We start from the raw sequence: 55500 nt of genomic DNA on the forward strand, positions 1-55500 counted from the left end.
GCTACGCTGAACGGCCTCTTGCCAACCCCACCAACCCCAGTTCAGATCACCAAAGGACTCTCGTTATGGCTGGATGAGAAACGGGGGTCACGTCACCGCCCATTGGATTTTTATCCTGGTGATTGGCGTTGCGGGCCTAATCCTCAGTATCGTAGGCGCGACCCCGGTGATTTCTCAGTGGCTTGACCATACGCCAGCGCAAGCCGCGACGAGCGCCGCGCTTCCGCTGAAGAAGGTAAAAGTGCCCCCAGCACCTAAAGCCCACCAGTGAGCGGCCTGTAGCGAAAGTGGAAAAACCGACGACCGGTCAAACATCCCCCCGAATTCGTCCCAATCCCCCCCCCGCATTAGCGGTCCTGTCATCATCGTGCTATGAGCCCCGCCCTTTATACGGGCGGCGATGTCGCCGAGGCCTTTCAAGACTTCAGGAGAAGCACAGATGAGCAGGGTGCTGGTCATTGGCGCCGGCGGCGTCAGTTCGGTCGCCGTCCACAAGATGGCGATGAATTCGGACATCTTTTCGCACATCACCCTGGCCAGCCGCACCAAGGCCAAGTGCGACGCCATCGCCGAATCGGTGAAGTCGCGCTTCGGCGTGACCATCGACACGGCGGCGATCGACGCCGACGACGTGGCCGCGACCACCGCCCTGATCCAGTCGGTCAAGCCGGCCCTGGTGGTCAACCTGGCCCTGCCGTACCAGGACCTGTCGATCATGGACGCCTGCCTGGCCGCCGGCGTCAACTATCTCGACACCGCCAACTATGAGCCGCGCGACGAGGCCAAGTTCGAATACAAGTGGCAGTGGGCCTATCAGGACCGCTTCAAGGACGCCGGTCTGATGGCCCTCTTGGGCTCGGGCTTCGACCCCGGCGTGACCTCGGTCTTCACCACCTACACCAAGAAGCACCTGCTGGATTCGATCGAGACCCTCGACATCCTGGACTGCAACGGCGGCGACACCGGCCTGCCGTTCGCGACCAACTTCAACCCCGAGATCAATCTGCGCGAAGTGACCGCCAATTCACGTCACTGGGAGAACGGCCAGTGGGTCGAGGGCCCGGCGCTCAGCCACAAGCAGACCTTCGATTTCGAGGGCGTGGGGCCGAAGAACATGTACCTCATGTACCATGAAGAACTGGAGTCGCTGGCGAAATTCTATCCGGAAATCAAGCGGATACGCTTCTGGATGACCTTCGGCGACAGCTACCTCAAGCACCTGGAGGTGCTGGAGAATATCGGCATGACCTCGATCGAGCCGATGATGTTCCAGGGTCGCGAGATCATTCCGATCGAGTTCCTGAAGGCCCTGCTGCCCGAGCCCGCCTCCCTGGGTCCGATCACCAAGGGCAAGACCAATATCGGCACCATCGCCACCGGCCTGAAGGACGGGGTGCAGAAGACGGTCTACGTCAAGAACATCTGCGACCACCAGGAGGCCTATGCCGAGACCGGCAACCAGGCCGTCAGCTACACCACCGGCGTCCCCGCCATGATCGGCGCGGCCCTGATGCTGACCGGCCAGTGGAAGGGCGAGGGGGTGTTCAACATGGAGCAGCTGGATCCCGATCCCTTCATGGACATGCTGAACAAGCACGGTTTGCCGTGGACGGTCGAGGAACTCGACGCCCCGCTGGACTTCTGAGGATAAGCCCCATGGTCATGCAGACCCAGGCCGGCGGACCGGGCGCCTTCGCCCGGTTCGATCTGAACCGCGTCCCGTCGCCCGCCTTCGTGGTCGACGAGGTCGCTGTGCGTCGCAACCTGGCCGTCCTTCAGGACGTCGGGGCGCGGGCGGACGCCCGGGTGCTGCTGGCCCTGAAGGCCTTCTCCATGTGGTCGCTGGCCGACGTCGTCGGGGAATATCTCGACGGGGTCTGCGCCTCGGGCCTGTGGGAAGCCCGCCTGGCGCGGGAGTTCTACAAGGGCCACCTGACCACCTATTCCCCGGCCTATAAGCCCGCCGACCTGCCCGAGATCCTGCGGCTGTCGGACACGGTCATCTTCAACGCCCCGGACCAGATCGCCCGCTTCGCCGACCTGATCGCCGCCGCCCGTGCAGAGGGCGAGACGTTCGACATCGGCCTGCGGCTGAACCCGGAGCATTCGGAAGGCGAGGTCGCCAAATATGACCCCTGCCAGCTGGGCTCGCGGCTGGGCTTTCCGGTGTCGCAGCTGACGGCCGAGCATCTGAACGGCGTCGACGGCCTGCACATCCACGCCCTGTGCGAACAGGGGTTCGAGCCGCTTGAGCGGATCTGGGCCGCCGTGGAGCCGAAGCTGGCGCCCCTGCTGCCCGACCTGAAATGGATCAACCTGGGCGGCGGCCATCATGTGACCCGCGCCGACTATCGGATCGACGCCCTGGTCGCCTTCCTGAAGGATCTGGGGCAGCGCTACGGGCTTCAGGTCTATATCGAGCCGGGCGAGGCCATTGCGCTGGACGCCGGGATACTGGTGGGCGAGGTGCTGGACACCTTCCACAACGGCCTGCCCATCGCCGTCACCGACATCTCGGCCACCTGCCACATGCCGGACGTGATCGAGGCCCCCTATCGTCCGGCCATGCTGAACGAGGCGGAGAACGGCGTGACCTACCGCCTGGGCGGCCCCTCCTGCCTGGCCGGCGACATCATCGGCGACTATGGCTTCGCCACTGCGCCGACCGCCGGAACCCGCATCGCCTTTCTGGACCAGGCCCACTATTCGATGGTGAAGACCAACACCTTCAACGGGGTGCCGCTGCCGGCCATCGCCCTGTGGAACAGCGACACCGACGCGCTGAAGCTGGTTCGCGAGTTCGACTGGTCAGAGTTCCGCGACCGCCTGTCCTGACGGACCTGGGGGTCAGACCCCCAGGATCCAGCCTTCTTCCTGCTCCACCTGGGCGATCAGTTCGGGCGTGGCGTCCTTGGGCGGGCCGAAGGCCTTGGCCAGTTCGCCGGCCTCGTCCATATGGGCCAGGGCCTCGGCGGTGGAGCGGACCTGGGCCTGATCCTTGAACTCGCCCTCATGGGGCTTGCCGTCGAACATCGAGGGCCAGACCTCGACCACCAGGGCCGACAGGGGCTCGACATCCTCAGGGCTAAGCGCGCGCCAGCCGGTGCCGAACGGCCAGACGGCGCCCGAAGGTCCCAGAGATTCCAACAGCCTGCGCACGGCCGGTATGCCCACCAGGGTCTGGCCGCCCACGGCGCCGGCCCCGTGCATCTGCCACACGCTCTTGGGCTGCAGCCGGCCCTTGCGCGCCGCATTCTCGGTCGCCCGGAACTCGGGGATGTCGGCTCCGGCGCCGGCGGGCGGCTTGGTGGTCGTCAGCCAGCGCTGCGCCTGTTTGGCCGGGGCGCCCCACAGGGGCCAGGCCTCGTCCGTCATCAGCCGGTTCATCTTGGCCGCCACCTGATAGCGGTTGTTCGTATTGTCGGCCTTGTCCACCACATTGGCGGCGATGAATTTCCACATGGCTTGCCAGGGTGTTCCCTCCAGCTTCAGCCGCGCGGCCGTGCCGACGGGATAGCCGAAGTTGAAGTCCAGCCCGACCAGAACCCGGTCGCCGCGCTTTCGGTGGTCCGCCAGGATCGAGGTCAGCAGGGCCTCGCCCTCGGCCCGGGTCGCGACATTGTGCGTCTCGGTATAGAGGCGGAAGCGGACGTCGCGCTTGGCCACCCCGATCCACAGCGAGCTGTCGCCCAGCTTCTTGGTCTCGGCGGCGGTCCAGTCGGCGACGACATAGGCGTCGAATAGGCGGGCCAAGGCGGCCTCCCGTAAAAAGGCGTGTCGTTAGGAATGAGCGGGGGTTCTAGACCGCTCGCCGCCCAATCGGAAGGGGGGCGGTCAGCTCTTCAGCAGGGCTTCCAGGTGCGACAGCCAGCGCCGGCCCAGCCGCAGCGCCTCGCCGGGCGAGCCGGTTCCGCCGGCCAGGGCTGCGTCCCACAGGGCCAGTTCGAACTCGGGATGACGGGCGTCTGCGAACATCAGCCGCAGCACCACCTGTTCGGCGTCCGGCGCCATGACGTCCAGCGACTTGCGCGTCTCGCCGCGCCGGATGCGGGCCACCACATGGCCGTCGACGATGATCTCGCCGCCCTCGACCTCCTCGAAGGCGTAGGCCAGGCCGTGGGCGCCGTTGGCCCACAGGACCACCACCTGTTCGACGTCGAAGTTCAGGGCGCAGGCCCGGCCCTCACGGGGGGAAACGGCCTCGACCTCAGGCGGGGCGCCGAGGGCTTTCAGAAGGGCCCGGCGTATCCGGCGCGGCGGCTCCATCCACCAGGACAGGCCCAGGGCCAGGGTCGTCAGCAGGGCCGCCGCCAAGGCGATCAGCAGGACCACCCGAACGACCTCGGCCATGGGTCAGCCCTCCGATCCGGCCGACAGGTCCAGATCGACCACCACCGGCACATGGTCGCTGGGCTTGTCCATCTCGCGGGCCTCGCGATGGGTCTCGATCCCCCGGAGCCGGTCCGCCGCCTGGGGCGAGAGCAGGGCGAAGTCGATGCGGATGCCGTGGTTCCTCTGCCAGGCGCCGGCCTGATAGTCCCAGAAGCTGTAGGTTCCGGCGGGTTCGTTGGCGACTTCGTGCGCATCGGCCAGGCCCAGATTCTTCAGGGCACGGAAGGCCCGGCGGCTCTGGGGCTGGAACAGGGCATCGTCGGTCCAGGCGGCGTGGTTCTTGGCGTCTTCCGGCTCGGGAATGACGTTGTAGTCGCCGCACAGGGCCAGCGGCTCCTCGAAGGCCAGCAGGTCGCGGGCGTGGCGGTTCAGCCGCTCGAACCAGGCCAGCTTGTAGTCGAACTTCTCGGTCCCGATCGGATTGCCGTTCGGCAGATAGATGGAGGCCACCCGGATCGGCCGGGGCGCCTCGACCACCGCCTCCAGATAGCGGGCCTGTTCGTCGGTCTCGTCGCCCGGCAGGCCGCGCCGGATGTCCGACAGCGGGTGTTTCGACAGCAGGGCCACGCCGTTGTAGCTCTTCTGGCCGTGGGTCTCGACGTTGTAGCCCAGGCTCTCGAAGGCCTCGCGCGGAAACTTCTCGTCCACGCATTTGATCTCCTGGAAGCAGGCGACGTCGGGGGCGGCCTGTTCCAGCCAGGCCAGCACGGTGGGCAGGCGAGCGTTGACCGAGTTCACGTTCCAGGTGGCGATGCGCATGACGGGGACGCTAGGCTGCGTCTCGGTTTCGGGAAAGAGGCGCCGCAAACAAAAGGGCCGCCGGATCGCTCCGGCGGCCCCTTGCCGTCAATCGGTCTGTCTTAGGGGCGGCCGCCGGCCGGGGCGGGGGCCGCAGCAGGGGCCGGCGTCAGGATGCAGCCGCCGCCGATCCGCTGAGCGGTGGCGCAAGGGTAGATCTGCTGCACGACGTTCTCGGCGTTCACGCGGGCGATGACGCCGTCGGCGCCGGCGCATTTGGCTTCATAGAACATGCCGTTGGCGTTCTGGCCCATCAGGCGCGCCTCGGTGACGTCGCAGCCCGCCGCTTCCGATCCCGCCAGCAGTTGCTTCACCTGGGCCGCATTTTCGGCGGCGGTGGTGAAGGCGCAGGCGCCGCCTTCAGCCAGAACCTGGATACAGGGGGTCTTGGTCCAGTTGTCGTTCAACTGCTTGACCCAGAAGCCCGCCGCGTCGGCGCAGCCGACCTCATACATGACGCCTCCGTCGTTGGACTGACCCAGGACCTTGGCCTGGTCCACGGTGCAGGGGACGCCCGCCTTCTGGGCGTATTCGCGCAGAACCTTCTGGGTGTCGGTGTTGGCGGGGATGGTGCATTGCGGGCCGACGTCGGCGGCGGGATCGCGCTCGCGCACCACCGAGGCCGAATGGGCCAGAAGCACACAATCCGTGGCCGACGGCGGGGTCTTGGATTCGATCATGAAGCCCGGGCCAGTGGCGCAGGCGACCTCATAGACCGAGGTCTTGGCGGCGGTTTCGCCCAGCAGCTTGGCTTCGGTGACCTGGCAGTTGGTGTTGGCCAGGGTGGCCTGTTCCTGAGCCGCCGCCATGATCTGCTCAGGCGTCGGCGGCGCAGGGCGGCGTTCGCGCCGTTGGCGCGCTGCGGCGGCTCGTGAAGAGCCTTCTGCAACAGCCTGGCGATCGTCATTGGCGCGGGTCTGGGCCGCGGCGGGAGCGACCGTAACGGCGCTGAACATCAGCGCCGCGAGGACGGCGGCGAAGCGGGCTTTCATGGAACACCTTGGAGATCTGAAAGGACTGAACGCTTCGTGGCCTTCTAATCGGGCAGGGTCAAGGCGGCTGTGGACGATGGAGGGCTGACGGGATTAAGGTCTGCGCGTTTTGATTGGAGACCCACTTGGCGGACGATGCGACGGCGGTGAAGACGGGGATGGACGCAAGAGGGCTGACCTACCCCATGCCCCAGACGCCCGCGGGAGGGGAGGCGATCGAAGTCGCCCCCGGCGTCCTGTGGATGCGGCTGACCCTGCCGTTCCAGCTGAACCACGTGAACGTCTACGCCCTGCAGGACGGCGACGGATGGACGGTGGTCGATACCGGCCTGCGCACGCCTGACAGTATTGCGGCCTGGGAAGCAGCGCTGGCCGGCGCGCTGGAAGGGCGCCCGATCCGCCGCCTGGTCTGCACCCATATGCACCCCGATCACGTCGGCCTGGCCGGCTGGCTGTGCGAGCGGAGCGGCGCGCCGCTGCTGATGTCGCGGCTGGAATATGTCACCGCCCGGATGCTGATGGCCGAAGAGGCCGGGGACGCCCCCGAGGACGGCGAACGCTACTATCGGGCCGCCGGGTGGAGCGAGGCCCAGATCGACCGCTGGCGCAAGGATTACGGCGGCTTCGCCAAGGGGGTGGCGGCGATGCCGCGCAGCTATCTGCGGCTGTCGGATGAGGATGTGATCCAGATCGACGGCGACGACTGGACCGTGGTGGTCGGGTCAGGCCACAGCCCGGAGCACGTTTGCCTGTGGCGTAGGTCTGACGACGTCTTCATCTCCGGCGATCAGATCCTGCCCCGGATTTCGTCGAACGTCTCGGTCTGGCCCACCGAGCCCGAAGCCGATCCGCTGGGCGACTGGATGGATTCGCTGGAGAAGCTGCGGCGCCTGCTGCCGGACGGGGCCTTCATTCTGCCGTCGCACGGCGAACCCTTCCTGGGCGTTCACGCCCGGCTCGACGCTCTGAAACGCGGCCATGAGACGGCGCTGAAACGGCTTGAGCGGACCTTGCGTCAACCGTCTAGGGTGATCGACGGCTTCTCCGCCGTCTTCGGGCGCGCGGTGGATGACAGCGTTCTGGGCATGGCCACGGGCGAGGCCCAGGCGCATCTGAACTATCTGGCAAAGCGCGGCCGCGCCCAACGGACGCGCGATGAGAACGGCGTCGACTGGTGGACGGCCGTCAAACGGGACGAGGAAACGACGTGAGCGAACATATCCGCACAGAACTGGCCGACGGCGTCCTGACCCTGACGCTGGACCGGGCCGACAAGAAGAACGCCATCACCCAGACCATGTACGCCGCATTGGCGGAGGCGGTCGAACGGGCGCGGACCGACGAGGCCGTGCGGGTTCTGCTGCTGCGGGCCGAAGGCGACAGCTTTTCGGCCGGCAATGACATCGGGGACTTCATCGCCATCGGCTCCCAGACAGAACAGCCGTTCGACATGCCGGTGTTCCGCTTCCTGAAGTCCCTGGCCGATCTGGACAAGCCGCTGGTGGCCGCGGTGAAGGGCCGGGCGGTCGGCATCGGCCTGACCATGCTGCTGCACTGCGACCTGGTGGTGGTGGCCGAGGACGCCTTGCTGTCGGTTCCGTTCGTCAATCTGGCCCTGGCGCCGGAGGCGGCCTCCAGCCTGCTGCTGCCGGCCGTGGTCGGTCATCAGCGGGCGTTCGAACTGTTCGCCCTGGGCGAGCCGGTCGACGGCCGGACGGCGGCGGCCTGGGGCCTGGCCAATCGCGTCGTTCCGGCGGAGGCGGTCGAGGCGACGGCGGCGGATCTGGCGGCCAAGGTGGCGGGCCGTGCGCCCAATTCGATCCGCAAGACCAAGCGGCTGATGCGCGATGCGGAAAGCCTGTGGGCCCTGATGCAGCGCGAGGGCGAAGCCTTCGGATCCCAGATGCGAAGCCCGGAAGCCATGGAGGCCTTCATGGCCTTCACCCAGAAGCGGGCGCCCGACTTTTCGAAGGCGGGCTGAAGGCGTCGCAAGACCGCGCCTTGATTCAGCGCAGCTTTGGTTCTAGGTGCGCGCGCCCCCGTCGGAGCGCCCATGTCGCACGCCTCTATCCAGATTTCGGCCCCTGACCCGGTCGCCGAGCCCATCGACCTTGAAACGCCTGCCGACGCGCCGGGCGTCGAGGCCTTGATTATGGCCGCCTTCGGTCCGGGCCGTTTCGCCAAGACGGCCGAGCGGCTGCGCGAGGGGACGCGACCCGCCGTGGGCTTCGTCGCCCATCGGCAGGGCCGGATCGTCGGGTCTGTCCGGCTATGGCCCGTGGTGATCGGCGCGACGCCCGGCCTGTTTTTGGGCCCCATCGCGGTCGAGGCGGCGGTTCGCAGCGAAGGGTTGGGCGCGCGTCTGGTTCAGGCCTGCGTCGATCATGCCCGTATGACGGCGACCGGCGGGATTCTGCTGGTCGGAGACCGGGCCTATTTCGAGCGGTTCGGCTTCGTCGCCGCACCCGACGCCCGCCTGCCGGGACCGGTCGATCAAAGGCGCGTGCTGTGGCTGGCGGTTGGGAATGAAACGGCGGTCGGCGGCGTCCGCATCGGCTGACCTTCCCTCGGCGGCTCATTGAACGCGAAAACAGTGTCCGATGTGTCCGACAAAAAAGGTGTCCGATGTGTCCGATCTGTCCGACGCCCCTTGTTTTTCAAGCGAAATCTCACCGGCCCCAATCGGCCTGTCCGGCGATGGGGGCCACGACGGCTGTGGGCTGACCGTCGCGTCGGCGAGGGTCTGACAAGGCCGAGGGATCGGACCAGAAAAAAGGTGTCCGATGTGTCCGATCTGTCCGACGGCCTTTGATCTTATTGCTAAAACAGCCGGACACGGATCGGACTGTCCGGCGGCGGTCCCGCCTAGCTCTCTCTCTCTGCGATGTCAAAGACCGGCGTCATTATAGGGGCGTCGAGCGAGGCGCCGGATCGTTCGGCGGCTGAGGCCGCAAGCCGTTGATACAGAGGGCGGGTTCTGGCGAGGTCGCGCGGGCGTCCAACGGCAGGTTCTGGGGCAGGCCCTGGCGCGCCGGGGGACGGAGAGGACGGGGGATGAAGGCGGGCGACGCCTCGCCTTGATCGGACGGGAGGGCCGGCCGGATCGGCTGACGAAGAATCGCTTCGCGGTTCCGTCCAGGCCGATCAGCCACTAAGTCAGGGACGTCATGACAGAACCGGATGAAACGCCCAAAGGTCTGAACGCGGTCGCAGAGGCGGCGAAACAGGCGCCCGGCCGAGGACTGCCGCCGGTTCATCTGTGGAATCCGGCCCATTGCGGCGAGATCGACATCGTGATCCGCCGCGACGGCGTCTGGATGCACGAAGGATCGCCGATCGGGCGCGAGGCCCTTGTGCGGCTGTTCTCCACCGTTCTGCGCCTGGACCCGGACGGCTATCATCTGGTCACGCCGGTCGAGAAGATGAAGATCGAGGTCGAGGACCTGCCGTTTCGCGCCGTGGCGGTGCGGCGCGAGGGGGAGGACCTGATCTTCACCACCGACGTCGGCGACGAGGTGCGGGCCGGGGCGGACGACCCCCTGGTGGTGGACGAAGATCCCGAGACCGGCGAGCCGGCGCCGCGCGTGCATGTGCGCCGTGACCTGTGGGCGCGGATCACGCGGGCGGTCTTCTATGAATTGGTCGAGGCGGCCGAGGAGGCGGACGGGCGGCTGGTGGTCCGGTCCGGCGGGCAGGTGTTTCCTCTGGGAGCCGTGGCGTGAGTCTGGAGACCCTGAGGCGCAGACTTTCGGAGCGGCTGGCGCCGATCGGGGCCTGGCGGGCGGAGGCGGCGCCGGCGCGTTCCGATTTCGATCTCAATCCCCAGGCGGCGCGGCCTGTGCGGGAGTTGAGGCCGGCCGCCGTCCTGATCCCGGTCGTGGCGCGGCCGGAGGGGGCGACGGTTCTGCTGACCCGTCGGGCCGACACCCTGGCCCGGCACACGGGACAGATCGCCTTTCCGGGCGGTCGGCTGGACCCTGGTGAAACCGCCGTTCAGGCCGCCCTGCGCGAGGCCGACGAGGAGGTGGCGCTGAACCCCGCCGCCGTCGAGGTTCTGGGTCTGTCGGACGCCTATGAGACCGGCACGGGATTTCTGGTGACGCCGGTGATCGGATGGCTGGACCGTCCGCCCCTGACCCGGCCGTCGCCGGACGAGGTGGCGGAGGTGTTCGAGACGCCCTGGGACTTTTTGATGGACGCGGCCAATCACCGGCGGGACTTTTATGATTTGGAAGACGGTCTGCGGCGGTGGTTCTGGGCCATGCCCTGGCAGGAGCGCTACATCTGGGGCGTCACGGCCGGCATTCTGAAGGGACTTCACGCGCGTCTTTACGGCGACGAGGTCGACCCGGAACGCGCGGCCGAGCGGGACGCCGCCGAGGTTGAGGCATGACGGCCTCGGTGCAAGGCCAGCCCTGGCTGGAGGCGACGGCCACCCGCGCCGTCATGGCGGCGCTGGAAGCGGCGGGCGGCGCCGACTGCGCCCGCTTCGTCGGGGGCTGCGTCCGCAACAGCCTGATGGGCCGTGCGGTGGACGACATCGACATCGCCACGCGGCTGACGCCCGAACAGACGATGGCGGCGCTGAAGGCGGCAGGGCTGAAGGCTGTGCCGACGGGTGTTGAGCACGGCACGGTCACGGCGGTTTCAGAGCGGGCGCCCTATGAGATCACCACCCTGCGCCGCGACGTGGAGACCGACGGCCGGCGCGCCGTGGTGGCCTTCACCCAGGATTGGGCGGAGGATGCCGCGCGGCGGGACTTCCGCCTCAACGCCCTCTACGCCGATGCGACCGGCGTGGTGTTCGATCCGACGGGCGGGGGGCTGGCGGACGCCGCCGAGGGGCGGATCGTCTTCGTCGGCGAGGCCGAAACGCGCATCCGCGAAGACTATCTGCGCATCCTCCGCTTCTTCCGGTTTCAAGCCTGGTATGGGCGGGGCGCGCCGGACGCGACGGGACTGGCCGCCTGCGCCGCTCTGAAAAGCGGCATGGCGCGGCTCTCGGCCGAGCGGGTGTCCAAGGAGCTGTTGAAACTGCTGGCGGCGCCGGACCCGGTCGCCAGCGTGCGCGCCATGGAGAGGACGGGCGTGCTGAGCCAGGTCTTGCCGGAGGTTCGACCCCTGGCGATGTTCGAGGCCCTGAGCCGACGCAGCGGCGATCCTGTCCTGCGGCTGTCGGCGCTTCTGCCGGGTGATGAGACGGCGGTGCGACGGATCGCGGAAGGCTTGCGACTGTCCAACGCCGTGCGCGACCGGCTGGCGGCCGCCGTCGCCGAGGGGCCGGCGGTGAGGCCCGACATGGGCGCGGCCGAGGCGCGGGCTGCGATCTATCGGCTGGGGCGCCGCGCCTTTGAAGATCGGCTGGCGCGGGCGGAAGCGGCGGAAGGGAGCGACGGCGGTCCGCTGCGGCGGCTGGCCGAGGACTGGACGCCCCCCCGGCTGCCGGTCGGCGGCCGCGATCTGGCGCGGCTGGGGCTTCAGCCGGGACCGGACACGGGACGCATCCTCAAGGCCTTCGAGGAGGGCTGGGTGGCCGACGATTTTCCGACGGACGGCCATGAGGCCCGGCTGAAGGCCCTGATCGGCGGCTGAACCCGGAAGTCAGGGCGTGGCGCGGGTGAACTCGGTCACGACCGGATAGTGGTCCGAGCCGGTCGGTTCGCCGATGCGGCGGCTGAGCAGGGCCAGGTCCGGCGAGCGATAGACCTGGTCGATGGCGATACCCGCAAAGGCGGGCAGGGCCGAGGGCCAGGTGCCGGGAAAGCCGGGGGCGGGCAGGAGCCCCATGTCCGTCTTGATCTGGCGGCCGATCCGGGCGCTCGATACGCTGTTGAAGTCGCCGGCGGCGATGACCGGATGGGGCGGCGCGGCGCGTCGGCGCGCGTCCAGGGCCATGGCCTGGGTGATCTGGCCCCACTGATACTGATAGGGCCACGGCCGGGTCAGGTGGACGCCGAAGACGTTGATCGGGCCCAGGGGCGTCTCGACCACGGCGCCCACGGCCGACAGGCCGTCGCGAGAGGCGGGCAGGCGGCGCAGGATCGGATAGCGGGACGCGACGACCGAGAGGGCCCGGCCGCCCGGCGCCTCCGCCGCCCCCATGACCGCGCGGTGCGGATAGCCCGCCAGGAGGTCGTCCAGACGATCCGACGCCGCATCGCCCACCTCGATCAGCACCAGAATGTCGGCGTCCGCCGCTGCGATCGACCGCTTCATGGCGGCGACGTCGGTGTTTTCCACCCAGAGATTGGCCGAGTACAGTCGAACGACGGGCCGGTCGGGCGCGGCGCGACCCTGGGACGGCGCCCATTGAGGCCAGACGGCGATCGCCAGGACAAGAACCGAAGCGACGCCTGCGCCGGCGGCGGGCCAGAGGCGCAGGATCAGGCAGGCCAGGGTCACGCCGGACGCCGCCAAAAGGGCCGGCGCCGTGAACTGGGCCAGTATGTCCACCCAGCGATGTCCGACGCCGCTGAGCGCCGCCGCGCCGACGGTCGCCAGGCCGAGCAGGACCAGACCGGCGGCGGCGTTGGCTGCGGTCTTCAGCAACGACATCCTTATTGCCTTTCTCGGTGAACGCTGTTGGCTATGTCGCGTTGATGGGCCGCAGTGAGAGGCGACATGGCCAGACGGTCGATCAAGGATATCGAGAAAATCTGGTCCAATGTCGAGGGCGTCAAGAAACTGTCGGACCGGGTCATCGGCATAGGTCCGGTCGGCTTCGGCATGGACGCCCTCCTGACCTGGGCGCCAGTGGTCGGCACGGCCTATACGGCGGGCACGGGCGCCTGGCTGCTGTTGCAGGCGATTCGGGCCAAGGCGGCGCCTGGGACGCTGGCCAGAATGGCGGCCTATATGGCGCTGGATACGGCGACGGGCACGGTCCCCATCGCCGGCGACCTGATCGACACCTTCTTCCCCGGCCAGCTGCTGGCGGCCAAGGCCCTGCAAAAGGACATCGAAACCAGCCACTGGGTCGAGGACTCCGAAGCCAACGCCCGGGCCAGCGGCGAGCATGAACGCCATCTGGAGACGGTCAGGAACCACAAGTCCCTGCGTCGTGTGGTCTATCTGCACGACTGAGCCCTATGGGCATGGAGGCTTGATCCCGCTGGGGGCGGGGAAAATGTTCAAGTGAAAACAATCTCGTAATCCGCTCCTTCTCCGTCTGACGCGCCTGGGTTCGCGGCGGCGGCAGACTGATCTCCGACGATAAACGGAGAGCGCGATGAGCGAAGATTTCACGGCGCGGCTGGTCCTGCCCTATCTGGCGGCGGGGCAGATGCAGAAGCATGTGACCCTGAACGCCGCCCTGAGCCGCCTGGACGCTCTGGTGCAGACGGCGGTGATCAGCCGGTCGGTTTCGAACCAACCGGCCACGCCCGCGGACGGCGACCTCTACATCCTGCCGCTGGCGCCGGTCGGCCCGGCCTGGAGCGGGCGTCCGGCCGGCGCCCTGATGCGGTTCGAGGCGGGCGGCTGGACCGAGGTCGCCGCGCCCGTGGGACTGATCGCCCTGGTTCTGGACGCGGGCGTGAGCGTGGTCCGCAGCGCCGCCGGCTGGCGACCACTGGGCGACTGTCTGGGCGAGGCCCAGGGCCTGTCGCGCCTGGGGGTGGGAACGACGGCGGACGCCGCAAACCCCCTGGCGATCAAGAGCAACGCCGCCCTGTTTACGGCGCGCGGCTCGGGCGAGGGCGGCGACGGCGATCTGCGCCTGACCCTGAACAAGGAGGCAGCGGGCGACGTGCTGTCGCTGCTGTTCCAGAGCGGATACGGCGGTCGGGCGGAACTGGGTCTGGTCGGCGACGAGGACCTGAGCCTGAAGGTCAGCGCCGACGGCGGCGGTTGGCGCCGCGCCTTCGCCGTGGATCGAGCGACGGGCAGGGTCGCCTTCGATCAAGGCGCCACCCGGCGCGAAACCAGCGTCTTCACCGCGGACGGCGTCTATGCCCCGCCGACCTGGGCGCGGTGGATCGAGGTCGTCTGCGTCGGCGGCGGCGGCGGGGGCGGATCGGGCATGGCGGGGCCTTCGGGAACGGCGCGGTTCGGCGGCGGCGGCGGCGGGGCGGGCGGCTTGAGCGAAGGACGCTGGGCGGTCGAGGATCTGGCGGGGACGCTGGTGCTGACGGTCGGGGCGGGCGGGGTCGGCGGGGCCGCCGCTTCTGGGGCCGGGGCGGACGGCTCCAACGGAGGCTGGACCGCTCTGGGCGAGGGCGGAGGAATGCTGCTGAGCGCCGCCGGCGGCGCCGGGGGTCGGGGCGGGGGCGCGGCCGCCGGTCAGGGCGGCATCGGCGGCCTGGGGCTGCGCAGAGGCGATCCCGGCGGCGACAGTTCGATCACAGCGACGGCCCAAGGCGGGGGCGAAACCCTGTGTCCCGACGGCCCCGGCGGGGGCGGCGGGGGCGGGGGCCTGTCGACCGCCGATGCGCCCCGCGCGGGCGGTCCGGGCGGGATCGGCGGCTGGACCGGCCGACAAAGTCCCGGCGGAGCGGCGGGCCAACCCGGTCAAACGTCTTCAACGCCCAATCTGGCCTGGGTCGGCGGCGGAGGCGGCGGGGGCGACGCCCAGGCTGGAGGTCCAGGCCGGGCGGGCGGCCCAGGCGGCGGTTTCGGCGGCGGGGGCGGCGGGGGCGGCGGGGGCCTGAACCTGTCCGGCGCCGGGGGCGCAGGCGCGGGAGGCGTGATCCGCATCACGGCGATCGGATGAGCCGTTCGCCCGATGCGCCTGAACCGATCGAGGTCTTGGACAGGGACGCCTGGGATGCGCCGGAGGCGCTGAACGACTGGGATCGCCGCGCGCAAACCGGCTGGGACGGCCGACACTTCAGCGCGCCTTTTGATGAAGAGGACGAAGAATGATCAGACGCAGACGGCCGGTTTCGGACCGGTCTTTCAGTCCGCCCCTGGCGGAGGCGCGCTGGCTGTGGCGCAGGCTCTACGCCTTTATGGTCAGCGCCGGCCTGTGGGTCCTGCTGATGCGGACGGTGGGGCGAACGCCCCCCGAAATGCTGCCCAAGATGACGGACGGGCTGATGGGGCTGCTGGCCCTGATCCTGGTGCTCTATCTGGTCGCGCCGACGGCGCAGCAGCTGGCCGCCATGATCGCAACCGCCCGTCCTCGCCTGCCGGGAGGTCGGCCATGAGTTTCGGACTGTCCCAAAGCTCGCGCCGACGGCTCCTGGGCGTGCATCCCGCCCTGGTCGCCGTGGTCGAGGCCGCCATCGCGCGGAGCCCGGTCGATTTCCTGGTCACCGAGGGCGTTCGGACGCCCGAACGACAGGCGGCCCTGGTCGCCGCCGGCGCCAGCCGCACCCGACGCTCGCGCCATCTGACCGGCCACGCGGTCGATGTGGCGGCCCTGGTGGACGGCCGAATCCGCTGGGACTGGCCGCTCTACGGTCGGATCGCGGCGGCGTTCAAGGCGGCGGCCCAGGAGCTTGAGACCCCGATCATCTGGGGCGGCGACTGGCGGACCCTGCGGGACGGCCCCCATTTCGAACTGGATCGCAGGGTCTTTCCATGACCCCGGACGCTCTGAGGAAAGGTCTGCGGGCCGGGGGCTGGACGGCGGCCGTCGTTGCGGCCGTGGCGTTGACGGTCGCCCTGTTGGGCGGGCTGGGCTTTCGCTGGGATCCGCTGAACCTGGAGCAGCGCCGACGGGTTCGGGCCGAAGCCCGGGCGTCCGAGGCCGCAGCCTCGGCGAGGGCGGAGGGCGAGGCGCGGCGTCACGAGCAGGCGGGGACCGTCGCGCAACTCCGTCGATTGGAGCATTTCAAACAGCAGGAGACCCAGGCGACGCGGGCGACCGCCGTCGCCGTCTCCGAGGCGAAAAGGGCCGATGATGCAAACACTCTTCTGGAAAGCCGCCGCGCCGATCGTCTGCGCGCTCACGACCGCGAGCTGTGCCGGCTCGCCCCGGATCTCGCCGGTTGCGCCGCCGCGTCTGGCCTTGCCGGAGACGGCGAGCCGCCCCTGCGCCCTGGCGACGCTGCCGGCGGAGCCGACCCTGGCTGACCTTGAGGCCGCCTATATGTCGCGCGGCGCCCAGGTGCTGGCCTGTGACGGCGCTCGCCGGCTGGCGGTGGAGACGCTTCTGGCCGAGCGGGCGATGCAGGCGGCGGGACGGGCGTCCGTCCCGCCGCCTTAACAAGGCATGGGGCAAAAACGACTCGGCAACTTCTGCCGCCGCACGACAGAAGTTGCCGAGTTTTCCGCCTTTCCATCAACAACAAGGCAGAGAAATCAATGACTTGATGAAATGGGCTCGGCTCACCGGCTTGGCCCCGCCCTTGCTCTAGGGAGGGCGGAGCAAAATGCTCCCGACGCCAAAACGGCGTCGCACATGCACAGAAGTGAAAGAGGGCAGCCAAAATGGCGAGCATCAACACCAATTACGGCGCCTCCATCGCGCTGCAGAACCTGAACAAGACCAACGCCCAGTTGGAAATGACGCAAAACCGCGTCAACACGGGCATGAAGGTCTCCAGCGCCAAAGACAGCGGCGCCATCTACGCCATCGCCACCGGACAGCGCGCCAACATGGGCGCAATGGAGTCCGTGCGCGCCTCCCTGCAGCGCGGCCAGTCGATCGTCGATGTGGCCCTGGCCGCCGGCGATACGGTGACGGCCGCCCTGGAGGAGATGAAGGGGCTGGCGGTCAGCATCGCCGGTTCCACCGGGGCGACCCAGACCTCCTATCTGACGGACTTCCGCGCCCTGGGCGCCGAAATCACCTCGGCCCTGGCCGGCGCCGGCTTCGACGGGGTCAATCTGTGGACGGGCGCGACGGCGACCAATCTGATCAAGGACGTCAGCGGCGGCACGACCGCCATCGGCTTCACGGTCGCAGGCGGCATGGCCGCCGACACGGCCATCACCACCATCACCAACCAATCCATCGCCGCCGGCGCCGCGACGACGGGCGCGGTCGACGCCGCCATCGCCAAGGTGACGGAAGCCCTTTCGACCCTGGGCACCCAGTCCAAGTCGGTCGGTCGGCAAGTGACCTTCCTGAACAAGCTGCAGGACGCGACCGAGGCGGGCATCGGCAATCTGGTGGATGCGGATCTGGCCAAGGAAAGCGCGCGCCTGACCGCCCTGCAGACCAAGCAACAGCTGGGCGTGCAGGCGCTGTCGATCGCCAACTCCTCCAGCCAGACCCTGCTGAGCCTCTTCCGCAACTAGGTCGGCCCTGAAGGCTGGCCCTGAAGGCCGCGTCTGAGGGCCGACGCCGCCCCGTTCGAGGGTCGTTCGTCGGGTCCTTTTGGGGCTCGGGTCGGCAAGATGTGCCCAGTGAACGGCGGGGGTCGGCAAATTCTGCCGGGCAAGAAGGAGGGTGAATCAATAGTAAACTAATGAAAACAGTGGCTTACCGTGACTTCTCGCCGTCGCCTCTGGCCCGGCAATTGCTTCTTACCCACTGAGCAAAAAGCTCCCTTCGCCAAAAGGGCGAAGGAATTCACGAAGTGAAAGGAACGCCAAAATGGCGAGCATCAATACGAACTACGGCGCGTCCATCGCGCTGCAGAACCTGAACAAGACCAACTCGGAGTTGGAGCGGACCCAAAACCGCATCAACACCGGCATGAAGGTCTCTTCGGCCAAGGACAGCGGGGCGATCTTCGCCATCGCCACGGCTCAACGCGCCAATGCGGCTTCGCAGGACGCGGTTCGCGCCGGCCTGCAACGGTCTCAGTCGATCACCGACGTGGCCCTGGCCGCCGGCGACACGATCACGGCCGCTCTGGAAGAAATGAAGAGCCTGGCCGTGTCCATCGCGGGCACGACGGCGGGTTCGGCCGCCGAAACCTCCTACCTGGCGGAATACAACGCCCTGGGTCTCGAAATCACCTCGGCGATTTCCGGCGCCTCGTTCGACGGCGTCAACAGCCTGACCACCCCCTTGGGCGTGGCCGGCGTGACCGACGTCAGCGGCGGCGGCAAGGCGCGCGCCGACGCCACGACCGCCAAGGTCGACACCGCCATCTCGACCGTGACCGCCGCCCTGTCGACCCTGGGCACCCAGTCCAAGTCGCTGGGTCGCCAGATCAGCTTCGTCAACAAGCTTCAAGACGCTCTTGAAGCCGGCGTGGGCAATCTGGTGGACGCCGACCTGGCCAAGGAAAGCGCCAAGCTGACCGCCCTGCAGACCAAGCAACAGCTGGGCGTGCAGGCGCTGTCGATCGCCAACTCCTCCAGCCAGACCCTGCTGAGCCTCTTCCGCTAAGGCCCGGAGGCCCGGTCGCCTCGGCGGCCGGGCCAAGGTCTTGAACCCCGAGCAAAACGCTCCCGTCGCCAAAACGGCGTCGGCCATCACGAAGTGAAAGGAACGCCAAAATGGCGAGTGTGAACACCAACTACGGCGCGTCCATCGCGCTGCAGAACCTGAACAAGACCAACTCAGAGTTGGAGCGGACCCAAAACCGCATCAACACCGGCATGAAGGTCTCGTCGGCCAAGGACAGCGGGGCGATCTTCGCCATCGCCACGTCTCAACGGGCGTCGGCCGCTTCGCAAGACGCGGTGAGGAGCTCGATCCAGCGCGGCCAATCCATCGTCGACGTGGCCCTGGCCGCCGGCGATACGATCACTTCCGCTCTGCAAGAGCAGAAGGCCCTGGCGGTCAGCATCGCCGGCTCCACCGGCGCGGCCCAGACCTCCTACCTGGCCGAATACAACGCCCTGGGGACTGAAATCGCCAGCGCCCTGTCCGGCGCGACGTTTGACGGCGTCAATCTGTTCTCCGCCAACGCCGCCGCGATCACGGTGCAGACCGGGCCGTCGACCACCTATACGCTGAAGGCCATCGCCGGCGCCGCGACCTCGGTCGCCACGACGACGACGGCGACGTCTGGCGATGCGGCGACCCTGGGGGCGACGGTGGACGGGGCCATCACGGCCTTCACCGCCATCCTGTCGGACTTCGGCACCAAGTCGAAGTCGCTGGGTCGTCAGATCAGCTTCGTCAACAAGCTTCAGGACGCTCTTGAAGCCGGCGTGGGCAATCTGGTGGACGCCGACCTGGCCAAGGAAAGCGCCAAGCTGACCGCCCTGCAAACCAAGCAACAGCTGGGCGTGCAGGCGCTGTCGATCGCCAACTCCTCCAGCCAGACCCTGCTGAGCCTCTTCCGCTAAGGCCCGGAGGCCCGGTCGCCTCGGCAGCCGGGCCAAGGCTTTGAAACCCCGAGCAAAATGCTCCCGACGCCAAAACGGCGTCGGCCCTCACAAAGTGAAGAAGGAACGCCAAAATGGCGAGTGTGAACACCAACTACGGCGCGTCCATCGCGCTGCAGAACCTGAACAAGACCAACTCGGAGTTGGAGCGGACCCAAAACCGCATCAACACCGGCATGAAGGTCTCGTCGGCCAAGGACAGCGGGGCGATATTCGCCATCGCCACGTCCCAACGCGCCGCCGCCAGCGCTCAGGACTCAGTCCGCAGCTCGATCCAGCGCGGCCAATCCATCGTCGACGTGGCCCTGGCCGCCGGCGATACGATCACGGCCGCTCTGGAAGAGATGAAGGGCCTGGCCGTCAGCATCGCCGGTTCCACCGGCTCGGCCAAGACCTCCTATGAGAACGAGTTCGCGGCCCTGGGTCAGGAAATCAAGAGCGCGCTGGACGGCGCCAGCTTCGACGGGGTCAACCTGTTGAAGACGGCCTCAACCGGCGGCACTGCGGTCAACGTCCGTATCGGCACGGGCGCCACCGACACCAAGACCATCGGCATCACGACCGATCTCAGCGCCAATACGGACCTGGCCAAGTTCACGGCCGCGTCTCCGACGGTGGCTGACTTCACCTCGGCCAACGTCGATCTGGTGATGACGGCCGTGACGACGGCCCTGTCGACCCTGGGCACCCAGTCCAAGTCGCTGGGGCGCACCATCAGCTTCGTCAACAAGCTTCAGGACTCCCTTGAAGCCGGCGTGGGCAATCTGGTGGACGCCGACCTGGCCAAGGAAAGCGCGCGCCTGACCGCCCTGCAGACCAAGCAACAGCTGGGCGTGCAGGCGCTGTCGATCGCCAACTCCTCCAGCCAGACCGTGCTGAGCCTCTTCCGCTAAGACCCGGAGGCCCGGTCGCCTCGGCGGCAGGGCCAAGGTCTTGAACCCCGAGCAAAACGCTCCCGTCGCCAAAACGGCGTCGGCCATCACGAAGTGAAGAAGGAACGCCAAAATGGCGAGCATCAATACGAACTACGGCGCCTCGATCGCGCTGCAAAACCTGAACAAGACCAACTCGGAGCTGGAGCGGACCCAAAACCGCATCAACACCGGCATGAAGGTCTCGTCGGCCAAGGACAGCGGGGCGATCTATTCGATCGCCACGTCGCAACGGGCCGCCGCCGCTTCGCAAGACGCGGTCCGCGCCGGTCTGCAACGCACCCAATCGATCACCGACGTGGCCCTGGCCGCAGGCGATACGATCACGGCCGCTCTGGAAGAAATGAAGGGGCTGGCGGTCAGCATCGCCGGATCCACCGGCGCGGCCCAGACCTCCTACCTGGCCGAATACAACGCCCTGGGTACGGAAATCGCTTCGGCGATCACCGGCGCCTCCTTTGACGGCGTCAACAGCCTGACGGCGCTCGGCTCGAACGCGGCGATCACCGCCGTGAACACCGGCAGCATCACCGCCGCCAACGCCACGACCGCCAACGTCGACGCCGCCATTGCGGCGACGACCTCGACCCTGTCGACCCTGGGCACCCAGTCCAAGTCGCTGGGCCGTCAGATCAGCTTCGTCAACAAGCTTCAGGACGCTCTTGAAGCCGGCGTGGGCAATCTGGTGGACGCCGACCTGGCCAAGGAAAGCGCCAAGCTGACCGCCCTGCAGACCAAGCAACAGCTGGGCGTGCAGGCGCTGTCGATCGCCAACTCGTCGAGCCAAACCCTGCTCGGCCTGTTCCGCTAAGGCGAGCGGCCGGGGCGGTTTCGCGACCGCCCCGGCCATCGTCCTCGTTTCATCAAGGAGACGCGGAGTGATCCGCGCAAGGAGCCATGACGGAGAATGTCGCCAGAATAAGCAGCGCTCTTGCACCCGTCGCACCCGCCAAGGCGGCCGAAGCCTCCTTGGAGGTGAAGCCCGTGAACGCCTCGGCCGCCGCGCCGACCGCGGATGAAGCGCCCCAGACGCCCAACAGTCTTGCAGACGCCGGACGCTATCGTCTGACGATCGAGGCGGTCGGTCGTCACCGCTTTGTCTACAAGGTTCTGGATCGGGTGACGGGCGAGGTGATCCGCCAACTGCCTCGCGAAGACGTCGAGAAGCTGATCAGCGATCCGACCTATCGCGGAGGCCGGGTGGTCGACACCGCCGTCTGAGCCGGCGGGAGAGCCTGAATTTTTTAACGCCGCCGGCCCGCCGGACGGCGCAATCATGGTTTCCGGGGCGTTAACCATCCGCTCACGACTCATGATTAATACTGGCAGGAACAGAAAGTCCGGGGCTTGAAGCCATGACCAGCAGTATCCACACCAACACCTCGGCGATGATCGCCCTGCAGAACCTGAATCGCACCAGCGAGAACCTGGCGTCGACGCAGAGCCGGGTGAATACGGGACTGAAGGTGCAGGGCGCCAAGGACAATGCTGCGGTGTGGGCTGTGGCCCAGGGCCAGCGGGCGGACCGAGGGTCGCTGGAGGCGGTCACCACCAGCCTGAACCGCGCCACCTCGATCGCCGACGTCTCCCTGGCCGCCGGGGAGCAGATTTCGGACATCCTCCTGGAGCTGAAGCAGAAGGCCACTGCGGCTGCCGACCCCAGCGCCACGGCGGCGACGCGCGCCTCCTACGATCAGGAATTCCAGTCGCTGCTGAAGTCGATCCAGTCGTTCGCCGACAACGCCATCTTCGACGGCGCCAATATTCTGGACGGCTCGGCGACGGCGGATCTGAACTTTCTCGCCAGCGCCGACGGCAATGAGACGATCGCCTTGAAGCGTCAGAACCTCGGCCTGGTGGGCTTGGGTCTGGCGGCCAACTCCTTCGATTCCGATCCCGCCACCGCCGGCGTTCAGGCCTGGACCAACAACGCCGCCACGCCGGAAGACGAAACCCTGCTGAATGCCGCGCCCGACCTGCTGACCCAGGAAAAGGCCAAGTTCGCCCTTCAGCGGATCGATGCGGCCATCACCGTCGCCGGCTCGCGCCTGTCGGAACTGGGCGCCCAGGCCAAACAGATCGAACGCCACACCACCTATGTCGGCAAGCTGTCGGATTCGCTGGAGGCGGGCATCGGCAATCTGGTGGACGCCGACCTGGCCAAGGAAAGCGCGCGGCTTCAAGCCCTGCAGGTCCAGCAGCAGCTGGGGGTTCAGGCCCTGGCGATCGCCAACCAGGCGCCGCAGATGATCCTGTCGCTGTTCAAGGGCTGATAGGGCGACTTAACAGCTCGTTATCGCTTGCGTCGTAGGCTGCCCCTGAGCGGAGCCGCGCTATGATAAGCAACAGCTATTTGCTAGGTCTGTATGGGATTTCGGCGGACTCGTCCTCGCTGATCGGCGCCTCTGCGACTCCGGCCAAGGCCAAGAAGACCCAGCCCACCGCGCCCTGGGCCAATTCCTCTGCTGCGACGGCGCCCAAGGCCAGCGACCTGGTGCGGGCGGCCCTGGCCGGGCGCAAGGTGATCGACGAGAGCGCCGTCGATCTGGATATGGCGGGCGCGTCCCCCGACTATCGCAAGCTTTTCGCCATCTACCAGGGACTGAACACGCTGAGCGCCCTGGCGGATCGCGCCGACGACAAGGGGTTGACCAAGCTCGAGGCGGATCAGCTGAACCGGCGCTTCTCCGCCGGTCTCGAAGAGGTGTCCAAATATCTCCAGACTGCCAAGTTCGAGGATTTGAAGGTCGTTCAGGGCGTCTCTAAAACCAGTGTGAAGACCGGCTACGCCCAGGAAAAGGCGCCCGCCAGCTTCGTCGCCAAGCCGATCCATGAGGGCGCCCTGGATGCGCCGGTCGCCGCCTTCGCCGGCGACGTCAAGTTCGCCATGTCGGTCAAGAGCGCCACGGGAACCGTCTCGGTGTCCATGGACCTGTCGGAGATGGGCGATACGACGCGCACCCTGGACAATGTCGTGGCCTATATGAACGGCAAGCTGGAAGCGGCCGGGGTAGCCAGCCGCATGGGCCGCGAAATGATCAAGGTCGAGCCCAAGACGATCAAGAGCGGCGACAAGACCATCACCCTGCCGGCGGGGCCGGACCAGTGGGCGTTGAAGGTCTGGGGTTCTTCCGGGGAGACCGTCTCCTATCAGGCCGTCGATACGTCTGACGCCGTCTATGTGACGCAGAATGTCGGCGGGACGACGGGTTCGAGCCAGCTTTTGAAGTTTCAGACGGACGGGGGCGCCGCCCCGACGCCGCAGCAGGGCGTGGCTGACCCCTTCTGGGTCGAAGGCCGGGTGGGCCGATCCGAACTTCCGCCGGGCGTCGAATCCGTCCGCGACAGCGTGACGACCGCCGACGGCTCGGTTTGGGTGTTGGCTGACCTGAAGGCGGGGGAGGCCAATCAGCCCATCAAGGGGACGCGCGACGTCGCCCTGATGAAGTACGACAGCGCCGGAAATCTGGTGCAGACCAAGCTCCTGGGCGCCGCCAGCAAGGCCAACGGCTTTTCTCTGGCGGCGGCGGCAGACGGCCGCATCGCTGTCGCGGGCTCTGTCACCGGGGCCCTTGAGCCGGGCAAGAGCGGGGCCGATGCGGCTGTGGCCGACAGTTTCGTCACCGTCTTCGACAGTTCGGGCCAGGAGCTTTGGACCCAACGCCGCGGCGCGAAGGCGGCGGACGAAGCGACCCAGGTGGGCTTCGGCGCCGACGGCCTGGTCTATGTCGCGGGTCGGTCGAAGTCGGCCATGCCGGGCACGATGGCTCTCGGCGGCTGGGACAGCTATGTCCAGACCTTTTCCCAGACCGCGCCGAATCGAAAAGGCGTCGTGACGGCGATCAACATGTCCACCCAGCAGTTCGGCACGGCGGGAGACGATTCGATCCAGGCCATGACGGTGTCCGGCGCGGATCTGTTCACCGCCGGCGTGGAGAACGGCCGCGCGGTGGTTCGCCGGTTCACGCTGGACGCCTCGGGCGTTCCCACCCTGGCCGCGACGCGCGACCTGGGATCGGCCAGCGGCAAGATCGCGGGAATCTCCGTCGAAAACGGCAAGGTGGTGCTGACGGGGGAAACCAGCAATCCGGCCCTGGACCTGGGAACCCCGATCCAGGCGCATGCGGGGGGCACGGACGTCTTCGTCGCCGCCTTCTCGACGGATCTTCAGGATAAGAGTTCGGACAGCCTGACCTTTTTCGGCGGGGCGGGGGACGACACCGCCGCCGATGTCGAGGTGCGCAACGGCAAGGTCTGGATCACCGGCTCCAACCGGGACGAGGGGGCGACAAAGACCGATCCGACGCGCGCCTATCTGGCGCGGCTGGATCTGGCGACGGGCGCGGTGGAGTCCAACCAGACCTGGCGCGCCGACGGCGACCAGGCCAAACCCGCCAGCCTCAGCATCGTCTCCGGCGGCGCCAGCGTTCTGGATCGGCTGGGCTTGCCGCAGGGCGAAGTCATGCAGGCGGACTCCAAACTTCTGACCGTGGCGACCTCCGCCCGTGTCGGGGATCAGTTCTCGATTACCCCGGCCGGCGGGGGGCGAGCCCTGACCGTCACCATCGAAGCCAAGGATACGCTGGACACCCTGGCCAAGAAGATTTCCGTCGCCTCGGGGCGTCAGCTGGAGGCCAAGATCGTCTCCGACCTGAAATCGAATCCGCCGACCCAGAGGCTGCAGATCACCCCCGCGGCCAATCGCGAGGGCGCGGTCATCACGGCCGGACCCGCCGGCAAGGATGCTCTGGCCGCCCTGGGTCTGACGCCCGGCCTCATCAGCAAAACGGCGACGAGCGACAAGAAGACGATCGGGCTGAATCTGCCCAACACTCTGAATCTGAACGACGCCGCCTCGATCAAGGCCGCGAACGACGCCCTGGCCGCCGCCCTGACGGCGGTCCGCTCCGGCTATCGCGCCCTGGCTCCCTCCACTGGGACGATCACCAACACCCAGACGAACAAGGGCTCGTCCACCGTCTATCAGCAGACCCAACTGGCCAACTATCAGGCGGCGCTCAGCCGTCTTGTCGGCTGATTGCGAAGGCGCGTGGTTCCCGGTTGACGGCCGGCGCCGGTTCCGGGTTATTGGACGCCTCAGTCGCGAAAGTTCGCCATGGCCCTTCCTCAAGACAATCGCGTCATCATCGCCGTCGGCGCCGGACTGGTGATCATCGCCGCTGTCGTCCTGGCTCTGATCTTCACCAGCGGCGGCGACAAGACCCCCCAGACGCCGCCTGCGGCCAAGGGCGGCCTGACGGTCGATCTGGCCGACGCCCCCTCGCTGGAGCCGACGCGCGAACTGCGCTGCTTCGTCAATGGTCAGTTCGTCGGGATGGCGACCCTGGCGGACTGCGCCCAGCGCAATGGCCTGGCGACCGACGCCCTGGACGTCGGGATCGACGAGACGGGCGCCCTGGCCGCCGCGCCGACCGCCGCCTTCGCCCCGCCGCCTGAGGCGCCCTCCGTCGAACTGGCCCAGGCGGAACCTGCGCCGCACATGGAACCCAAGCCCACGACGCCCAGCGCGCCTGCGTCTTCGGCGCCGGCGGCGGCGGGCGCGCAGTGTCTGCGCCACACCGGCTCAGACTGGCGCGTCCTGTCCAGCGGCATGAGCCTGAACGCCTGCGTCCAGGCCCTTTACGCTGGAACCTGCGTCCGTCCCGGCGATGCGCAGTACGGCCGCTGGGGCGAGACCACCCTGCGTCTGGTGCCGCGTCGCGTGGAACAGTCCAGCGACAACACCCGTTTCCGCACCTTGGCGGAGCAGGACCGCAACTGCCAATTCCCGGGTCTGAACTGATGCGCGTGCTCGCCCTTTCGATGATCGCCGCGGCCGCTCTGGGCGCCTGCTCCAACGCGCCGAAGTTCGAGTTCCAGCCCGGCGTCTGCTATTTCGTCGCCACGCCGGACGGACAGCCGCCGCGGCTTCAGAAGATGAGCGAAAACGTCGCCCAGATCGAACTGTGCGCCGCCCAGCTGGAGGAGATGCGCCTGCGCTTCCTGCGCATGGGCGGATCGAACCAGGAGGTGGCCGGCGCCTATCAGGGCCGCTTCATCTTCATCGACCGGGAAGGGGTGAAGTTCGGCAAGAGCCTGACGGGAAGCCGCTTCTTCGCCATGGCCCGCACCGGCGACGGGCGTTTGGCGATACCGGGTGCGATCCAGCGGGACGAGACGGGCAGGCCCGTCGCCGTCGCCGCCCCGCCGCCTGAGACGCCCTAACAGCGCCGCAAGTCCCCGCCGAGGGACTTGCGGCGCTCGAACAAAAGTGGAACAAAGCGTTAATCCACCGTTTTGGCGGGTTGGGCGTCGAATGCGGCTGACGGTGATCCGCAGCGGCTCTAAGACATCCGACTGAATTTGAAGGGCGGGCGAGGTGATCGCCGGTCTGGTGAGAAGGAAGTTTCCATGGCGGGCAGCGTCAACAAGGTCATTCTGGTCGGCAATCTGGGCCGCGATCCTGAAATCCGGTCGATGCCGAACGGCGACCGCATCGCCAACCTGTCCATCGCCACCTCGGAAACCTGGCGCGACAAGTCGACCGGCGAGCGCAAGGAAAAGACCGAGTGGCACCGGGTCGTCATCTTCAACGACAACATCGTCAAGGTGGTCGAGAACTATGTGAAGAAGGGCTCGACCGTCTATGTCGAGGGCGCGCTCCAGACCCGGAAGTGGACCGACCAGCAGGGCGTGGAGAAATATTCGACCGAGATCGTGGTCAGCCGCTTCAAGGGCGAACTGACCATGCTGGGCGGCCGGTCCGAGGGCGGCGCCTCTCAGGGCGGCGGCTACGGCGGCGGTCGCGGCGACGACGACTATTCCTCGGGCTTCTCCACCGGCGGCGCCAACCGCCCCAGCGGGCCCAAGGAAAGCTACGACCTGAACGACGACATTCCGTTCTAAGCGCTCGAGGTGGGGCGGGGGCCTTACAGCTATCGTGAGGATCCCGCCGTGCCGGCCTTTCCGGACGACCGGCCCCTGGTTCTTTTCGACGGGGATTGCGCCCTCTGCTCCGGCTCGGCGCGCAAGATCCTGACGGCCGACCGGGCCGGGCTGTTCCGGCTGGCGCCGACCCAGTCGGCCTTGGGGCGGGCGCTCTTGACCCATTACGACGTCGATCCGGACGACCCCGCCACGATGTTGCTGATCCAGGACGGGGTGGCGCGCGAACGCTCCGACGCTGTTCTGGCCATCATCGCCCAGCTGCCTGCACCCTATCGGTGGGCGATCATCGGTCGGATCGCGCCCCGGTTCATTCGCGACCGCCTGTATGATTTCGTGGCGCGTCGCCGTCGCCGGTTTCCGGGTGCGACCTGGTGCGCCCTCCCTCCGGCAAGCGTCGATCTGAAGGACAGAGTGCTGGGATGAGCGGTCGCGTGCTGGTGCTGGGCGCCAACGGCTTCATCGGCTCGCACGTGGCGGCGGCCCTGTCCGCAGAAGGCTGGAGCTTAAGAGCGGGCGCGCGGCGTATCGCCGAACCGTCCCGTCGCGCCCCGAGGTTCGACTGGGTCGCGGCCGACTTTTCGAAACTGACGACGGTCCAGGCCTGGGCGCCGCTTCTGGAGGGGGTGTCGGCCGTGGTGAACTGCGTCGGCGTGCTTCAGGACGGCGGCGGCGACAGCACCCGCGCCGCCCATGTCGACGGCCCGCGCGCCCTGATCGCGGCGTGCGAGGCGGCGGGCGTGGCCCGACTGATCCACATCTCCGCCGTCGGCGCCGACGAAGCGGCCGGCACCGACTACGCCCGCACCAAGGCCGAGACCGAACGACTGGTCGAGGGCAGCGCGCTGGACTGGCTGATCCTGCGGCCGTCGCTGGTGGTGGACCGGGCGGCCTTCGGCGGCACGGGCCTGATCCGCGCGCTGGCGGCCTTTCCGCTGTTTTCGCCCGTCGTCGGCGGCGACCAGACCTTCCGTCCGATCCCCTTGGGCGATCTCACCGCCGCCGTCGTCGCAGCCCAGCGCCCCGGCGCCCCGTCGCGCCTGATCCTGGACATGCCGGGGCCGGAGGCGGTGACCATGGCCGAGACGGTGCGCCTCTATCGCGGGTGGCTGGGCTTGAAGCCGGCGCCGGTCGTTCGCATTCCCCGCGCCCTGGCCGCGCCCGCCCTGGCGATCGGCGATCTTCTGGGACGACTGGGCTGGTCTTCGCCGATCCGCACCACCGCCATGCGCCAGATGGATCACGACGTCGCCGGTCGCGACAGCGGCTGGGCCGAGCGGCTGGGCGTATCGTCGCGCGGCTTCTCCCGTTTCCTGGCCGAGACCCCGGCCTCGGTACAGGACGTCTGGCACGCCCGCCTGTGGTTCGTCCGCCCGATTTCGATCCTGACCCTGGGCCTGTTCTGGCTGATCACCGGCCTGATCAGTTTCGGCCCCGGCTGGAGCGGCGCCGTCGCCATATTGCACGAAGGCGGCTATGGCCGCTGGGCCGGGGCGGTGGCGGGGTGGGGCGCCCTGCTGGACGTGGTTCTGGGCCTGGCCCTGTTCGTGCGGCCGTGGACGGCGCGGGTGGCGATCCTCATGTGTCTGGCCACCGTGGGCTATCTGATCGCCGGCACACTCAGCCTGCCGCACTACTGGATCGACCCCTTGGGGCCGTGGCTGAAGGTTCTGCCCATGATGGCGCTCTGCCTGTTCGTCGCCGCAACGGACGCCCGCCGATGAGCCTCTATTTCGCGCTGAAGATCATCCACATCCTGTCCGGCGCCGTCCTGTTCGGCACAGGCGCAGGCATCGCCTTCTTCATGCTGCGCGCCCACGCCACGCGCGACGCCAGGACGGTGGCCGAGGTCGGCCGGATCGTGGTCCTGGCCGATTTCGTCTTCACCGCCACCGCCGTCGTTGTCCAGCCCATCAGCGGCCTGGGCCTGATCCATCTGGAGGGCTGGTCCCTGACCAGTTCCTGGCTGCTGGCGGCTTACGGGCTCTATGTCTTTGTCGGCCTGTGCTGGCTGCCGGTCGTCTGGATTCAGTACCGGATGATGAAACTGGCCCAACGGGCGTCGGGGCAGGGGGCGGCCCTGCCGCCGGCCTATCATCGCCTGTTCCGCTGGTGGTTCGCCCTGGGCTGGCCCGCCTTCGCCGGCGTCCTGGCGATCTACTGGCTGATGGTCGCCAAGCCGACGTTCTGAAGCCTCACCAGACCGCCTGATCGAAATGGCGCAGGATCACCCGGTCGGCGGTGATCAGCGTCGCCCCGTCGGCCATGGCGTTGGCGACGATCAGCCGGTCGAACGGATCGCGCGTCCAGGCGAAGCGGCAGGCGGCCTCGGCGACGGCGGCGGCCGAGGCGTCCGACAACTCCAAATCCAGACGCTCCTGAAGGTCATGCAGCAGAAGGTCGGCCGTCTTCAGCTTGACCCGACCGATCTCGATCAGGATTTCGATCTCCACCACGACCAAGGGGGACAGGCGCAGGTCGCGAGCCCGCGCCAACTGCGCCTTCGCCGCACGGCTGATCTGCCGATCCAGTCGGTAATAGAGCCAGAGGGCGACCTGGGTGTCGAGGTGGATCACTTGTCGTCGAAGTCGAACTTGGCGTCCGGATCCCAGGTCCAATGGCTCTTGTTGGTGTCGATATCGTCGGGGCAGTCGTCGGCGCCTTCCCGAACGCCCTGGGCCATATAGGCGTCCCAGCGTTCTTCGGGCGTCATCGGTTTTGCGGGGGTCTCGGCGATCAAGGTCAGCCGCCGCCCGCCGCGCCGGATCACCAGCGGCTCGCCGGTCTCCAGCACGCTGTCGACCAGCCGGAACAGGTCCTTGCGCAAGGCGGTCAGGGTGACTTCGGTCATGTGTACATGTTGGGCGTCAGGCCTGTACATGTCAATGCAACGCGCGGACACGGCATGTGAAGGGCGTTCTGGCGCGCACCGTGCCATAGGCGGGGCATGTCCGATGCCGCCGCCGCCCCGCCGCCTGCAAAGCCCCATGCCCTGACCGGGCTGGAGATCGCCGCCATCGCTGCGATCATCATCGTCTGGGGCGTGAACAATGCGGGCGCCAAGCTGGCGACCGAGCAGCTGTCGCCTCTGCTGGTCGGGGCGATCCGGTTCGGCATCGCCACCGCCTGCCTGATCGTCTTCGTCCGTCCGCCCTTCCCGGATTGGCGCAGCCTGACCCTGATCGTCCTGTTGGGCGGGCCGATCCAATATGGTCTGGCCTATACCGCCTACTGGTTGGCCACCGACGTCAGTCCGGTCACCGTGGCCAACCAGTTGTGGATTCCCTTTACGGCCCTGTTCGCCTTCCTGATCCTGGGCGAGCGGCTGAACAAGGCGGCCCTGGTCGGCATGGGGGTGGCCTTTGTCGGCGTGGCCTGGATGACCCTGGACGCCCATGCGCTTCAGGACTGGAAGGCCATTCTGGTCGCCATTGCGGCGGGCGCCGCCTGGGGCGTGACGACGGTGGTCGCGCGGCGCACCACCTCGATTCCGCCGCTGAAGATGCAGGGTCTTCTGGCGCTGGGCGCCTTTCCGGTCATGGCCTTCGGCTCCGCAGTGTTCGAACACGGCCAGTGGGAGGCGGTGAAGGCCGCCACCCCCCTGGTCTGGGCCTCGCTGCTGTGGGCCGGAATCACTTCGTCGGTGCTGGCGACCACCCTGCTGTTCTGGCTGGTGCAGAGGCGCGAGGCCGGCCGGGTCACGCCCTATCTGCTGGTGACGCCGGTCGTGTCCATGCTGATCGGCTGGGGCTTCATGGGGGACGTGCTGACGCCCCAGATCCTGACCGGTTCGGCCATCGCCATGGGAGGGGTGGCTCTGGTGGCCCTGGCCGAACGGGGCTTGCGCGCGGGGGCCGCCAAGGCTTGATCTGGGGCGCAAGCCTCAGGAGCCCGCCCTTGTCCCACGCCCCGATCGACGCCGACCATCTGTCCCGCCGCTGGCTGGGCAAGGCCAAACACGATCTGCCCGCAAACGCCGCCAGCGTGATGCAGAGCACCGCCGACCGACGTCCCATTTCCGAGGACGTCAACACCGCCTTTCAGGGGCGTCAGACCTTCGGCGACCGACTGGCGGATCGGGTCGCCGCCTTCGGCGGGTCCTGGCCCTTCATCATCGCCTTCGGCGTGTTTCTGGCGCTCTGGACCGCCGGGAACCTGCTGTTGCGCAAGGCCGCCTTCGATCCCTATCCCTTCATCTTCCTGAACCTGGTCCTGTCCATGCTGGCGGCGGTGCAGGCGCCCGTGATCATGATGAGCCAGAACCGCCAGGCGGCGAAGGACCGGCTGGACGCCAGCAACGACTATCAGGTCAATCTGAAGGCCGAGATCGAGATCATGGCCTTGCTGGACAAGGTGGAGCAGCTGACGGCCCGCCAGGAGGAACAGACCCGCATGATCGAGCGGTTGCTGATCCAGAAGGGGCGATGACGCCACACCCCCGTCATCCTCGGGGTCAGGCCCGGGGATGACGCAGGAGGGCGAGAGAACTCAGCTCGCGCTCAGGGCCGCACAGGCCACCCGATCGCCGGCGCCGCCGATCGGCTGGGTCGAATGGTCGTCGGGATTGGCGTGGATGATGATGGCCGAGCCGTCTTCGTCCCACAGCCACTGGCCGGGGCCTTCCGAGGAAATGCGCGCGCGGGTGGTGAAGAGTTCGGCGTTCACCTTGCCGTCCGCCCCCGCATAGACGTTCGGCAGATCGCCGTCGTCCGGCCCCTGGGCGTTCAGCAGGCCGTGCGGGGCCTTGGGCTCGCTGTGGTTGATATGGCCGCCGGACGAGGTGAAGGGGGCGGCGCAGGCGCCCGTCGCATGGATGTGGATGCCGTGCCAGCCCGGCGTCAGGCCGGAAGCCTCGACCCTGATCACCAGGCCGGTCGGCCCCTGACGCAAATCGACGCGACCGATGTTGGCGCCCGAGGCGTTGACCAAGACTGCCTGTCCCGCCGCACCGACCGGGGAGCGCTCGGCCTGGGTCTGGGGGGCGTTGCCGGTCGCGGCGCAGGCTGCGGTGAAGGCCAGGGGAGACGCCAGGGCGACGGCGAAGGCGAGGGTCTTGGCGTGCATGTGGAAAGTCCTTTCAGAGACGGGCTTTCACGGCGGCGTCGCTTTGCCACCGCAGTCCTAGAATGCTAGAAAACGCGACAGCGGATCACGTTCCGATTCCGGCCGCATAAAGCCACGCTTCCTTGACCGACGACAGCTACGAAAACGCCGCAACTCCGATTGTTCCGGGAGGCGGCGGCTCAGACATTTCCACGATCACCATCGAGGACGAACTGAAGCGTTCGTACCTCGACTACGCCATGAGCGTGATCGTCAGCCGCGCCCTGCCTGACGCCCGTGACGGGCTGAAGCCGGTTCACCGTCGCATCCTCTATTCGATGCACGACCTGAACATGACGCCCGAGCGCAGCTATTCGAAATGCGCGCGCGTGGTCGGCGACGTGCTGGGGCGGTTCCACCCCCACGGCGACGCCTCGGTCTATATGGCCCTGGTGCGGATGGCCCAGCCCTTCTCCATGGGGCTGATGCTGGTCGACGGGCAGGGGAACTTCGGCTCGGTTGACGGCGATATGCCGGCCTCGATGCGTTACACCGAGTGCCGGATGGCGCCGGCCGCCACGGCCCTGATGGCCGACATCGACAAGGACACGGTCGATTTCCAGCCGAACTATGACGAGAAGGAGCTGGAGCCGGTCGTCCTGCCCAGCCGAATCCCGAATCTGCTGGTCAACGGCGCGGGCGGCATCGCCGTCGGCATGGCGACCAACATCCCGCCCCATAATCTGGGCGAGGTCGTCGATGCGGCCCTGGCCCTGCTGGATGATCCCAACGTTTCGGACGACGCCCTTTTGGACATCGTGCCCGGCCCGGACTTCCCCACCGGCGGCGAGATCATGGGCCGCACCGCGCCGCGCAATGCGCTGCGCGACGGTCGCGGCTCGGTCGTCGTGCGCGGCCGCGCCTCGATCGAGGAGATCCGCAAGGATCGCGAGGCCATCGTCGTCACCGAACTGCCCTACCAGGTCAACAAACAGACGCTGATCGAGCGCATCGCCGAAATGGTTCGCGAGAAGCGTCTGGAGGGCGTCTCCGACGTTCGCGACGAATCCGACCGTCAGGGCATGCGGATCGTCATCGAGCTGAAACGGGACGCCTCGGGCGACGTCATCCTGAACCAGCTGTGGCGCTACACCGCCATGCAGAGCTCGTTCGGCGTCAACATGCTGGCGCTGAACCACGGCCGACCGGAGCAGATGGGCCTGCGCGCTCTTCTGGAAGCCTTCCTCGACTTCCGCGAGGAGGTGGTGGTCCGCCGCGTCAAGTTCGAGCTGAACAAGGCCCGCGACCGCGGCCACGTCCTGGTCGGTCTCGCCGTCGCCGTCGCCAATATCGACGAGGTCATCCACATCATCCGCTCCTCGGCCGATCCGACCGAGGCGCGCGAGCGGCTGCAAGGCAAGGCCTGGCCCGTCGGCGACATGATGGCCCTGGTCGAGCTGATCGCCGACCCGCGCAGCGTGATCGTCGAGGGCGACAAGATCCGCCTGACCGACGAACAGGCTCGCGCCATCCTGGCCCTGACCCTGTCGCGTCTGACCGGCCTGGGCCGCGACGACATCTTCGGCGAGGCGCACGGCCTGGCCGACACCATCCAGGGCCACCTGACCATCCTGTCGGACCGCAAGAACGTCCTGGCCATCATTCGCGACGACCTGATCGACGTGAAGGACAAGTTCGCCGTGCCGCGCCGCACCCTGATCGGGGAAGGCGACGGCGAGATGGAGGACGAGGACCTGATCCCGCGCGAGGATATGGTCGTCACCGTCACCCACGGCGGCTATGTCAAGCGCGTGGCCCTGAACGCCTATCGGACCCAGCATCGCGGCGGCAAGGGCCGTTCGGGCATGGCCATGAAGGACGAGGACGCCATCACCGGCGTGTTCAGCGCCTCGACCCACACCCCGGTCCTGTTCTTCGCCACCAACGGCAAGGCCTATAAGCTGAAGACCTGGCGCCTGCCGCTGGGCAATCCGCAGTCGCGCGGCAAGGCCTTCGTCAATCTGCTGCCCATCGAGCCGGGCGACAGCATCATGAACGTCCTGCCCCTGCCTGAGGACGAGACGACCTGGGGCGACTACGACATCATGTTCGCCACCCGCTCGGGCGATGTGCGCCGCAACAAGCTGTCGGACTTCGCCACGGTCAACCGCGCCGGCAAGATCGCCATGAAGCTGGAAGGCGACGACCGCATGGTCGGCGTCGGCCTGTGCACGGCGGACGACGACGTGCTGCTGACCACGGCCCTGGGCCGCGCCATCCGCTTCAAGGCCGATGACGTGCGGGTGTTCAAGGGCCGGGATTCGACCGGCGTCCGGGGCGTGCGTCTACAGGACGGGGACGAGGTCATCTCCATGGCCATCCTGGGCCGCGTCGACGCCACGCCGGAAGAACGCGCCGCCTACGTCAAACACGCCAACGCCATGCGCAAGGCCCTGGCCGGCGCCGAGGGCGAAGACGAGCCGGCGACCGTCGAGGCCGAGGACGACGTCGCCGAGGCCCCGATCTCGCCCGAGCGCATCGCCGAACTGGGCGCCGCCGAACAGTTCATCCTGACGGTCACGGAAACCGGCTTCGGCAAGCGGTCCTCGGCCTATGAGTATCGTCGCACCGGTCGCGGCGGCCAGGGTCTGACGGCCCATGGCCTGGGCGGCCGCGCGGGCGCGCGACTGGCGGCGGCCTTCCCGGTCGAGGAGACCGACGATCTGCTGCTGGTCACATCGGGCGGTCAGATGATCCGCACCCGCGTGGATCAGGTCCGCATCGTCGGCCGCTCCAGCCAGGGCGTCACCATCTTCCGCACCGGCAAGGACGAAAGGGTCGTCTCGGTCGAACGCCTGCCGGAAAGCGGCGGGGCGGATGAGGCGGACGCCGCCGGTGAAGAGGGCGGCGAGGCCTGATCAGGCGACGAGCACGAGGCGGTCGGCGAAGCCTTCCGCCTCGGCGCGTCGAACCAGTCGGGCGTCCAGCGTCGCGACCTGGCTGTCTCGCACTTCCGCCAAAGCGATATAGGTCGCGTCATAGACGGAAAACCGGTGACGCGCGGCCAGGTCGTAGGCGCGCCCCAACAGGTCCGGCAGTGATACCGGCATGGCCATCATGCCCCGCGCCGTATCTACGGCTTCAGCCCCGAGTTGCTCGGAGCATTCGCCTCGCCAGACCTTCTTCGCCGCTATGCTGGCGATTTCGAGCGGCATCAGGTCGGACGCGATCATGATCCGCTCCGAGCTTACGCAGTCGCCCAGAAACCGTCTGGCGGCGGCGGAATGTTCCTCGTCGAACAGGGCTGCCGCAAAGACCGAGGCGTCGATCACCACCTCATCGGCCATCGCGATCTTCCCGGATCAGATCGACGCTGGAAACGCTGGAATAGATCGAGCGACTGCGTGAGCGGTCCATCCGGTCCAGAAAGGCCTCGTTCCGGCTTCGTGCGGTTTCGTTCAACAGGAGGGCGACGGCCGTTCCAAGATCGACGCCGCGCTCCTGACAGGTGCGCTCCACTAAACTGCGCGCAGCGGGCGTCAGGGCGGCCAAGGATAGAAGGGCGCCCTCTACCCCCGTTTCGGTCTGTTCCTTTACGAAGGTGACCTCGTTCCGAGCGGGATTGAGCTTGGCCTTGCGGCCCGCTTTCAGCCAGGCCTTGGCCTGAACATGGGTGTCGGTATTGGCCCACCATTGACGCCTTATCCGCTCGTCATAGGCGGATTGGGGAAGCTTTCGGCCCAGCAGGGCTTCGATCTCTTCGAACGACAGAGTGAGGGCGTTTTGCTTCGTTTGGGCGAGGCGGTATTCCAGCGGGGCGTAGACCGACATTTCGGCAACTCCAAAGTTATATAACTTTATATATAGGTACATACCGATAATGTCGATCCTGATCGACGGCCTTCCCGCCGCCCCTGACGACCTGGCGCACCAGGCCCTGGTCAACTACGGCGCCTACACCTCCTTCCGCGTCGAGCATGGCGGGGTCCGGGGGCTCGACCTGCATCTCGCCCGGCTGGATCAGGCCGCCGTCGAACTGTTCGGCGAAAGCCCCGGCGAGGCCGAGGTCCGGCGTCTGACGGCGCTCGCCGTCGAAGGTCGCGACGCCTGCTGGCTGCGCGTCAGCCTGTTCTCGCCCGAGATCGGCCATCGCAATCCATCCTTCGTCGGGCGGCCCAAGGTGATGACCGTCGTCTCGCCGCCCCCGCCGCCCTTGGCCGCCCAAATGCGGGTGACGACCGTCAAGTACGAGCGCGAGCCGGCGCACCTGAAACATGTCGCCACCTTCGGCGCCACGCGCGCGCGCCGCAGTGCGCGGGCGGCGGGCTTTGACGACGCCCTGTTCGTCGATGATCAGGGTCATGTGTCCGAAGGGGTGACCTGGAACATCGGCTTCATTCAGGGGGATCGCATTGTCTGGCCCCAAGCGCCGATGCTGGCGGGCGTGACCCAGGTCCTGATCGACCGGGGGCTGGCTGGGCAGGGGCTGTCGTCTCAGACCCGCCCGGTGCATGTGTCCGAATTCGCGGATTTCGACGGCGCCTTCCTGTGCAACAGCGCCACACCCGTGTGTCCAATCACTCATGTTGACGACGCGACGTTCGGCAATGATCCCGCCGTCCTTGAGCGGCTCAACCGGGCCTGGACCTCGCAGGCGCCTCAATCCGTCGCCGATGACGCATGACGATCGCGTCAGCCGTCTAGGCCGTTGATTTCGCACCTGCTAAGTCACCCCCGACAGCAGGCGACAGGCCGGGGAGAAACGCCATGCGCATCGGACTTTATCCGGGCACCTTCGATCCGGTCACGAACGGCCACACCGACATCATCAAACGGGCCCTGAAGCTGGTCGATCGGGTCGTCATCGGCGTGGCCCAGAATGACGAGAAGGGACCGTTGTTCAGCACGGCCGAGCGGGTCGAGATGCTTCGGGCCGAGGTCGCGAGCCTGGGCGGGGACATCGTGGTCCAGCCCTTTTCGACCTTGCTGATGCATTTTGCGGAAGAGCTGAACGCCAATGTCATCATCCGAGGTTTGCGCGCGGTCGCCGATTTCGAATACGAGTTCCAGATGACGGCCATGAACCAGCGCCTCAATCAGGACATCGAGACGGTCTTTCTGATGGCCGATCCTCGGCATCAGGCCATCGCCTCGCGCCTGGTCAAGGAGATCGCCCGTCTGGACGGCGCGATCGACAGTTTCGTCAGCCCCGCCATCGCCGCGCGCGTGCGGGACAAGGTCAAGAACAAGGGATGAGTTCGGCAATGCGTCTTGGTGCGATCGCGGCGGCGGCCGCCGCTCTTCTGGCGACGGCTTCGGCCCAGGCTCCGGCCTTGGCCCAAGCCCAGGCTCAGGTTCAGGCGCCCGCCTCTGACTGGCGCACCGTCGCGCCCGAGAATCTGCTGGTCATCGACACGTCGAAGGGGCGGATCCTGGTCGAACTGACGCCGGTGGCGGCGCCCAGTCACGCTGAACGCATCCGCACCCTGGCTGACCAGGGCTTCTATGACGGGCTGAAATTCCACCGCGTCATCCCCGACTTCATGGCCCAGACCGGCGACCCCCAGGGCACGGGCGAGGGCGGCAGCGACCTGCCCGACCTGAAGGCCGAGTTCAGCTTCCGACGCGGCCGCGACGCCGGCTTCGTCGCCGTGCCGAACGCCGGTCAGGGCGTGCGCGGCCTGGTCGGCGTCCTGCCGGTCGAGACCCAGCCGGACGCTCAGATGATGGTCACCGCCGACTTCAAGGTCGCGGCCCACGGCCTGTTCTGCCCCGGCGTTCTGGGCATGGCGCGGGCGGGTTCGCCCGACAGCGCCAACAGCCAGTTCTTCCTGATGATGGGCGAAAGGGACCAGTTGAACGGCGCCTACACCGCCTTCGGCCGCGTGGTCTCGGGCCTGGACGTCGTCAACAAGCTGAACAAGGGCTCCGACGCGGAAGACGGCAAGGTGGCCAATCCTGATGTGATGACCAAGGTCCGCATGGCCTCGGCCCTGCCCGAGGGCGAACGCCCGACCGTGCGGGTGCTGAACCCCGCCGGCGCCGCCTTCGCCGAACGGATCGCCGCGGCCCGCACCGCGCGCGGCGGCGGCTTCACCATCTGCGACGTCCAGCCGGTGGCCGAGGTCGTCGGGGGCTGAGACGCGACAGGGGAGGGGTGATGATCTTTCGCAAGACGTTGATCGCCGCAGGGCTGGCCGCCCTGCTGACCGGGGCCGCCCAGGCGCAGGAGGCGGCCGCGCCGCCGCCGCCGCCCGGCCCGACCGAATGGCGCGCCGTCGCCCCCGACAATCTGCTGGTCATCGACACGACCAAGGGGCGGATTCTGGTCGAGCTGGCGCCCGAGATCGCCCCGGCCCATGTCGAGCGGATCAAGCTGCTGGCCTCGCGCGGCTTCTACGACAATCTGGCCTGGCATCGGGTCATCGACTGGTTCATGGCCCAGACCGGCGATCCCCTCGGCACCGGCGACGGCCAGAGCTGGTATCCCGACCTGAAGGCCGAGTTCACCTTCCGGCGTGGGCCGGACATGGCCTTCACCCCCGTGGCGGCGCCGGCCGGGGCCTTGGTCGGCTTCTATCATTCCATTCCGGTCCAGACCCAGCCCGACGCCTTGATGGCCGGCACCTCGGATCGCAAGGTCCACGGCTGGGGTCTCTATTGCCCCGGCGTGGCCGGCATGGCGCGCGACGAGGGCAATGACACCGCCAACAGCCAGTTCTTCCTGATGCGCCAGCCCTATCCCGCCCTGGACAAGCGTTACACCGTCTGGGGGCGGGTGGTCGTGGGGCTTGAGGTGGTCCGCGCCCTGAAGGCCAGTCCGGAGCCCAGCGGCATCGTGACCGATCCCGACCGGATGACCCGCGTCCGCCTGGCCTCCGACCTGCCCGCCGCCGAACGCCCGGCGGTTCAGATGCTGAATCCCGCCTCGCCCGCCTTCCGCGCCCTGGTCGATGAGGCGCGCCAGGCCAAGGGCGCGGACTTCTCAGTCTGCGACATCGACCTGCCGGTGCGGGTGGCCACGGCGGGCTGAGCCCGCACTGTCTCCTCCCCATGCAATGGGGAGGGGGGCGCGCGAAGCGTGGTGGAGGGTGTCTGGACGCCGCACAGGCGTCTGCGATGCGGGAAGAACCCCTCCGTCACGACGCGAAGAGGCGTCGCGCCACCTCCCCACGTCGTGGGGAGGAGACGGTGCGTCAGGCGCCGCCAGGTCCTCGCCCCCGGCCCCGACGCCGCCTGCGGCGTTTGGGCGGGGCCTTGTCCGCCCGCATCTGTTGCAGCAGCAGGCCCTCGCGCAGGCCGCGATCCGCCACCCTGACACGCTCTGACGGCCAGGCGCGCTGTATCGCCTCAAGGATCGCCGCCCCCGCCAGGACCAGATCGGCCCGATCCGGCCCGATACAGGCCTCCTTGGCGCGCCCGTCCGGCCCCAGCCGCTTCAGCCGCTCCGCCGCCGCCTCGCATTCGGCCCGGGTCATCCACAGGCCGTCGACCCGGTCGCGGTTGTAGCGGGGCAGCTTCAGATGGATGCCCGCCAGACTGGTGATGGCGCCCGATGTCCCGATCAGATGGGCGCGGTTTCGCCGCAGCAGGTCCAGCATCTCGGGATCCTCGACGCCGCCTCCGGCCAGGGCCGCGCCCATGTCGGCGACCATGGTCTCATACCATTGGGCGTGGTCCGCAGGACTGGCCCCTTCGGGTTCGGGATGCCGCTCCGCCAGGGTGACGACCCCCAGGGCCGCCGACATCCAGTCGGTGGTCTTCCAGTTCGGCCCGTCGCGCCTCAGCCAGGACAGTTCGGTCGACCCCCCGCCCACGTCGATGATCACCACCCCCTCGGCCTTCGGGTCGATCAGGTTCAGACAGCCCTCGACCGCCAGCCGCGCCTCTTCGGCCGGATCGATGATCCGCAGCCGCAGGCCGGTGCCCTTGCGGACCCTGTCGATGAACTCGGCCCCGTTCTCGGCCGCCCGGCAGGCCTGGGTGGCCACCGCGCTCAGCCTGACCGGATCCACGCCCTTCCTGACGATCCGCTCGGCGCAAAGGGCCAAGGCGTCATAGGCTCGGTCCATGGCGCGCGTGTCCAGCCGCCCTGTCCGCGACAGGCCCTCGCCCAGCCGCACGATACGGCTGAAGCTGTCGACCACCCGAAAACCGTCGCGGGACGGTCTGGCGATCAGCAGCCGGCAATTGTTGGTCCCCAGATCGAGCGCGCCATACAGGGGCGCGTCCCGACCCGACGCATCCCGCTCGCGGGAAGGCTGGGACCGCTCGTCGCGCCGTCGGGGCGCGCCGTGGGTCTCCGGCATGGGCCGTCATTCCGATGTGGGCGGTCCAAAGCGGCGCCCGTCCCGATCAACCTAGCCCGGCAAGATCGTCCGCGCCAAGCCATTCTGTCAGGAAGATGAACAGGTCTGTGGCGTCAGGGTCATCCGGCCAAGCGTAACAGGGAGCATGACCCAGATTCACACAGCCCGGTTCGCCATCGGCCATATGGTGCGCCACCGCGACGACGCCTTTCGCGGCGTGGTGATGGATGTCGATCCGGCCTATCAGGGGCCGGCCTCCGACACCGGCGCGGTCTCGCCGGATCAACCCTTCTATCGCATCTTCGCCCTGGGCGAGGACGGCGGTTTCGTCGCCTATGCGGCGGAATCGGTTCTGGAAGACGGTCGGTCGGCGCTGCTGACGGACGACGTTCGACGCTGGTTCACCGTTGATGAACAGGGCCATCATGCGCCGCTCCATGCCGGCATCCACTGAGGAAGCGATGGAACGGGCGCGGGCGGAGGGTTAGGATGGGGCAAAGAGGAGCGCTCCATGTCCGACTTCGAACATGTATTTGAAAAGCCCCCGGAAGGGGCGGCCGCCGACTGGACCATCCCGCAGAACTGGGACGCCTATACCGAGGTCGAACACCGCACCTGGGACACCCTGTACGCTCGTCAGATGAAGATCCTGCCGGGACGCGCCTGCGACGCCTTCCTGCGCGGTCTGGACGCGCTCGACCTGAACGCGGGCGGCATTCCCGACTTTGAGGTCATCAATCCCAAGCTTCAGGCCCTGACCGGCTGGACCGTGGTCTGCGTGCCGGGGCTGGTGCCGGACGAGGTCTTCTTCGACCATATGGCCAACCGCCGCTTCGTCTCGGGCCAGTTCATCAGGAAGCCGGACCAGCTCGACTATCTGCAAGAACCCGACATCTTCCACGACGTCTTCGGCCATGTGCCCATGCTGACCGACCCGGACTTCGCCGCCTATATGGAGGCCTATGGCAAGGGCGGACAGCGGGCGGCGGGCCTGGGCATGTTGCCCAATCTGGCGCGGCTTTATTGGTACACGGTCGAGTTCGGCCTGATGAAGGAGGCGGGGGCCTTGCGCATCTACGGCGCCGGCATCGTCTCCTCGGCGACCGAGAGCGTCTTTGCGCTGGATGATCCGTCGCCGAACCGCCTGGGCTTCGACCTGGAGCGGGTCATGCGGACCCTCTATCGAATCGACGACTTCCAGCAGGTCTATTTCGTCATCGACAGTCTGGAAGCCCTGAAGGACGAGACGCTGAAGGACTTCGGCCCGGTCTATGCGGCGCTGAAGGGGCAGGCCGATCTGCCGATCGATTCCGTCCTGCCCGGCGATCAGGTGTTCACGCGCGGCACCCAGGCCTATGCGGCCAAGGGCGGGCGGTTCGCGGCCTAGAAGGCCTTCCCCCGCTCGCGGGGGAAGTGTCAGGTCGTGGCGCGCAGCGACACGCCTGACGATGGGGGAAGTCTTCCGTCTGAGTGGACTTCCCTCTCCGACCCTGGTTCGCTGCGCGAACGACGGGCCACCTCTCCCGCAAGCGGGAGAGGGCCTTCATTTCAAACCTGCTGGAACGGATAGAAGCCGCCGCCCAACTGCAAGATCGCCGTCAGTTCGTCCAGCGCCCCCCGGCTCTCGTCCAGCAGGGCGGGATCGGCCAGGTCGGCGGGACGCAGTTCGTCGCGGTACCAGCGGCGCGCCCAGTCTGACAGTCGGGCGTACAGGGCGTCGGTCAGGCGCATGGCCGGGTTGGTCGCGGCCAGTTCCGCCGCGTTCAGGACGACCCGCAGGCGCAGACAGGCGGGGCCGCCGCCGTTGCGCATCGACTGGCGCACGTCGACATAGCGGACCTGGCCGATGGGGCCGTTGGAGGCGGCCAGGGCTTGCGCCACCGCATGGCTGCGCGGATTGTCGCGCGTCTCGGTCGGGCAGATCAGGGTCAGGCGGTCATCGCCCGGAACCTGGATCAGCATGGAGTTGAACAGATAGGAGCTGATGGCGTCGGCCAGGGGCAGGTCGGCGGACGAGACCTCGACGAAGATCGGGTCGAACAGGCCGTCGGCGGCGCGGCGGATGTCGTCCTGGGTCGCGGCCGTGTCCTCGAAGGCGAGGTCGTGGAAGAAGAGGGTCTCCAGCGCGCCGACGCAGACCACGTCATTGTGGAAGGTTCCGCCGGCGATGGCGGCTTTCGACTGCTGAGCCAAAACCGGGCGCCCGGCCGCATGCCGACGGGCGATCGCCTGAGAGGCTTCGCGCGTCTGGCGCGCGGGGTAGGGGCCGTCCCAGGGCTCGAACGCCTCTCGGCCCCAGACCAGCAGATTGACGCCCGGCGCGCTATGCTCCGTGCACAGACGGACATGATTGGCGGCGCCTTCGTCGGCCAGATGGGCGACGGAGGGCAGGGCGTCATGGACGGCGAACCGCTCCGGGTCGGGGAAGAGGGCGTCCAGCGCCCGTTTGGTCTGCTGGTGTTCCAGCGACCGGTGCAGGTTTGTGACCAGATTGGCGGGGGTGAAGTGCACCCGCCCGTCGGCGGCGTCGGCGCTCGGCGTCACGGTCGCAGCATTGGCGGCCCACATGGGCGAGGCGGAGCAGGCGGCGGCGGCGAAGGACGGCGCATCCTTCCAGGCCTGTTCCAGCACCTGGGCGTCCGAGCCGGTGAAGCCCAGGGTGCGCAGGAAGGGGATATTGGGCCGCTCATGCGGCGGCAGGACGAACTGGGGCAGGCCCAGGTCCGCCAGGGTCTTCATCTTGTCCAACCCCTGCAGCACCGCCGCGCGGGGATTTGACGCCTCGCCCTTGTTCAGGCTTGAGGCCAGATTGCCCGGCGACAAACCGGCGTAGGAGTGGGTCGGCCCGATCAGGCCGTCGGCGTTGGCTTCGACGGCGGTGGTCATAGCAGCCCCTTGATCTCGCCTTCGATGTTGGCGACCGCGTCGGCCTCGAAGCTGGCGACCGGATAGGCGCAATAGTCGGTGGCGTAGTAGGCGCTGGGGCGGTGATTGCCGCTGGCGCCCAGGCCGCCGAAGGGCATGTCGCCGGCGGCGCCGGTGGTCGGACGGTTGAAGTTGACCACGCCCGCGCGGATGCGGCGGATGAAATGGTCCCAGTTGGCCGGATCGTCGCTGACCAGACCGGCGGACAGGCCGTAGCGGGTGGCGTTGGCCGCCTGGATCGCGGCGTCGAAGGTCGGGACGCGGATCACCGACAGGAAGGGGGCGAACATCTCCTCGTCGGGAACGTCGACCCCGGTCACGTCGATGATGGCCGGCTTGACGAAGGCGCCGGGCAGGTTGGCGACGGGGCCCGAGGCGCGGATCACCTTGGCGCCCGCGTCGATCCGCTGTTGCAGCGCCTTCAGCGCGGCCTCGGCGGCGCGGGCCGAGATCAGCGGCCCGGCGTAGGGTTCGGGGTCGCTGTCCCAGGGGCCGAAGATCAGGCGGTCGGACAGGGCGGCGATGGCTTCGACGATCGCATCGCCTTGAGCCCCTTCCGGCACGATCAGGCGGCGGGCGCAGGAACAGCGCTGGCCGGTGGTGATGAAGGCGGACTGCACCGCTATGCCCGCCACGGCTTCGGCATCCGACGCATCCCAGACGACCAGCGGATTGTTGCCGCCCAGCTCCAGCGCCAGGATGACGTGGGGATCGTCGGCGAACTTGCGCCGGAAGTGGGCGCCCGCCGCGCCGGAACCGGTGAACATCAGGGCGTCGATCCCGGCGTCCAGCAGGGCCGCGCCGGTCTCGCGGCCGCCCTGGACCACATTGACCACGCCGGTCGGCAGGTCGGCGGCGGCGAAGGCTTCGGCCATCACCTGACCGACCAGGGGGGTCTCCTCCGACGGCTTGAAGACGACGGTGTCGCCCGCCAGCAGGGCGGGGACGATATGGCCGTTGGGCAGGTGACCGGGGAAGTTGAACGGGCCCAGGACCGCCGCCACGCCGTGCGGTCGATGCCGCAGGGTCGCGCGGCCGAAGGCGGTGTCGCTGGTCCGTTCGCCGGTGCGTTCGTCATAGGCGCGGATCGAGATGTCCACCTTGCCGATCATGGCGGCGGCTTCGGTCTTGGTTTCCCACAGCGGCTTGCCGGTCTCGCGGGCGATGGCCTCGGCGATCTGGGGCGCGCGGTCCTTCAGCACGGTCTGATAGCGCTTGACGGCGTCGATCCGGTCCTGGCGCGGGCGGTCGGCCCAGGCGGGGAAGGCGGCGCGGGCGGCGTCCACGGCGGTCTGTACCTGGGCGGGAGAGGCGGCCTCGCCCTCCCAGTTGACGGCTTCGGTGGCGGGATCGGTGGAGGTGAAACGGGTCATGATTTTACTCGCACAGTGTCTCCGCTGCGGACCTTGAGCGCGGCGGCGGTTTCGGCGGTCAGGCGGGCGATGTCGCCCTCGATGTCGGCCTTGGCGCGGACGGCGCGGAAGGCGGCGACGCTGTCGGTCGAGATCAGGGCCGGCAGTTCAGCCTGGACCGTATCGACCAACTCGACCTTCAGTCGGCGGGCGTCGCGCACGGTGCGGATATTGTCGCGGCCGCAGGCCACCGTCGGACCGGCGTCGAAGATGTCCACCAAGCCGTTGGGCCGGAACCCTTCGCTTTCCAGCAGGGCCATGGCGGGCACGCCCTGCGGATGGACCTTGCCGATCACCGCACGCGCCGGTTCCGGCAGCAGTTCGACATAGATCGGATGGCGCGGCGCCAGGTCGAGGATGAACTGTTTGTCGGTGGAGCCGGTCATCCGGTCGGCGTCGTCGAACTCCATCGGGAAGAATTTGTGGGCCACATGGTCCCAGAAGGGGCAGGCGCCGTCGGGGGTGAAGACGCCGCGCAGTTCGGCCAGAACCATGTCGGCGAACAGGTCGGGCTGGGCGCCGATCAGCATGTATCGCGACTGGCTGAGCAGACGGCCGGCGCCGCCCTTTCGCCGATCCGCCTTCAGGAACAGCGACCCGACCTCGGTCCAGCCGGTGCATTCATTGACCAGCACCAGGGTCTGATGGTCCAGCTTCACCCCCAGCGACGGCGACTGGACGGTGTTGTTGACCACGCGGAACGAGAAGAAGGGCCGCTTCAGCCCAACGGTCGCCTTGACCGAGCCGACGCCGTCGATGTCGCCCGTGTCGCCGTCCTCCAGCATCAATGTGTACCAGGCCTCCTGCCAGGGAACCCGACCCTCGAAACTGGCCTGGCTGAGGTCCAGCCGTTCGGCCAGGGCGTCGGGATCCTCGGGCAGGCTGGTGAAGCCGGGGCCGGACAGGATGGCGAGTTCGAGCAGGTGGTCGAGGTCGGCTGGGCCGGCGGGACGGACGACGAGCATTCAGAGAGTTTCCATCCGAAGGGCTTTGAGTTTGGCCGCGTCGATCTCGCCCGAGGCGATCTTGCACAGGATCAGGGCGCTGAGCTGGGCGCGTTCGACGAAGCTGTCGGGCCAGGCGAACTCCTGGTCCGAATGGATGTCGCCGCCGCGGACGCCCAGGGTGTCGATATTGGGCAGGCCGGCGGCGTGGAGATTGTTGCCCTCGCAGACGCCGCCAGAGGGTTTCCAGGCGATGGACTGGCCCAAGAGGGCGCCGGCTTCCTTCACCGCTTCGAACAGGGCGGTCTGGGCGGCGTCCATCGGCTTGGGCGCGCGGGTGAAGCCGCCGTGCAGATCCAGCGTCAGGCCCTCGAACGGCGGCGCGGACGCGATGGCGCGGACTGAGGCGTCGATCCAGTCGGCGGCGGCCTTGTCCGGCGCCCGCACGTTGAAGCGGACCACGGCGTTGTCGGCGACGACGTTCAGGGCGGCGCCGCCGGAGATTTTGGCGACGTTCACGGTGACGCCTTCGTGCCGGCCGTTCAGCCCGTGCAGGGCGGCGGCGATCATGGCGGCGCCCGCCACCGCATTGCGGCCTTCGTCGAAGGCCCGGCCGGCGTGGGCGGCCTTGCCCGTGACGATCAGGTGATAGTTGCCGCTGCCCTTGCGCGCCCCCGCCAGGGTGCCGTCCGCCAAGGCCGGCTCATAGGTCAGGCCGACATGGCCGCGCGCGCCCAATTCGGCCAGCAGGGGGGCGGAGGCGGGCGAGCCGATCTCTTCGTCCGGGCTCAGCAGAACGGTCCAGCCCACGCCGTGACGGTCGGGGTGGGTCTCGAAGGCTTCGAGCGCGGCCAGAAGCACGCTGATGCCGCCCTTCATGTCAGCGACGCCGGGACCGTTCAGAGCGCCGTCCGGGCGCGTCGTCACGGTCTGGAAGCGGCTGTCGGCGGGGAAGACGGTGTCGTAGTGGCCGGTCAGGACCACTTGGATCGGCGCCTCCGGCCGGGCGGTGATCTTCAGGGCGTCGGCGTGGGCCTCGGTCCGCACCGATCCGTCGTCGGCGACGGTGGTGGAGCCCTGGGTCGGGATGCGTTCGACCGTGGCAGGCAGGAGCCGGGCCTCAGTCTCCAGCGCGTCCAGCACGGCGTTCAACCCGGCGGCGTTGCGGCTGCCGGAGTTGATGTTCGCCCAGTCGATGGTGCGGCCGATGATGGCGTCACGTCGCCCGGCGACATGGTCCAGGACGGCCTGGTCGGCGTTCAGAATCCGCATGGCCGGACCCTAGACGCCGCGCGTCCAAAGGTGAAGGTCGGGCCGACAGATTACCGGTTCGGGCGCCGGTCGGCGCGCTGGCCGGGGTCGCGGCTTTCCCGACGCCAGCGGATCGACAGGCTGGTTTCGCCCTGGCCGCCGAACTGCGAACTGATCGCCAGGTTGCGGCGCGGTTGCCACTCCACCTTGACCGCCGCCCCGCCTTCACCGCCGCCGATGACCTCCAGATAGACGTCGTCGGTGATGTAGCGGCCGCCCGCCACCGTCAGGGCGCTGGCCTGTCCGCCGAAGGACAGCCGGTCCAGTCCCGCCAGTTCGCGCAGATTGCCGATGACGTCGAATCCGCCGCCGCCCGCCAGGGCCGCGACCCCCGCCGCCAACTGCGCCGCCTCGAACGGCGACAACTGGGCGGCCGACCGGCCGAACAGCACCTGGGACAGGATTTCGTCCTGGGGCAGGGCGGGGGTGGAGGTCAGGGCGATCTTCGGCTGGGCGGCCGTGCCGGTGACATTGATGGTGGCGGTCAGGGCCGCGTCCTCTCGCGTCGCCGACAGGTTCAGGCGGATGTCCTCCGGATCGGTGGACAGGGTGACGCGGCCGGATTCGTCGAAGACGAAGCGCTTGCCGGCGAACTCATAGTCGCCGCGCACCACATTGGCCGTGCCGGTCAGCTGGGGTTGGGCCACAGTGCCGCGCACCCGGGCGTTGACGTCCAGCACCACGTTCAGGCCGCGGCCGCTGACCCGCACCTTGCCCCCGCTGGAGCGCAGGGCGATGTCCAGGCCGATCTGAGGGCCGCGCCGGCGCACCTCGGCTTCCTGGTCGTCTCCGCCGGGCCGGTTGATCTCTACCACGTCCATGGAGACGATGCCGGTGGAACCGGGCACCTCCGGCTCGATCCGCGCTTCATCGACATTGATCTGACCCGACAGCTGGATGTTGCCGTCCTGGCCGCGGACGATGGTCACGGGGCCGGTGGCGCGGGCCTCGCCGATGTCGTTGTCGATCACGCGGAAGCGGGTCAGGTTCAGCTGGGCGGTCGAGCCCGAGCCTTCGCGCAGGCCGATCCGACCCTGGCCGTTCACCGTGCCGCCCGCCGTGTCATTGGCGCTGAAGGCCTCGATCAGGGCCGTGGTGTCGTCGAACCGCGTCCTCAGATTGAGGTCGCCCAAAACCAGCCCCACCGACTTCTCGCGATAGGAGCCTTGCGACAGGTCGAACCGGCCGTTCAGGCGCGGGGAGGCCAGGGTGCCGGCGATCGTCGCCCGGCCATCCACCTGACCCGCCAGGGTGCGATCACCGCCCAGGAACAGATCCCAGATCGGCTGAATCTGTCCATTGATCGAGACATTGCCGGACATTGGACGCTGGCGGGCGATCGCCAGCCTCAGCGGCGCCGCTGAGGCTTCGACCGGCAAGGTGATGTCGGCGGCCGCCTGAACGGCGTCCTCGTCCGAGGCGACGGCCTTCACCGTCAGACTGTTGTTGATCAGGGTGGCGTCCAGGCGGCCGTCGACCGCCAGGCCGCGCGGGGCATCGATGCTGCGGACGTCCTGCAAGGTGACGTTGGCCGAACCGGACAGATCGTCACCGGCGCCGCGCAGAGAGACCCGGCCCGTCGCGCGCCCGCGCAGATCCGGCGAAATGGTCTGGAGGTCGACGCTGGTCAGGTCGGCCTGGATGACGGCGATCCGCGAATCCTGACGCAGGTCCGCCATCAGGACCCCGCCTCCGACGCCGAGGTCGAGGTGGGCGGCCCGTTCCGCGCCGTTCAGAGTCAAGGTGGCGGGGGTTCGGGTGGTGAAGGCCACCTCGCGGACCCGGCCGCCGCCGCGCAGGCTCAGGGTCTGGGCGTCGCCGCGTCGCGCATAGACGCCCGTTCCATTGAACTGGGCGGGCGTGCCGCCGCCGACGTCCAGGGCCAGGGTGAAGGGCAGATTGTTCAGGGTTCCGCGGCCGTCCAGATCGACGGTGCGAATGACCCAGCTTTGGCCGGACAGCCGGATGTTTCGCCCGCTGACGTCCAGGATGGCGCTGTCGGAGCCGCCGCCCTCGGTCAGGCGGACCCGCCCGTTGGCTTCGCCGGAAGCCAGGAAGGCGCCGGCGCGCGCCGTGAAGGTCAGGTCCGCGCTGGAGGGCAGGTTGTCCGACAAGGCCACGGCGCCTTGGGCCGTGACGCCGCCGGCGTTGACGTCCAGATCGCTCAGCCTGATCCGGTCGCCGCCCAGGGCGAAGTTCCCCGACGCGCGGGCCGGGCCGTAGTTGGAGCCGCTGGTGATCGTGATCCGGCCGTCCGAGGCGTCCGCGCCCTTGCGGAAGCTCAGGATCAGGTCGGCGTCGGTCAGGATCAGTCCGCCGGCCGTGACCCGGTCGAACCCTGCGGTCAGATCGACGCGCGGCTGAGACAGGGTTCCGGTCAGGGCGCCTTGTCCGTTCATGTCGCCGGCGATTTCGACCGGACCGGCGGCGAAGGGGCCGCGCGCGTTCCAGTTCAGGGCCAGCCGCAGGCGGCCGTCCGTTTCGATCAGCCCCTTGGCGCCGGCCCGTCCGGCGGCGCCGGTCAGTTCGCCGCGATCCAGTTCAATCCGCCCGCCGTTCAGCTTGCCGTCCAGCTGGAGACGCGGCGTGCGGCCCAGAAGACGGTCCAACTCGTCCATGCCCACGCTCAGCTCGCGGCCCCGGCCGTCGAAACTCAGGGTCCAGGGCGCGCCCGTCTTGGCCGAGGCGGCGCGAATGGACCCGCCGAAAGACCCCTTGCCGCCGGACTGGATGCGCGAAACGTCGGTCAGCCGCGCATCGCCGCGGAACCCCATGCCGCCCAGAAGATTGCGGGAGCCGGATCCCTCGACCGACAGCCCCTGGCCGTCCAGATCGATCTTCTCCAGCAATAGGGCGCCGTCCTTCATGCGTGCGGCTTCAAGCTGAACGCGCGGGGCTGCGCCCAGCAGACCGCCGATCAGGCCCTGGGTCGAACCGCCGAAGGCCCGAACGTCGCCGTCGAGATCCATCCGTCCGTCGCGGACCTGCACGTTCAGCGGCCCTGCGATGCGGGTCGCCCTGTAGCTGGCCAGGTTGGCGTTCAACAGGGTCGCCTGGCCTTTCAGGCTCCAGGTCTGGGCGTCGCCCTTGAACAGACCGGAATAGGCGGCGGGACCGGCGACGTCCGCACCCGTCAATCGGCTCAGGGACGCGGTCTGAACGTCCAGTCGAATTCCGTCGGGCGAACTGCGGTCGGACATGCGGATGACGCCCCGCGCTTCGGAGGCGACGTTGTCGGAGATCAGTTTCCAACCCACGCCCTGGAAGGCCTTGTCCTTGGCCGGGACCATGGCGAAGCCGAACCGCGCCGTGCGCCCGACCCGCTCGACGAAGGGGGCGAACAGGTCCGAGCCGCTGAAATCGAAATAGCCCGAGACCCGAGACCCGGCCTCGCCGAACCGTCCGTCCACCGTCAGCGGGACGAAGCGGCCGGTCTGAACCTTGGCGCGCACCAGGTCGGCGTTCACGACCGCCACGGCCGAGAAGGGTTCGTCGGGCGAATAGCCCAGGGCGCCGGCCAGGGGGCCGCCCTGGGCCTCCTTGGCGCGCAGATCCACGCGCGTGTCCTCCAGCTTGCCGCCGAAGGTCGCCGCCAGGCGCAAGAGATCGCCGGGGCGGTTCAGGCTGTCGGCCTTCAGTTCGGCGTGTTTGGCCCCGCGACGCGGCAGGTCGATCATTCCCGACAGGTCCCAGCGCCCGTATTCCTTGGAAAAACCTTCCAGCAGCTCGACTCGCGCCGAGAACTTGTCGATATCGACGTCGATCGGCTGAGGCCCGCCGGGCTCGCCGCTCGGCGCGTCCAGAACGGGGCGGCGGATCAGTCGGATCACATCGGCGCTGATCTCGGTGGCGTGAAACCGCCGCGTGACCAGGGGCCAGTAGGACCAGTCGACCCTGACGTTTCGGGCGTCCAGCCAGACCCCGTCGCGGTCCGTGACCGTGACCCGCTCCAGGGTGAAGTCGTCGAACAGATCGCCCTTCAGCCCATAGACGTTGATCCGGCCGTAACGGCTGATCTTCTGGCCCTGGACGAAGCCGGACACCAGTTCTCGCCCCGCATCCGAGACGATGTACATCCGGCCGCCGATCAGGGCGATCAGCGCCAGCACCAGCACGCCGCCGACTATTCCACCGGCGATCAGGGCGATCAGCTGCGGCAGGCTGCGTCTGCGGCGCACCTGGGCGGCGGTTTCTTCGGGCGCGGTTTCAGGCGCTTGTTCGGGCGGCTCCTGGGTCAAAACGCCTGCCCGATGCTGATGTAGACTTGGAAGGCCGAGTCGCCTTCACGCTTGTCCAAGGGGATGGCGACGTCGGCGCGGATGGGGCCGAACGGCAGCTTATAACGAACCCCGACGCCCGCGCCGTAGCGCATGTTGCTGAGGTTCGGCGTCTCTTGAAAACCCACGGCGCCGGCGTCGACGAAGGCCACGGCCTGGAAGCTCTGACCGATGTCGTGACGAACCTCCAGCGAGGTTTCGAACAGCGACAGACCGCCGCGCGGGGTCTGATCCGGCAGTTGCGGATTGACCCCCTGATAGGAATAGCCCCGCACCGACCCGCCGCCGCCGGAGTAGAACAGACGGTCCGACGGCACGCTCAGCTCACCCCCGCCGATGATCGCGCCGAGACGAAGGCGCCCGGCCAGGACAGTGCGGGCCTGATCTTGCAGCGGCAGATAGGCGGTCGCCTGGGCCTCATTACGCAGGAAAAGGACCGTGTCCTCCCCGGCCACGGCCGTCGGCTGGACCGAGGCGGTCACGCGCCATCCCCGCGTCGGATTCAAAGGATCGTTGGAGTTGTCTATATAGGCGCTGGTGCGGCCGGTCACGATCGCCAGATCCCGGTCGAAGCTGACCGCCCTAGGGGGGACGGACGCATAGTCGTATCGGTTCTCGCGGTACTGACCCGCGTCCAGGCCGATGCCGTAGTTGAAGTAGGAGGTCCGGCCGATCCGCTGTTGCAGCTCGGCCGCCAGCACCAGAGCGGTGCGTTCATAGGCGTCGGTGTCCTCCTTCACCACGCCTGCGCTGAGCTTCAAGGTGCGGCCGGGCTTGCGCCAGTGAGGCAGGGACAGATCGGCGCCGATGCGGCTGTCCAGCCGGGCGAACCGGGTCTCAAGCGCCAGGGTGTCGGCGCGCCCGAACCGATTGTAGCGGGTCCAGATGAAGTCAACGCCGGCGCCTTCCTTGGTGGCCCAGGTGGCGCCGGCCTCCAGCACGCGGCGGGGCCGGTCCTGGAGCGTCACGATCACGGGACGCAGCCCTTCGGCGGTGGTCTGTTCCGGCGGCGCCAGGGCGACGCCCACACCGTCATAGACGCCGGTGTCCAACAGGCGGCGCTCAAGTTCGCCGACCTTGTCGGGGTCATACCGGTCGCCTTCCCGCCACGGCGCCAGGGCGGCGACCCAGGCCTGGTTGGTTCGACCCGGCCGCGGCATCAGGACGCCGTCCAACAGGACCGGTCGGCCCGATACGATGCGGTATTCGGGCGCGACGGTGAAGGCGGCGTGATCCACCACGACGCGGCGGGGATCGGCCTTGGCGTCCGCATAGCCGTCCCGCACCAGGCGCGCGACGATCCGCCCTTCCGCCGCGATCACATCGACCGCCCGGCCCGGATCGCCGGCCTTCAACCCGATCGCGGCTCTGGCGTCCTCGGCCGCCTCGGCGTCGGGGGCGGGGTCGATCCAGCTGATGGTCGGCGGGGTCAGCACGAAGCGGCGACCCGGCTCGACCGAAACGATGGCGGTCGGCCGCTCTTCGCCTTCGACGATGTCTTCGAGCACCGGCTGATAATAGGCTTCCGACCGCAGCAGGGCCTCGGCCGCCGACATGGCGCTGCGCGCGCGGCGCCGCGCTTCGAACCGGCTTTCGGGGGGGCCGTCCACCTCGCCGATGGCCCGCTCCAACATGCGGCGCAGCTCGGTGTCGACCTCGCCGCGGATTTGTGCGCGGGGATCTGCGGCGGCGGCCTGGGCGAGAAGGCTGCAGGTCGTCAATGCGGTGAGAAACAGGGCGGGCCGGATCGTCAAACTACAGCTTTCGTCAAGATCACGGCCTCCGGATCGGCGCCTCGGCACGCCCTTTCAAGCACTTAGGTTAGCCCCTATCCGACCGCAGGAGGGAGGGACAAGGCCCGTCAGTAGAACAGGGTTTCGCTTTCGGGCTGAACCGACTGTTCCGAGGTCCGCTCTTGCGGCGGCGGCGGGGTCTCCTCAGGCGGCGTGGGCGCGGGATCGGTCACTTCAGGGGCGACGACTGGCTCGCCGGCGGCCTCGTCGGTCTCGGCGGGTTGTTCAACGGGGGGCTGGTAGCCGTCTTCGGGCCGAGACTGGCGATCCTCACAGCCCGCCAATGCGGACGCGGCCAGCGCTGTCGCGGCCAGAATGAAGATCGAGCGTCTCATGAAAAGCGGTTCCCCTGGGTTGGTTCTGCAACGTCTGTCGCGCGGCTCCGTTCCATAGCGCCGAAAACGCCTTCGGTCATCTGGGTTCGCAGCCCCCCCAGCGCAGCATGGCCGCGTCGAGCGGAAGGGGCGGCGGATTTGCGACCGTAGAGGGCTGGTCGTCGAAGCGGGGCGCCGGGGCCGGGGCGCCGTCTTCGAATGTCCCACGGGCTTGATTGTGCGGATGAGCCGGCGCCTCGCCCAGGCTCAGCACGGGGGTGACGCAGGCCTCCGTCCCCGCGAAATGCTCCGCCCAGTCGTCACGGTTCCGGGCGGCGAACAGGGCGGCGAAGCGAAGATGGAGATCCGGCCATGCGAAGGTGTCGTACTGAGGCGCTTCGGCGGGGTCGATCCCCAGACCCGAGAGCAGGGCGAGATAGAAGCGGGGCTCCAGCGCCGCGACCGCCACATAGCCGCCGTCCCGGCAGATGTAACACCGATAGAAGGGCGCGCCGCCGTCCAGAAGGTTGGAGCCGCGGCGGTCGTTCCACAAGCCCTGGGCGCGCAGGGCGTGGAACAGGCCGCCCAGCAGGGCGGTCCCGTCCGTCATGGCGGCGTCCACGACGCGTCCGCGCCCGGTGGTTCGGACCTCCAGCAGGGCCGCCAGAACGCCGACGACCAGCATCATCGCCCCGCCGCCGTAGTCGCCGACCAGATTCAAGGGCGGCGTCGGCGGTCGGTCCGGCGACCCCATGGCGTGAAGCAGACCGGTCAGTCCGATGTAGTTCAGATCGTGTCCGACGGCCTGGGCCAAGGGGCCGCTCTGTCCCCAGCCCGTGATCCGCCCGAATACGAGGGCAGGGTTTCGGCCCAGCAGATCGGCCGGACCATAGCCCAGACGTTCCATGACGCCGGGACGGAAACCCTCGATCACGGCGTCGGCGGACTCGACCAGGCTCAGAACCCCGCGCCGGTCCGACGCAGACTTCAGATCCACCGGCACGGCGGCCCGATTGCGGTGAAGGACGGCGCCGCCCACCTCGGAAAAGACGGCCGGGCCCGCCGCATCCGAGCGGGTGAGGCGCAGCACCTCGGCCCCCATGTCGGCCAGCATCATGCCCGCGAAGGTGACGGGCCCCAGTCCGTCGAATTCGAGGATGCGAAGTCCGTTCAGCGGTTTCATATGCATTGAGTAGCAGACCCGGTCTTGACCGGAAGGGCGGATTGCAACAGAAGGCGCCCTTCGACGGTTTGGGCCAGGCTCGAACGTCGCGCGGTGCGTCCTTAGCTCAGTTGGTTAGAGCATCTGACTTTTAATCAGAGGGTCCTCGGTTCGAGCCCGAGAGGACGTACCATTCTCCCCCTTGGGGGTTGAAGCCGGGCGGTGGTCGGCCCCTTTTGGCTTCTATCGAGACGACCTCCATGGTCTAAGACGGCCATGAAGTCTTTTCCTCTGCTCCTCGTCGCAGCTGTTGTCCTGGCCGGCTGCAACGCCGGTCGTTCCGCCATGAGCGGGGCCGAGCAGGTGGGCGCGGGCCTGGGAGACGCGGTCACCGCGCCGCTGGAGGACTTCAATCTGCGCCGCCAGCTGATTCCGACGGTCCTCTTGCAGGCCGAGGCCAATCCTTATGATCTGCGCAATCTGAACCAGTGCACCACCATCGGCGCCGAGGTGGCGCGGCTGGACGAGGCGCTCGGGCCCGACACGGACGAGCCGCCGCGCCAGGACGGTTCCTATCGCAGCGAACAGGCGGCCGATGCGGCGGCCAAGGCGACGCTGGACGCCATTCGCGGCACGACGACGGACTTCATTCCCGGCCGCAGCTGGGTGCGGCGCCTGAGCGGGGCGGAACAGCACAGCCGCCATGTGCAGTCGGCCATACAGGCGGGGCGGATGCGGCGCGCCTTTCTGAAGGGGATCGGCATGCAGAGGAACT

The 55500-nt window shown here is 68.2% G+C and carries 57 protein-coding genes and 1 tRNA gene (1 of these 58 only partly in view); 39 read left to right on the top strand and 19 right to left on the bottom strand.

Translation table 11 applies throughout. The features are described 5' to 3' along the window. Positions 1-439: 439 nt before the first annotated feature. Positions 440-1645, top strand: coding sequence for a saccharopine dehydrogenase family protein (locus GGQ93_RS15115; protein ID WP_183218150.1), 1206 nt, complete (start codon positions 440-442; stop codon positions 1643-1645). 11 nt (positions 1646-1656) lie between these two features. Then, a complete protein-coding gene (locus GGQ93_RS15120; protein WP_224764460.1) occupies positions 1657-2835 on the top strand; it encodes a carboxynorspermidine decarboxylase in 1179 nt (392 codons plus the stop codon). 12 nt (positions 2836-2847) lie between these two features. Here the strand turns inward: GGQ93_RS15120 and GGQ93_RS15125 are convergent, their stop codons facing one another. The 4 genes from GGQ93_RS15125 to GGQ93_RS15140 form a co-directional block, all read right to left on the bottom strand. Further along, a complete protein-coding gene (locus GGQ93_RS15125) occupies positions 2848-3753 on the bottom strand; it encodes a cobalamin biosynthesis protein CbiG (RefSeq protein ID WP_183218152.1) in 906 nt (301 codons plus the stop codon). A gap of 81 nt (positions 3754-3834) precedes the next feature. Continuing rightward, positions 3835-4350 carry a hypothetical protein gene (locus GGQ93_RS15130; protein ID WP_183218154.1) on the bottom strand — a complete coding sequence of 172 codons (516 nt, stop codon included), beginning with the start codon at positions 4348-4350 and terminating at the stop codon, positions 3835-3837. Positions 4351-4353: 3 nt separating this feature from the next. Further along, positions 4354-5151, bottom strand: a complete 798-nt coding sequence (xth, locus tag GGQ93_RS15135; RefSeq protein WP_183218156.1) for an exodeoxyribonuclease III — start codon at positions 5149-5151, stop codon at positions 4354-4356. A 101-nt stretch (positions 5152-5252) separates the two neighbouring features. Beyond that, positions 5253-6182 (bottom strand): hypothetical protein, encoded by a 930-nt coding sequence (locus tag GGQ93_RS15140; RefSeq protein WP_183218158.1) that lies wholly within the window; start codon positions 6180-6182, stop codon positions 5253-5255. Between the two features lie 125 nt (positions 6183-6307). Here GGQ93_RS15140 and GGQ93_RS15145 point away from each other — a divergent pair, with 125 nt between their 5' ends. The 6 genes from GGQ93_RS15145 to GGQ93_RS15170 all read left to right on the top strand — a co-directional run bounded on the left by GGQ93_RS15145 (position 6308) and on the right by GGQ93_RS15170 (position 11774). Then, a complete protein-coding gene (locus GGQ93_RS15145) occupies positions 6308-7393 on the top strand; it encodes an MBL fold metallo-hydrolase (protein WP_224764459.1) in 1086 nt (361 codons plus the stop codon). Next, positions 7390-8163, top strand: a complete 774-nt coding sequence (locus GGQ93_RS15150) for an enoyl-CoA hydratase (RefSeq protein ID WP_183218160.1) — start codon at positions 7390-7392, stop codon at positions 8161-8163. Before GGQ93_RS15145 ends, GGQ93_RS15150 begins: the two co-directional genes overlap by 4 nt. Positions 8164-8235: 72 nt before the next feature. Beyond that, positions 8236-8742 (top strand): GNAT family N-acetyltransferase, encoded by a 507-nt coding sequence (locus tag GGQ93_RS15155; RefSeq protein WP_183218162.1) that lies wholly within the window; start codon positions 8236-8238, stop codon positions 8740-8742. Between the two features lie 607 nt (positions 8743-9349). Further along, positions 9350-9904: a DUF1285 domain-containing protein gene (locus GGQ93_RS15160; RefSeq protein ID WP_054765090.1), complete on the top strand. Its 555-nt coding sequence runs from the start codon at positions 9350-9352 to the stop codon at positions 9902-9904. After that, on the top strand, positions 9901-10575 hold the full coding sequence (locus GGQ93_RS15165) for a CoA pyrophosphatase (RefSeq protein WP_183218164.1): 675 nt from the start codon (positions 9901-9903) through the stop codon (positions 10573-10575). The genes GGQ93_RS15160 and GGQ93_RS15165 overlap by 4 nt, the downstream gene beginning before the upstream one ends. After that, on the top strand, positions 10572-11774 hold the full coding sequence (locus GGQ93_RS15170) for a CCA tRNA nucleotidyltransferase (RefSeq protein WP_183218166.1): 1203 nt from the start codon (positions 10572-10574) through the stop codon (positions 11772-11774). The genes GGQ93_RS15165 and GGQ93_RS15170 overlap by 4 nt, the downstream gene beginning before the upstream one ends. Before the next feature lie 9 nt (positions 11775-11783). On the opposite strand, the gene GGQ93_RS15175 is transcribed toward GGQ93_RS15170, so the two are convergent. Next, the gene (locus tag GGQ93_RS15175) at positions 11784-12737 is read right to left on the bottom strand and encodes an endonuclease/exonuclease/phosphatase family protein (RefSeq protein ID WP_183218167.1); all 954 of its coding nucleotides are present in this window, start codon (positions 12735-12737) and stop codon (positions 11784-11786) included. A gap of 66 nt (positions 12738-12803) precedes the next feature. On the opposite strand from GGQ93_RS15175, the gene GGQ93_RS15180 reads away from it, so the two are divergent. From GGQ93_RS15180 to GGQ93_RS15275, 20 genes are all read left to right on the top strand, one after another. Further along, a complete protein-coding gene (locus tag GGQ93_RS15180) occupies positions 12804-13265 on the top strand; it encodes a DUF4112 domain-containing protein (protein ID WP_183218169.1) in 462 nt (153 codons plus the stop codon). Positions 13266-13410: 145 nt separating this feature from the next. Then, positions 13411-14892 carry a DUF2793 domain-containing protein gene (locus GGQ93_RS16455; RefSeq protein ID WP_183218171.1) on the top strand — a complete coding sequence of 494 codons (1482 nt, stop codon included), beginning with the start codon at positions 13411-13413 and terminating at the stop codon, positions 14890-14892. After that, positions 14889-15044, top strand: a complete 156-nt coding sequence (locus GGQ93_RS15190; RefSeq protein ID WP_152949778.1) for a hypothetical protein — start codon at positions 14889-14891, stop codon at positions 15042-15044. Before GGQ93_RS16455 ends, GGQ93_RS15190 begins: the two co-directional genes overlap by 4 nt. Continuing rightward, the gene (locus tag GGQ93_RS15195; RefSeq protein WP_152949779.1) at positions 15041-15328 is read left to right on the top strand and encodes a hypothetical protein; all 288 of its coding nucleotides are present in this window, start codon (positions 15041-15043) and stop codon (positions 15326-15328) included. Before GGQ93_RS15190 ends, GGQ93_RS15195 begins: the two co-directional genes overlap by 4 nt. Further along, positions 15325-15708, top strand: coding sequence for a M15 family metallopeptidase (locus tag GGQ93_RS15200; protein WP_183218173.1), 384 nt, complete (start codon positions 15325-15327; stop codon positions 15706-15708). Before GGQ93_RS15195 ends, GGQ93_RS15200 begins: the two co-directional genes overlap by 4 nt. After that, positions 15705-16199, top strand: coding sequence for a hypothetical protein (locus GGQ93_RS15205; RefSeq protein ID WP_183218175.1), 495 nt, complete (start codon positions 15705-15707; stop codon positions 16197-16199). Before GGQ93_RS15200 ends, GGQ93_RS15205 begins: the two co-directional genes overlap by 4 nt. Positions 16200-16556: 357 nt before the next feature. Next, positions 16557-17369, top strand: coding sequence for a flagellin (locus tag GGQ93_RS15210; protein WP_183218177.1), 813 nt, complete (start codon positions 16557-16559; stop codon positions 17367-17369). A 298-nt stretch (positions 17370-17667) separates the two neighbouring features. Next, positions 17668-18411, top strand: a complete 744-nt coding sequence (locus GGQ93_RS15215) for a flagellin (protein WP_183218179.1) — start codon at positions 17668-17670, stop codon at positions 18409-18411. A gap of 110 nt (positions 18412-18521) precedes the next feature. Then, entirely contained in the window at positions 18522-19319 is a 798-nt protein-coding gene (locus tag GGQ93_RS15220) for a flagellin (protein ID WP_152949782.1), read from the top strand. Between the two features lie 113 nt (positions 19320-19432). Continuing rightward, positions 19433-20251 carry a flagellin gene (locus GGQ93_RS15225; RefSeq protein ID WP_054765101.1) on the top strand — a complete coding sequence of 273 codons (819 nt, stop codon included), beginning with the start codon at positions 19433-19435 and terminating at the stop codon, positions 20249-20251. Positions 20252-20363: 112 nt separating this feature from the next. Next, positions 20364-21101, top strand: a complete 738-nt coding sequence (locus GGQ93_RS15230) for a flagellin (protein WP_054765102.1) — start codon at positions 20364-20366, stop codon at positions 21099-21101. Positions 21102-21187: 86 nt separating this feature from the next. Continuing rightward, on the top strand, positions 21188-21511 hold the full coding sequence (locus GGQ93_RS15235; RefSeq protein ID WP_224762229.1) for a FlaG family protein: 324 nt from the start codon (positions 21188-21190) through the stop codon (positions 21509-21511). A gap of 134 nt (positions 21512-21645) precedes the next feature. Beyond that, positions 21646-22563 (top strand): flagellin N-terminal helical domain-containing protein, encoded by a 918-nt coding sequence (locus GGQ93_RS15240; RefSeq protein WP_054765103.1) that lies wholly within the window; start codon positions 21646-21648, stop codon positions 22561-22563. Between the two features lie 62 nt (positions 22564-22625). Continuing rightward, positions 22626-25328, top strand: coding sequence for a transcriptional regulator (locus GGQ93_RS15245; RefSeq protein ID WP_183218181.1), 2703 nt, complete (start codon positions 22626-22628; stop codon positions 25326-25328). Between the two features lie 78 nt (positions 25329-25406). Further along, positions 25407-26093, top strand: coding sequence for a hypothetical protein (locus tag GGQ93_RS15250; RefSeq protein ID WP_183218183.1), 687 nt, complete (start codon positions 25407-25409; stop codon positions 26091-26093). After that, positions 26093-26515 carry a PDC sensor domain-containing protein gene (locus GGQ93_RS15255; protein WP_152949785.1) on the top strand — a complete coding sequence of 141 codons (423 nt, stop codon included), beginning with the start codon at positions 26093-26095 and terminating at the stop codon, positions 26513-26515. Before GGQ93_RS15250 ends, GGQ93_RS15255 begins: the two co-directional genes overlap by 1 nt. 186 nt (positions 26516-26701) lie before the next feature. Then, on the top strand, positions 26702-27196 hold the full coding sequence (gene ssb / locus GGQ93_RS15260) for a single-stranded DNA-binding protein (RefSeq protein WP_054766868.1): 495 nt from the start codon (positions 26702-26704) through the stop codon (positions 27194-27196). A gap of 48 nt (positions 27197-27244) precedes the next feature. After that, complete coding sequence (locus GGQ93_RS15265; RefSeq protein WP_224764362.1) at positions 27245-27661, top strand: thiol-disulfide oxidoreductase DCC family protein; 417 nt, start codon at positions 27245-27247, stop codon at positions 27659-27661. Further along, positions 27658-28959 (top strand): SDR family oxidoreductase, encoded by a 1302-nt coding sequence (locus GGQ93_RS15270; protein WP_183218187.1) that lies wholly within the window; start codon positions 27658-27660, stop codon positions 28957-28959. The genes GGQ93_RS15265 and GGQ93_RS15270 overlap by 4 nt, the downstream gene beginning before the upstream one ends. Next, positions 28956-29426, top strand: coding sequence for a DUF2269 family protein (locus GGQ93_RS15275; protein WP_183218189.1), 471 nt, complete (start codon positions 28956-28958; stop codon positions 29424-29426). The genes GGQ93_RS15270 and GGQ93_RS15275 overlap by 4 nt, the downstream gene beginning before the upstream one ends. Before the next feature lie 4 nt (positions 29427-29430). Here GGQ93_RS15275 and GGQ93_RS15280 read toward each other — a convergent pair whose 3' ends face one another. Beyond that, complete coding sequence (locus GGQ93_RS15280) at positions 29431-29811, bottom strand: type II toxin-antitoxin system VapC family toxin (RefSeq protein ID WP_054765110.1); 381 nt, start codon at positions 29809-29811, stop codon at positions 29431-29433. Continuing rightward, complete coding sequence (locus GGQ93_RS15285) at positions 29808-30086, bottom strand: type II toxin-antitoxin system Phd/YefM family antitoxin (RefSeq protein WP_183218192.1); 279 nt, start codon at positions 30084-30086, stop codon at positions 29808-29810. The genes GGQ93_RS15280 and GGQ93_RS15285 overlap by 4 nt, the downstream gene beginning before the upstream one ends. A 96-nt stretch (positions 30087-30182) precedes the next feature. Here GGQ93_RS15285 and GGQ93_RS15290 point away from each other — a divergent pair, with 96 nt between their 5' ends. Further along, positions 30183-31103: a DMT family transporter gene (locus GGQ93_RS15290; RefSeq protein ID WP_182714471.1), complete on the top strand. Its 921-nt coding sequence runs from the start codon at positions 30183-30185 to the stop codon at positions 31101-31103. A gap of 29 nt (positions 31104-31132) precedes the next feature. Beyond that, a complete protein-coding gene (locus tag GGQ93_RS15295) occupies positions 31133-31663 on the top strand; it encodes a DUF1003 domain-containing protein (protein ID WP_224764363.1) in 531 nt (176 codons plus the stop codon). Between the two features lie 60 nt (positions 31664-31723). Here the strand turns inward: GGQ93_RS15295 and GGQ93_RS15300 are convergent, their stop codons facing one another. Beyond that, complete coding sequence (locus GGQ93_RS15300) at positions 31724-32299, bottom strand: superoxide dismutase family protein (protein ID WP_183218194.1); 576 nt, start codon at positions 32297-32299, stop codon at positions 31724-31726. A 122-nt stretch (positions 32300-32421) separates the two neighbouring features. On the opposite strand from GGQ93_RS15300, the gene gyrA reads away from it, so the two are divergent. Beyond that, positions 32422-35196 carry a DNA gyrase subunit A gene (gene gyrA, locus GGQ93_RS15305; protein ID WP_183218196.1) on the top strand — a complete coding sequence of 925 codons (2775 nt, stop codon included), beginning with the start codon at positions 32422-32424 and terminating at the stop codon, positions 35194-35196. On the opposite strand, the gene GGQ93_RS15310 is transcribed toward gyrA, so the two are convergent. After that, positions 35197-35625: a type II toxin-antitoxin system VapC family toxin gene (locus GGQ93_RS15310; protein WP_182714474.1), complete on the bottom strand. Its 429-nt coding sequence runs from the start codon at positions 35623-35625 to the stop codon at positions 35197-35199. Beyond that, on the bottom strand, positions 35615-36109 hold the full coding sequence (locus GGQ93_RS15315) for a DUF7662 domain-containing protein (RefSeq protein ID WP_182714475.1): 495 nt from the start codon (positions 36107-36109) through the stop codon (positions 35615-35617). The genes GGQ93_RS15310 and GGQ93_RS15315 overlap by 11 nt, the downstream gene beginning before the upstream one ends. Positions 36110-36158: 49 nt before the next feature. On the opposite strand from GGQ93_RS15315, the gene GGQ93_RS15320 reads away from it, so the two are divergent. The 4 genes from GGQ93_RS15320 (at position 36159) to GGQ93_RS15335 (ending at position 39311) form a co-directional block, all read left to right on the top strand. Then, positions 36159-36962 carry an aminotransferase class IV gene (locus tag GGQ93_RS15320; RefSeq protein WP_183218198.1) on the top strand — a complete coding sequence of 268 codons (804 nt, stop codon included), beginning with the start codon at positions 36159-36161 and terminating at the stop codon, positions 36960-36962. A gap of 83 nt (positions 36963-37045) precedes the next feature. After that, on the top strand, positions 37046-37534 hold the full coding sequence (gene coaD / locus GGQ93_RS15325) for a pantetheine-phosphate adenylyltransferase (protein ID WP_054765118.1): 489 nt from the start codon (positions 37046-37048) through the stop codon (positions 37532-37534). 8 nt (positions 37535-37542) lie between these two features. Then, the gene (locus GGQ93_RS15330; protein ID WP_183218200.1) at positions 37543-38418 is read left to right on the top strand and encodes a peptidylprolyl isomerase; all 876 of its coding nucleotides are present in this window, start codon (positions 37543-37545) and stop codon (positions 38416-38418) included. Between the two features lie 20 nt (positions 38419-38438). Beyond that, positions 38439-39311 (top strand): peptidylprolyl isomerase, encoded by an 873-nt coding sequence (locus GGQ93_RS15335; protein WP_183218202.1) that lies wholly within the window; start codon positions 38439-38441, stop codon positions 39309-39311. 163 nt (positions 39312-39474) lie between these two features. Here GGQ93_RS15335 and GGQ93_RS15340 read toward each other — a convergent pair whose 3' ends face one another. Beyond that, positions 39475-40587: a Ppx/GppA phosphatase family protein gene (locus GGQ93_RS15340; RefSeq protein ID WP_183218204.1), complete on the bottom strand. Its 1113-nt coding sequence runs from the start codon at positions 40585-40587 to the stop codon at positions 39475-39477. A gap of 145 nt (positions 40588-40732) precedes the next feature. Here GGQ93_RS15340 and hspQ point away from each other — a divergent pair, with 145 nt between their 5' ends. Together hspQ and phhA are read left to right on the top strand one after the other, a co-directional pair. Continuing rightward, positions 40733-41041, top strand: a complete 309-nt coding sequence (gene hspQ, locus GGQ93_RS15345) for a heat shock protein HspQ (protein WP_183218206.1) — start codon at positions 40733-40735, stop codon at positions 41039-41041. A gap of 57 nt (positions 41042-41098) precedes the next feature. Continuing rightward, entirely contained in the window at positions 41099-41974 is an 876-nt protein-coding gene (gene phhA / locus GGQ93_RS15350) for a phenylalanine 4-monooxygenase (protein WP_183218208.1), read from the top strand. A 161-nt stretch (positions 41975-42135) separates the two neighbouring features. On the opposite strand, the gene astB is transcribed toward phhA, so the two are convergent. From astB to GGQ93_RS15390, 8 genes are all read right to left on the bottom strand, one after another. Continuing rightward, a complete protein-coding gene (gene astB / locus GGQ93_RS15355) occupies positions 42136-43473 on the bottom strand; it encodes an N-succinylarginine dihydrolase (protein WP_183218210.1) in 1338 nt (445 codons plus the stop codon). Continuing rightward, on the bottom strand, positions 43470-44885 hold the full coding sequence (gene astD, locus GGQ93_RS15360; RefSeq protein ID WP_183218212.1) for a succinylglutamate-semialdehyde dehydrogenase: 1416 nt from the start codon (positions 44883-44885) through the stop codon (positions 43470-43472). The genes astB and astD overlap by 4 nt, the downstream gene beginning before the upstream one ends. Continuing rightward, entirely contained in the window at positions 44882-45889 is a 1008-nt protein-coding gene (astA, locus tag GGQ93_RS15365) for an arginine N-succinyltransferase (RefSeq protein WP_183218214.1), read from the bottom strand. The genes astD and astA overlap by 4 nt, the downstream gene beginning before the upstream one ends. Further along, complete coding sequence (locus tag GGQ93_RS15370; RefSeq protein ID WP_183218216.1) at positions 45890-47140, bottom strand: hydrolase; 1251 nt, start codon at positions 47138-47140, stop codon at positions 45890-45892. 50 nt (positions 47141-47190) lie between these two features. Continuing rightward, positions 47191-51417: a translocation/assembly module TamB domain-containing protein gene (locus GGQ93_RS15375; RefSeq protein ID WP_183218218.1), complete on the bottom strand. Its 4227-nt coding sequence runs from the start codon at positions 51415-51417 to the stop codon at positions 47191-47193. Beyond that, the gene (locus tag GGQ93_RS15380; protein ID WP_183218220.1) at positions 51414-53210 is read right to left on the bottom strand and encodes an autotransporter assembly complex protein TamA; all 1797 of its coding nucleotides are present in this window, start codon (positions 53208-53210) and stop codon (positions 51414-51416) included. Before GGQ93_RS15380 ends, GGQ93_RS15375 begins: the two co-directional genes overlap by 4 nt. 107 nt (positions 53211-53317) lie before the next feature. Next, positions 53318-53584 (bottom strand): hypothetical protein, encoded by a 267-nt coding sequence (locus tag GGQ93_RS15385; RefSeq protein ID WP_054765130.1) that lies wholly within the window; start codon positions 53582-53584, stop codon positions 53318-53320. Positions 53585-53660: 76 nt separating this feature from the next. After that, positions 53661-54752: a CaiB/BaiF CoA transferase family protein gene (locus tag GGQ93_RS15390; protein WP_183218222.1), complete on the bottom strand. Its 1092-nt coding sequence runs from the start codon at positions 54750-54752 to the stop codon at positions 53661-53663. An 89-nt stretch (positions 54753-54841) separates the two neighbouring features. Between GGQ93_RS15390 and GGQ93_RS15395 the strand changes: the two genes are divergently transcribed. Together GGQ93_RS15395 and GGQ93_RS15400 are read left to right on the top strand one after the other, a co-directional pair. Continuing rightward, a tRNA-Lys gene (locus GGQ93_RS15395) sits at positions 54842-54918 on the top strand. An 83-nt stretch (positions 54919-55001) separates the two neighbouring features. Further along, positions 55002-55500 carry the 5' portion of a hypothetical protein gene (locus GGQ93_RS15400; RefSeq protein ID WP_183218224.1) on the top strand. Its footprint extends 44 nt past the window's final position, so the window shows 499 of its 543 coding nt (coding positions 1-499); the start codon lies at positions 55002-55004; the stop codon falls past the right edge of the window.

The sequence above is a fragment of the Brevundimonas aurantiaca genome, from assembly GCF_014199955.1.
GTDB classification, from domain to species: domain Bacteria; phylum Pseudomonadota; class Alphaproteobacteria; order Caulobacterales; family Caulobacteraceae; genus Brevundimonas; species Brevundimonas aurantiaca.

Excerpts from the sequence above, each read along its gene's own strand:
- GGQ93_RS15270 (WP_183218187.1), top strand. The coding sequence starts at position 27,658 with ATGAGCGGTCGCGTGCTGGTGCTGGGCGCCAACGGCTTCATCGGCTCG.
- GGQ93_RS15240 (WP_054765103.1), top strand. The coding sequence starts at position 21,646 with ATGACCAGCAGTATCCACACCAACACCTCGGCGATGATCGCCCTGCAG.
- hspQ (WP_183218206.1), top strand. The coding sequence starts at position 40,733 with ATGACCCAGATTCACACAGCCCGGTTCGCCATCGGCCATATGGTGCGC.
- GGQ93_RS15180 (WP_183218169.1), top strand. The coding sequence starts at position 12,804 with ATGGCCAGACGGTCGATCAAGGATATCGAGAAAATCTGGTCCAATGTC.
- GGQ93_RS15220 (WP_152949782.1), top strand. The coding sequence starts at position 18,522 with ATGGCGAGTGTGAACACCAACTACGGCGCGTCCATCGCGCTGCAGAAC.
- GGQ93_RS15390 (WP_183218222.1), bottom strand. The coding sequence starts at position 54,752 with ATGCATATGAAACCGCTGAACGGACTTCGCATCCTCGAATTCGACGGA.
- GGQ93_RS15140 (WP_183218158.1), bottom strand. The coding sequence starts at position 6,182 with ATGAAAGCCCGCTTCGCCGCCGTCCTCGCGGCGCTGATGTTCAGCGCC.
- GGQ93_RS15250 (WP_183218183.1), top strand. The coding sequence starts at position 25,407 with ATGGCCCTTCCTCAAGACAATCGCGTCATCATCGCCGTCGGCGCCGGA.
- xth (WP_183218156.1), bottom strand. The coding sequence starts at position 5,151 with ATGCGCATCGCCACCTGGAACGTGAACTCGGTCAACGCTCGCCTGCCC.
- GGQ93_RS15205 (WP_183218175.1), top strand. The coding sequence starts at position 15,705 with ATGACCCCGGACGCTCTGAGGAAAGGTCTGCGGGCCGGGGGCTGGACG.
- GGQ93_RS15285 (WP_183218192.1), bottom strand. The coding sequence starts at position 30,086 with ATGACCGAAGTCACCCTGACCGCCTTGCGCAAGGACCTGTTCCGGCTG.
- GGQ93_RS15320 (WP_183218198.1), top strand. The coding sequence starts at position 36,159 with ATGTCGATCCTGATCGACGGCCTTCCCGCCGCCCCTGACGACCTGGCG.
- GGQ93_RS15385 (WP_054765130.1), bottom strand. The coding sequence starts at position 53,584 with ATGAGACGCTCGATCTTCATTCTGGCCGCGACAGCGCTGGCCGCGTCC.
- phhA (WP_183218208.1), top strand. The coding sequence starts at position 41,099 with ATGTCCGACTTCGAACATGTATTTGAAAAGCCCCCGGAAGGGGCGGCC.
- GGQ93_RS15310 (WP_182714474.1), bottom strand. The coding sequence starts at position 35,625 with ATGGCCGATGAGGTGGTGATCGACGCCTCGGTCTTTGCGGCAGCCCTG.
- GGQ93_RS16455 (WP_183218171.1), top strand. The coding sequence starts at position 13,411 with ATGAGCGAAGATTTCACGGCGCGGCTGGTCCTGCCCTATCTGGCGGCG.
- GGQ93_RS15160 (WP_054765090.1), top strand. The coding sequence starts at position 9,350 with ATGACAGAACCGGATGAAACGCCCAAAGGTCTGAACGCGGTCGCAGAG.
- GGQ93_RS15200 (WP_183218173.1), top strand. The coding sequence starts at position 15,325 with ATGAGTTTCGGACTGTCCCAAAGCTCGCGCCGACGGCTCCTGGGCGTG.
- GGQ93_RS15170 (WP_183218166.1), top strand. The coding sequence starts at position 10,572 with ATGACGGCCTCGGTGCAAGGCCAGCCCTGGCTGGAGGCGACGGCCACC.
- GGQ93_RS15120 (WP_224764460.1), top strand. The coding sequence starts at position 1,657 with ATGGTCATGCAGACCCAGGCCGGCGGACCGGGCGCCTTCGCCCGGTTC.
- GGQ93_RS15315 (WP_182714475.1), bottom strand. The coding sequence starts at position 36,109 with ATGTCGGTCTACGCCCCGCTGGAATACCGCCTCGCCCAAACGAAGCAA.
- GGQ93_RS15130 (WP_183218154.1), bottom strand. The coding sequence starts at position 4,350 with ATGGCCGAGGTCGTTCGGGTGGTCCTGCTGATCGCCTTGGCGGCGGCC.
- GGQ93_RS15225 (WP_054765101.1), top strand. The coding sequence starts at position 19,433 with ATGGCGAGTGTGAACACCAACTACGGCGCGTCCATCGCGCTGCAGAAC.
- astD (WP_183218212.1), bottom strand. The coding sequence starts at position 44,885 with ATGACCCGTTTCACCTCCACCGATCCCGCCACCGAAGCCGTCAACTGG.
- astA (WP_183218214.1), bottom strand. The coding sequence starts at position 45,889 with ATGCTCGTCGTCCGTCCCGCCGGCCCAGCCGACCTCGACCACCTGCTC.
- GGQ93_RS15195 (WP_152949779.1), top strand. The coding sequence starts at position 15,041 with ATGATCAGACGCAGACGGCCGGTTTCGGACCGGTCTTTCAGTCCGCCC.
- GGQ93_RS15290 (WP_182714471.1), top strand. The coding sequence starts at position 30,183 with ATGTCCGATGCCGCCGCCGCCCCGCCGCCTGCAAAGCCCCATGCCCTG.
- GGQ93_RS15155 (WP_183218162.1), top strand. The coding sequence starts at position 8,236 with ATGTCGCACGCCTCTATCCAGATTTCGGCCCCTGACCCGGTCGCCGAG.
- GGQ93_RS15335 (WP_183218202.1), top strand. The coding sequence starts at position 38,439 with ATGATCTTTCGCAAGACGTTGATCGCCGCAGGGCTGGCCGCCCTGCTG.
- coaD (WP_054765118.1), top strand. The coding sequence starts at position 37,046 with ATGCGCATCGGACTTTATCCGGGCACCTTCGATCCGGTCACGAACGGC.
- GGQ93_RS15300 (WP_183218194.1), bottom strand. The coding sequence starts at position 32,299 with ATGCACGCCAAGACCCTCGCCTTCGCCGTCGCCCTGGCGTCTCCCCTG.
- GGQ93_RS15190 (WP_152949778.1), top strand. The coding sequence starts at position 14,889 with ATGAGCCGTTCGCCCGATGCGCCTGAACCGATCGAGGTCTTGGACAGG.
- GGQ93_RS15245 (WP_183218181.1), top strand. The coding sequence starts at position 22,626 with ATGATAAGCAACAGCTATTTGCTAGGTCTGTATGGGATTTCGGCGGAC.
- GGQ93_RS15115 (WP_183218150.1), top strand. The coding sequence starts at position 440 with ATGAGCAGGGTGCTGGTCATTGGCGCCGGCGGCGTCAGTTCGGTCGCC.
- GGQ93_RS15255 (WP_152949785.1), top strand. The coding sequence starts at position 26,093 with ATGCGCGTGCTCGCCCTTTCGATGATCGCCGCGGCCGCTCTGGGCGCC.
- GGQ93_RS15175 (WP_183218167.1), bottom strand. The coding sequence starts at position 12,737 with ATGTCGTTGCTGAAGACCGCAGCCAACGCCGCCGCCGGTCTGGTCCTG.
- GGQ93_RS15210 (WP_183218177.1), top strand. The coding sequence starts at position 16,557 with ATGGCGAGCATCAACACCAATTACGGCGCCTCCATCGCGCTGCAGAAC.
- GGQ93_RS15235 (WP_224762229.1), top strand. The coding sequence starts at position 21,188 with ATGACGGAGAATGTCGCCAGAATAAGCAGCGCTCTTGCACCCGTCGCA.
- GGQ93_RS15370 (WP_183218216.1), bottom strand. The coding sequence starts at position 47,140 with ATGCGGATTCTGAACGCCGACCAGGCCGTCCTGGACCATGTCGCCGGG.
- GGQ93_RS15275 (WP_183218189.1), top strand. The coding sequence starts at position 28,956 with ATGAGCCTCTATTTCGCGCTGAAGATCATCCACATCCTGTCCGGCGCC.
- GGQ93_RS15215 (WP_183218179.1), top strand. The coding sequence starts at position 17,668 with ATGGCGAGCATCAATACGAACTACGGCGCGTCCATCGCGCTGCAGAAC.
- astB (WP_183218210.1), bottom strand. The coding sequence starts at position 43,473 with ATGACCACCGCCGTCGAAGCCAACGCCGACGGCCTGATCGGGCCGACC.
- GGQ93_RS15330 (WP_183218200.1), top strand. The coding sequence starts at position 37,543 with ATGCGTCTTGGTGCGATCGCGGCGGCGGCCGCCGCTCTTCTGGCGACG.
- ssb (WP_054766868.1), top strand. The coding sequence starts at position 26,702 with ATGGCGGGCAGCGTCAACAAGGTCATTCTGGTCGGCAATCTGGGCCGC.
- GGQ93_RS15230 (WP_054765102.1), top strand. The coding sequence starts at position 20,364 with ATGGCGAGCATCAATACGAACTACGGCGCCTCGATCGCGCTGCAAAAC.
- GGQ93_RS15340 (WP_183218204.1), bottom strand. The coding sequence starts at position 40,587 with ATGCCGGAGACCCACGGCGCGCCCCGACGGCGCGACGAGCGGTCCCAG.